Origin of the sequence: Pseudomonas sp. PS01298 (assembly GCF_029959745.1) — a bacterium.
Taxonomy (GTDB): Bacteria; Pseudomonadota; Gammaproteobacteria; order Pseudomonadales; family Pseudomonadaceae; genus Aquipseudomonas; species Aquipseudomonas aylmerensis.
Genome location: NZ_JASCPP010000032.1, coordinates 1 through 56,750 on the forward strand (window position 1 = coordinate 1; position 56,750 = coordinate 56,750).

Sequence of the window (56,750 nt, forward strand, 5' to 3'; positions counted from 1 at the left end):
CGGTGTGTCAGTCAACAAATTCATTGCTGATCCACCGCATTCGCGAGCAAGCCCGCTCCCACATTTTTGACCGTGTCCGGCTTCCTTACCCTGTGAAATCAGCTTTTCTGTGGGAGCTGGCTTGCCTGCGATGGCATCAACTGGGTATGCCTGATGTACCGAGTTGCCTGCATCGCGGGCAAGCCAGCTCCCACATTTGAACTCACTCCAACTGAAAACCCGGTCGGCTCTAAGGCCGCCGCGCTCTTGCTTTTGATCTAGAAGCGCCCCGTCAAACACGCTCCAAAGCCGGAGTGAGGGCACACCGAGCCTAGGCGAGGTGCCGAGTGTTGGGGCGAAGGCCTTTTGCTTACTTTTGGGCCTTTCCAAAAGTAAGCCGCTGTAAGAGCGGAACCCTAAGTGGCCGTTACCGCAGCAACGGATATGTACTCAAACTCAAACCCAACCCCCACCCAGTTATATCCATAGCACCAACCGATATTGGTATATACCAGATCACTCCCTTATAAATCGCCCCCATCAAAGAACGTTGTGCTGGAGTAGCAAACGATGGTGTCGGTAAAGGTAATGCTGGAGTACTTCCACCCCTGGCCAAACTCGGCCGGTCTGTACCTGGCACGCGAACGCGGCTGGTACGAAGAACTCGGCCTGGATGTAGAACTGGTCGTCCACGACCCCTACCACGGCGACACCCTGCAACACCTGCTGACCGGCGCCGCAGACTTCGGCATCTTCCCCAGCAACCGCCTTCTCGTACGCCGTGGCCTGGGCCAGGCGCTGCAAGGCATCGCCGCCATCAACCACGCAGGCCTGGAGTCGATCCAGACCCTCACCGACTCCGGCATCCGCCGCCCCCGCGACCTGGTGGGCAAACGCCTGGCGCTCAACCCGACGCCACGCGGCCTGGCCATGGTGCGTCATTTGGTCAGCCGCGATGGCGGTGATCCGGACGGCGTGATCCTGGTGGACAGCGGCGTGCGCGAACTGCGGCCCGAGCAACTTGCCGAGGGTATTGCCGATGCCAGCTTCGGCGGCTACTGGGCCTGGGAAGCGCTGATGCACAGCCCCATCGACGCCGAGCGTCGCGTCGTGTTGCCGGTGGATGAGATCGGCGCACCGGCCTATCACAGCTACCTGCTCGGCGCCCATGAGCGCACCCTGGCCGACAAGCCCGACCTGGTGCGTGATTTCCTCGCGGCCACCGCAAAAGGTTACTTGGCCGTGGCGCAAGATCCGTCAATCGCGCTCACCGCCTACGAACACACCACGCCGTATTTCCCCGCTGAACTGTTGAGCGCCTCGCTGCATAAAATCGCCCCGACGTGGTTGCACAGAGGCCGCTGGGGCGAGCAACGCCAGGCGCTTCTGCAAACCTACGCCGAGTGGTTGCACGAGCATGCCGTGCTCGACAACCCGCAGGTCTGGCAAGGCGCGACCAGCAACGCCTACCTGCCAGAGGTAAGCGCATGACCCCCCAACGCACCGCCCACGGCCTGGGGCTGGAGCCGGTCGCCGCCGACTGGCCGGCCCTGCATGAAGCCGACATCGAGCAGCTGCTGGTTGACTACCCCCAACTGGGCCCCTTGCACAGCCTGCATTGGCACAGTCCACGGCCGTTTTCCGCCGCGGGGTTGATCACCACCGGCGCTGGCACGCTGTTCGTCAAACGCCATCACCAACAGGTGCGCCAAGCGGCGTGGCTGAAAGAAGAGCATCGCCTGATCGCCCATCTGCATCGCCAGGGCGCACCGGTGGCGGCAGTGGTATCGAACCAGCATGGCGCCACGGCGACGGGGCAAGGTGAGTGGACGTATGAAGTGCACCACGTTGCCGAGGGCCTGGACTTGTACCGCGATGCGCTGTCGTGGTCGCCGTTTCAAAATACCCGGCATGCGCTCGCCGCAGGCCAGGCGTTGGCCCGTCTGCACCTGGCGGCCGAAGCCTACGACGCCCCTCAACGCCAGACCCCGGTGCTGCTGGCCAACGCACGGTTGATTGAACAATCAAACCCGCTGGAAGGCATCAGCAGCCCCTACCTCGCCGACAAGGAGTGGCGCACTCAACTCGGCGAGTTGCTGTTGCCGTGGCACGCAGAACTGCATCCACTGCTGCGTGAACAACCACCGCTGTGGACCCACAACGACTGGCACGCCTCCAACCTGCTGTGGAACGCCGACGACAGCGTTTCCAGCGTGCTGGATTTTGGCCTGGCCGACCGCACTTTCGCCCTGTTCGACCTGGCCACTGCCATCGAACGCAACGCCGTGCCCTGGCTGGACCTTGATACGGGTAGCGTAGCGCGCGCCGATCTCGACAGCGTGGATGCCCTGCTCGCCGGGTATCACCAAGTACGCCCATTGAGCACCCGCGACCTGCTCACCCTCAGCGCCCTGTTGCCGCTGGTGCACGTGGATTTCGCCCTGTCCGAGGTGGCGTATTACCAGGACGTGGTGGGCTCCACCGCCAGCGCCGATATCGCCTATTACGCCTACCTGCTCGGCCATCTGCGCTGGTTCGCCGGTGCCGAAGGGCAACGTTTGCTTGGCCATATCCGGCGTAAAAGCGTATGAGCATGCTGGTCGATACTCAGTGGCTGCACGCGCATCGGGCTGATCCCACGCTGGTGATACTGGATGCCACGGTGGTATTGCCGTCGCCGGCGTTCGATGGTGATTACCGCGTCCAAAGCGGCGAAGACGGCTGGTCGCAGGCGCATATTCCAGGCGCTCGACACGCAGATTTATTGACTGACTTGGCCGACACCCACGCCAGTTTCAGCTTCGCCCTGCCAACGCCTGAAGCGCTGGTAAACAGTTTGGCCAAGCTCGGCGCCGGCCAAGGGAAAACCCTGGTTATCTACGACCGTGCCGATGGTTTCTGGGCCGCTCGCCTGTGGTGGATGCTGCGCGGCGCAGGCGTCGACGCCCAGGTACTCGATGGCGGGTTCAACGCCTGGCGCGCGGCCGGTTTGCCGGAACACAACGGCCCAGCCGAGCCGGTCATGCCGGTGCAACCCTGGGCAATCAACCCGCGTGCCGGGCTGTGGATTGACCGCCGCGGCGTCGAAGCCATCGTCGCCGGGCAAGCACCCGGCGTGTTGATCTGTGCCCTTGGCGCGGCGCTGTTCGAAGGCACCGCGCCCACCCGCTACGCCCGACGCGGGCACATCCCCGGCAGCCAAAACCTGCCGGCCCGCGAGTTGTTCGACGCCCACGGCCGCTACCTGCCCAAGGATGCCCTGGCCCTGGCCATCGGCCCCACGCTGCTGCACAGTGAAGGCCCATTGGTGCTGTATTGCGGCGGCGGCATCTCGGCCGCCGCCAACGCCCTGGCCCTGACCCTGCTGGGTCGCCAGGACATCGCCCTCTACGACGGTTCCCTGCAGGAATGGGCTGCCGACGCACGTTTACCAATGACTACCGGAGCAGCTCCGGCCTGACGCCACTTTCGGCGAACTCGGCTTTTTCATTTCGTACTGGCAACCCGTTCGTTGCGCAGCGCTGGGCAGCCTTTTGCCCGATAAAAGCGTACGGCAGCGGCGGTCCGGCCCTTGGAGCGCTCCTTACATGGCTACACCTTATCGCCACACCCTGCTCGCCTTGAGCATCACCCTCGCCGCAACTGCGGCGCATGCCCAGGAGGCGACCCTGGACACCGTCACCGTGGTCGGCCAGGAGGCCAGCGATTACCAGGCCAAAAAAGCCGCCGTGGCCGGCTTTGACAATGCTCCGTTGCTGGACACCCCGGCCTCGGTTGCGGTGATCACCGAAGCCCGCCTGAAAGACCAGCAGGCGCGCCTGCTCAGCGAGGTGTTGAAGAATGACGCCTCGGTGGGCGACAGCTATGCCCCGGTCGGCTACTACGAGAATTTCGTGGTGCGCGGCTTCGCCCTGAACCCGGCCAGCAGCTACAAGATCAACGGCCGCACCATCACCGGCGAGCAGAACGTGGCGCTGGAAAACAAGCAGCAAGTGGAAGTGCTCAAGGGCCTGGCCGGCCTGCAGAGCGGCGTGTCCGAACCCGGCGGGCTGGTCAACTACGTGAGCAAGCGCCCGGAGAATGTGCGCTCGGTGACGGTGTCCACCAACGAGCAGGGCGAGCGCTACCTGGCCACCGATATCGGCGGCTGGCTCGGCACCGAGCAACAGGTGGGCGTGCGCATCAACCTGGCCCACGAAGATATCCGCTCCTATGTCGAGCACGCCGACGGCAAGCGCGATTTCGCCTCCCTGGCGCTGGACTGGAACATCAGCCCCAACGCCTTGCTGCAGCTCAACGCCGAATACCAGAACCGCGAGCAGCGCTCGGTGCCGGGCTATCAATTGCTCGGCGGCACCGAGGTGCCGCACCACGTGTCGCCCAAGGACCTGCTGGCGTACCAGAGCTGGTCGAACCCGGTGGGCATCCAGTCGCTGAACCTCGACGGGCTGTTTGAATACCGCTTCAACGAAGCCTGGAAAGCCAGCTTCAGCGCGTCGCGCAGCCGCGTGGTGATCGACGACTACAGCACCTTCGCCTGGGGCTGCTACGGCGCCGCCAGTTGCGCGAACACCGCCGTGCCGAACCACTTCAGCGCCGAGGGCGACTACGACATCTCCGACTACCGCAGCCCCGACGACACCCGCAGCAACGAGGAAGCCCAGGCGGCCCTCAACGGCCAGTTCGACACCGGCTTTCTCAAGCACGACCTGACCTTCGGTACCACCGCCTTCCGCCGCCTGGTGGACCGGCGCAAGTCGGTCAACGAGTACATCGGCGAGGGTAATATCTACCAGTCGTCACCGGTACTGGAACCCTACGACGGCCCGTTGGGGCACACCTACCGACGCCTCGACAGCCGCCAGTACGGCCTGTTCGCCAGCGATCGCATCAGCTTCAACGAACAATGGCAAACCCTCCTCGGCGGGCGCCAGGTCCGCCTCGACGAAGAGACCTACAACCAGGCCGGCGCCACCACGCGTCATACCCAGCGCAGCGTGTTCCTGCCCCAAGTGGCGCTGATCTACAAACCGCGTCCAGACACCTCGCTGTACGCCAGCTACAGCAAAGGCCTGTCGCTGGGTGGCGAGGCCGCGTGGTTCAGCAGCAACGCCGACGAGGTATTGCCGCCGACCACCTCGCGCCAGCTGGAGGTCGGGATCAAGCGTGACTTCCAGCGCCTGAGCCTGACCGCTGCGCTGTTCCAGATTACCCAGGACCTGCAATACAACCGCCCCAACGACGACGGCAGCATCACCTTCGTGCAGCAAGGCAAGCAGAAAAATGTGGGGATCGAACTGTCGGCCAACGGCCGCGTGACTTCCGACCTGCAAGTGTCGGCCAGCATCGCGGCGATCCGCGCCGAAGTCGACGGCAGCGGCACCGATGACTACGACGGCCACCAGGCGATCAACGTGCCCAAGCTGCGTGCCAGCCTGCACGGTGACTACAACATACAGGCGGTACCGGGCCTGGCCCTGCTCGGCGGGGTGCAATACAGCGCGAGCAAATACGCCAACCGCGAGGCCACGGTGAAAGTCGACGACTATGCGGTATTCGATGTGGGCGGTCGCTACACCACCAAAGTCGGCGATTACGCTACTGTGCTGCGCCTGACCGTCGACAACCTGTTCGACAAACGCTACTGGCGGGACGTGGGTGAATCCGCAGGCGACGGCTACCTGTTCCTGGGGGCGCCGCGTACCGCACGGCTGTCCGCCACCGTCAATTTCTGAGGCTGAGTGTTTATGCGTAATCTGATGTTTGCCAGTGTCTGCCTGCTCTCCACCGCCCTGGTTGGCTGCCAGCAGCATCCGCCTGCCAACGACCAACTGGACGCGGTGCTGTGGACCCAGACCTCCATCGAACACGAGCTGATTTATCGCCAGGTATTCGCCAGCGCCACGCGCCAGCTGGACGCCGCGCTGGCCGATCCGACCTGGGACGCCCTGCCCTTGCCGCCGCGCAACCTCGCCGGGCTGCCACCGGCAGTGGTAGTGGATATCGATGAAACCGTGCTCGACAACGTGCCGCTCAACGCGCGGGACATCATCAACAACCAGGTGTATTCCTATGACCGCTGGAACACCTGGGTCGACCAGGCCAAGGCCCAGGCGCTGCCCGGCGCCGTAGCGTTCCTGCAAGCGGCCGATAAAAAAGGCATCACCGTCTACTACATCACCAACCGTGAACACAGCCAGGTCCAGGCCACGGTCGACAACCTGCGCCTGCGCGGTTTCCCGGTGCAGCGCAACGAACAGGTACTGGCCGCCAGCACCCCGACCGGCCACTGCGAACAGGCCGGTTATGGCAAGAACTGCCGCCGCCAGTGGGTGGCCGCGCATGCCCGTGTGCTGATGCTCGCCGGCGACTCGCTGGGCGACTTCGTACAGGCCGAGCACAACACCCTGGCCGACCAGCGCAAGGCAGCCGAACCGTACCTGGCCTGGCTCGGCCAACGCTGGTTCCTGCTGCCCAACCCTACGTATGGCAACTGGTACAGCGCGCCCTATGGCGACCAGGAAAAACTGCCCTTTGAACGCAAGCGCCAGCTCAAGCAACAGGCGCTGCCTCTAGAAAACTAGTCGTGTGAGAACCCTATGTCGCCACTGGAAATCGTCGCCGTGTTCTTCAACATCGCCGGGGTCTGGCTCACTGCACAGCGAGTGCGCTGGTGCTGGCCGGTCAGCGTGGTCGCGGTGTTGCTGTATGCCTGGATCTTCTTCGACGTGAAGCTGTATTCGGACATGCTCCTGCAGTTGGTCTTCGCCGTGCTGCAAGGTTATGGCTGGTGGCGCTGGAGCACCGGGCGCATCGAGGCGGGCAAGGTCCGCGTGGAACGCCTGCCACTCCGGGAGGCGTGGCGCCACCTGCTCGCGGGGCTGATCGGCGCCGTGGCCCTGGGTGCCGTGATGCACCACTTCACCGATGCCGCGCTGCCCTGGCTGGATTCGCTGCTCACCGCCTTCAGCCTGGTGGCGAGCCTGTGGGCGGCGCGCAAATACGTGGTCAGCTGGTGGCTGTGGATCCTGCTGGACGCGGCCTATGTGGGGTTGTTCCTGTACAAGGACCTGCAACTCACCGCCGCGCTCTACGCCGGCTTTGTAGGGCTGGCCGCCTATGGTTTGCGGGCATGGCAGCGTGACCTGCACCAGCAGGAACATATAACCAAAGCTTCGGTTTACAGCGTTTAATATCATTAAACACAAGTGCATCTATCGCGTTTAAATATAAAAAATCTCGCTTGGATGCTTTTATGAACTTACGCACTGCCGCCGCGCTCAGCGTCACTCTCCTTCTGGCCAGCCCGGCGGTCTTCGCCGGGCAGACCCTGGACCGCATCACCCAATCCAAGCAATTGGTCGGCGTGCTGATGGAGAATTACCCACCCTTCTCATTCCTCAACGAACAAAACCAGCTGGATGGTTTTGACGTCGACGTGACCAAGGCCGTCGCCGACAAACTCGGGGTGAAACTGAAACTTGAAACGCCGTCCTGGGAAGTCATCGCCGCTGGCCGCTGGAATGGCCGCTATGACGTGTGCATCTGCTCCATGACCCCCAGCGCCGCGCGCGGCCAGGTCTTCAACTTCCCGTTCGAGTACTACGCCTCGCCGGCTGTGGTCGTGGTAAACAGCAACGACGACACGATCAAGTCGGCAGCCGATCTCAGCGGTAAAAAAGTCGGCGTGGGCAGTGCGTCGACCTACGAGGCGTACCTGGCCAAGGACCTGGTGATCGAAGGCGCCAACACACCGATCGACTACCCGTTCAAGGCCGTGCAGGCAGTGCCCTACGACAACGAGACCATCGCTTTCCAGGACCTCGCGCTGGGCACCGGCAAGCGCCTGGATGCCATGGTCACCAACCTGGTCACCGCCAAGGAACGCATCGACCACGACCCACGCTTCAAGATCACCGGCGCGGTGCTGTACGCCGAGCCGAATGTGGTCGCCACCGAGAAGGGTGATCCACAATGGGATGCCAGATTGACGCAGATTCTCGCCGAGCTGAAAAGCGACGGCACGCTGGCGAAGATCTCGCAGAAATGGATCGGCTCAGACATCACCCAATGAGTGTTTTCCCTACCCCTCCAACCACGATCAAGCCGCCCGTGGCCAAGCGCACACGGCTGTCGTTCCGTGTGCGGCTATGGCTGACCTGGGGCGTGATGCTGGGCCTGTTCACCGCGATGTTCATGAGCTTTGACCTGCAGTTCGCCATCGTCGCCGCGAAGTGGCAGAACCTGGTGGGGCTGCACCTCTCGCCCCAGGGCTTTCTGCAAGGCGCGGCGCTGACGCTGTTCTTGTGTTTCTGCTCGATCTGGCTGTCGGTGGCCCTGGGTTTCGCCACCGCCCTGGCGCGCCTGTCGAGCAGCGCCGTGGCGTTCGGGATCGCCAGTTTCTATGCCTCGTTCTTTCGCGGCACGCCCTTGCTGATCCAGATTCTGCTGATCTACCTCGGCCTGCCTCAACTGGGCGTAGTGCCCGGCGCGATCAGTGCCGGGATCATTGCGCTGTCGTTGAACTACGGGGCGTACCTGAGCGAGATCTTCCGCGCCGGCATTCTTGGCGTGTCCCAGGGCCAACGCAACGCCGCCGCTGCACTGGGCATGGGCCGGGCCGTGACGTTCTGGCAGATCGTGCTGCCCCAGGCCATGCGCACCATTATTCCGCCGACCACCAGCCAGTTCATCTCGATGCTCAAGGACTCGTCCCTGGTCTCGGTGATGGGCGTGTGGGAGGTGATGTTCCTCGCGCAATCCTATGGCCGCTCGTCTTACCGCTATATCGAAATGCTCACCACGGCCGCCGTCATCTACTGGCTGTTGTCGATCGGACTGGAACTGATCCAGGCCCGGCTGGAACGGCACTACGGCAAGGCTTATCTCCACGGGCGATAGTCTGTCGCCGCACTTTTTTTGCACGCAGGAAGCACCATGTCCGATCCTACCCCACTGTTATTCGGCCTCTATGAACAAGCCAGTGTCGGCTGCGGCGGCGCGCCCAGCCTGTGGACCCACCCCAGCGATGAAAGGCTGGGCATCAACACCCTCAAATACTGGTCGAACCTGGCCCGCACGGCGGATGAAGCCAACCTCGACCTGATGTTTTTCGGCGACGTGCTGGGCTTTTACGATGTGTTCGGTGGCTCCGAAGCCATGGCGTTGAAATGGGCAGTGGAAGCCCCGGCCAACGATCCTTTAAGCATTATTCCGGCGCTGGTGGCCCTCACCGAAAAGCTCGCCTTCGGCGTCACCGTGACCACCACCTACGAGCACCCGTTCACCCACGCGCGGCGCTTCAGCACCCTCGATCACCTGTCTGAAGGGCGGATCGGCTGGAACATCGTCACCTCGTATCTGTCCAGCGCAGCGCGCAATTTCGGCCTGGAGCAGATGATCAAGCACGACGACCGCTATGAGCGCGCCGAGGAGTTTCTCGACGTGGTGTACAAGCTCTGGGAAGGCAGCTGGGCCGATGACGCGGTGCGCGCCGACAAACAGGCGCACACCTACGCCGATGGCGCCCGCGTGCGGCCGATCGCGCATGCCGGCGAGCATTACCGCGTGGCCGGGCCGCATCTGACCTCGCCGTCGCCGCAACGCACGCCGCTGCTGATCCAGGCCGGCTGGTCGGCGCGCGGTCGGCAGTTTGCGGCCAAGCACGCGGAGCTGGTGTTTATCGCCAAGTCCAATCCACTGGAAATCCGCCAGGGCCTCGAAGACATCTGGCGCCAGGCCGAAGCCCGTGGCCGCCGCGCCGCCGACGTGAAGTCACTGACCGTGCTGCGCATCGTCACGGCGCCCACCGCTATCGAGGCGCAGAAAAAATACGACACCTTGCAAAGCAACTATCACCTGCAAGCGCAGTTGGTGAGCTATGCCGGCGACACCGGCATCGACATCAGCCGCTACGCCGACAATGAAGCGCTGTCGACCCACACCGAAGGCATGACCTCCTACGTGATGAAACCCGATGGCAGCGGCAAGCCGCTGACTGCCGGCGAGGTGCGCCAGCGTTTTGCGAATGTCACCCGTGGCAGCGACCTGATCCTGGTCGGCACCCCGGAGCAGATCGCGCAAAAGATCGAGGAGCACGCCCGCATCTCGGGCACCAGCGGCTACATGCTCAACCCGCTGATCAGCCCCGGCTCGCTGAATGATTTTGTCGAACTGGTGATCCCGGCCCTGCAAAAGCGCGGCCTGTACCGCACCACCGCGCAAACCGGCACGCTGCGCTCGCGGCTCAGCGTCGACGGCAGTGATCGCCTGCCCGCCTCGGCGCATGGCGCCTCGTTCCGCTTTGCATAAAGCCTGCGTGGGAGCAGGTGACCTGCGCCAACAGGAACGGTAGAGTCTGCCCCACGTCATGCCTGCACACGGAACCCCAGGATGCCTTTCGACCCCATCTCGCCGCACTACCAGCGCATCCGCGAACAGATCGCCCACGACATCGCCGCCGGTGTACCCCAGGCCGACGAGAAATTTCCCTCCGAACGGGAGATGATCGAACGCTTCGGCTGCACCCGCGTCACCTTGCGCCAGGCCTTGCAGCAACTCGAGGCCGAGGGCCTGGTGTACCGCGAAAACCGCCGGGGCTGGTTCGTCAGCCCGCAGCGCATCCGCTACGACCCGACGCGTATCAGCGGCTTCATGGATTACGTCAGCGCCCAGGGCCGCACACCCCGCACCGAATGCCTGCACGCCGAACTGCGCCCGGCCGGCGCCTGGCTGGCCAAGCGCATGGGCCTGGCCTCGACGCAGGAGCCGGTGTTTTTCCTGCAGCGCCGCCGCTGGATCGATCGCCGCCCGGTGCTGCTGGAATTCAACGCACTGCTCGCCAGCTGGTGCCCCGGCCTGCTGGAAGCCGACCTCAATACCTCGCTGACCCAACTGCTGCGCGACCGTTTTGCGCGGGTGCAATCACGCTGTGAACTGCAGATGCACATCGGCACGGTGAATGAAGAACAGGCGGAGTTGCTGCAATTGTCGCCGGGCTCCACCAGTGTGTACCTGGAGCGCCTGAACTTCGGCGAGGACAACCAGGCGGTGGAATTCGACCAGGAATACTGGCGCCCGGATGCGCTGTCGATCGTGATGGAGACGCGGTATCCGGGTACGCGCTGATCCTGTGGGAGCCGGCTTGCAGGCGAAAATCTTTCGGGCACCGCGTTGTGGCTGGGTTGCCGCGTTATCGTTGACGATCTTCGCTGGCAAGCCGGCTCGTGCAAGGGTGTAACTGCCGCTGTTGCTTGCGTAACAACCTGCCGCCCGCGTGTTGCATAAGCAACGCGCCATCCGTGCCCGCTGGAAAATCCCGAATAAATTCATCGACTTAATTATGACAAAATGATGGCATATAGCTTGCTATCGATGTCAGCAGCTTACTCTTCAAAGAGCGGCCCCTGCGCGATGGGACGGCATTCCGCCTGCCCCGCGCTCAAGAATCGGATTTCTTAAGGGACCTTGCCATGCACTCGCTGCTTCGCAACCATCGCTACACCAAACCCGCCCGCCCGTTTGTCCTTGCCAGTGCGCCCTTCATGGCGTTGCTGGCCGGCGATGCGCTGGGGGCCGACAACCAGACCACGACTGCCCTGCCCCAGGTCACGGTGACCGCCCAGCGGCATGAAGAATCCGCCCAGGACGTGGGTATCGCCCTGACCGCGCTCAGCGGCCAGGACCTGCAGAACAAGGGTGTGACCAACGTCAACGAGCTGCAGAACTACGTGCCCAACCTCGACATCGCGCCGCAGTACGGCGGCGGCAACCCGTTGTTCCGCATTCGCGGCGTCGGGCTCAAGGATTACGGCAGCAACAACACCTCCACCGTCGGCGTGTACCTGGATCAGGTCGCCTTGCCCTACCCGATCCAGACCCAGGGCCAGCTCTTCGACCTGGAACGCGTCGAGGTGCTGCGTGGCCCGCAGGGCACGCTGTACGGGCGCAACAGCACGGCCGGCGCGATCAACTTCATCACCAACAAACCCACGCGTGAATTCCACGGTGGGCTGACCACCAGCTACGGCTCCTACAACGCCAGCAACGTCGAGGGGTTTCTCTCCGGGCCGCTCAGCGACACCCTGCGCGCACGCCTGGCGTTCATCACCGAACAAGGCGGCGCCTGGCAGGAGAACCGGGTGACCGGGCAAAGCCTGGGCGACAAGGACAACACCTCGGTGCGCGGCCAGTTCGATTGGGACGCCACGCCGGACATCAACTTCAACCTGACCGTGCATGCCGGCGAGGACAAGTCCGACAGCCGCGGCTCGTACCTGTACCAGGGGCTGAAACCCAACGCCAACGGCGCCGCCTACTCGAGCATCAGCCCGGAAAACGACGGCAAGAAAACCGGCTGGGGCCTCACCCCGGGCTTTGCCAAGCTCACCGGGCTGTCGGTGGGTGACAAGCCGCATCGCGACAACGACAACACCGGTTTCGCGCTCACGGGTACGTTCGACCTGAATGACCATTTGAGCGTGACCAGCATCACCGCATCCGACCGCTTCCGGCGCCGCGAATACATCGACTGGGACGCGTCGGTGATCCCGCAATCGGATGAATACTTCGACTCCAAGATCGAAGTGTTCTCCCAGGAACTGCGCCTGGCCTCCCACGACAACGAGCGCTTCAACTGGCAGACCGGCCTGTATTTCGCCCAGGACCGCCTGGACGAAAACTTCTACTCGGACTTCAGCGCCAACCTCGGCTACGGCACCTACACCTCCTACACGCAGAAATCCAACACCTACAGCGCCTTCGCCCAGGGCGACTACCAACTGACCGATGACTGGAAATTGATCGTCGGTGTGCGCCAGGAAAAAGAACACCGCGAACTCGAGGATTTTTCCACCCAGCGCATCCTCGTCAACAACGGCGTGTACCGTCTCGGGCAGTTGAGTTTCCCGGCCGCCGACAGCGACCTGGACAGCAACTCCACCTCCTGGAAGCTCGGCCTCGAGTACCAGCTCACCCCGTCGACCCTGCTGTATTCCACGGTCAGCCGCGGGATCAAGTCCGGTGGTTTTACCGCCTACAACTCCAGCTATGCCGAGCAGATCGCACCGGTCAAACCGGAAAAACTGCTGGCCTATGAAGTGGGCTTCAAGAGTGACTTGAGCGATACGCTGCGCTTCAACGGCTCGGCGTTCTACTACGACTATCGCGACCAGCAATACCAGTCGCAGGTGTGGATCAGCCAGGCGGTGGGCAATGTCGGCCGGCTGGTGAATATTCCCAAGTCGAAGATCTACGGCTATGAGCTGGAACTGCAATGGGAGCCGGTGTCGGGCCTGACCCTCGGCCAGTACTTCGGCACCAAGAAAGGCAAGTACGTCGACTACCAGGGCCTGAACAGCACCGCAACCCGCGCGGTGGGGTTTGCCTACCCGGTGTACACCGACTTCTCCGGTTCCAGCCTGACCAACTTCCCGAAAATCAGCTACGGCGGCCAGCTGCAATATGTGTGGGACGTCGGCGGTTTTACCTTCAGCGCCGAGAGCGACTACTCGTTCCACGACCGCATTACCGGCAGCAACGGCACCACCACCCAGGCCTACTGGCTGGCGAATGCGCGCCTGGGTGTGACGCCCAAGGGCAGCAACTGGTCGGGGGCACTGTGGGCCCGCAACGTGTTCGACAAGAAATACGACCTGTACCACGGCTCGTTCCTGTCCAACGCCCAAATCGCCACGCCGGGCGACCCACGCACCGTGGGTGTCCAGGCCAGCTACAAATTCTAGGGACCTGTCATGACTTTTGATCTGAACCGCCGCCAGGCCCTACGCCTGCTGGCCGGGGCGGCGGCTGCGCCCCTGGTGTTGCGTTACGGCAGCGCGCTGGCGAATGTCGCCACGCCATTCACGCTGGGGGTCGCCAGTGGCGATCCCTGGCCCGATGGCTTTGTGATCTGGACTCGATTGAGCACGCTGCCGCTGTTTCCCGGCAATGAATACGCGCTGCCGGCGAGCATCCCGGTGCACTGGGAAGTCGGCCTGGATGAACACTTCCAGCGCATTGCCCAGCGCGGACGGACCCAGGCCCTGGCGATCAACGGCCACGCCGTGCACGTGCAATTGCACGGGCTGCAACCGGGCCGCGAATACTGGTATCGCTTCATCGCCCTGGGCGAGTGCGGGCCGACCGGCCGCGCCCTGACCCTGCCGGCACTGAACGCCAAAGTCGATCACCTGCGCCTGGGCGTCGCTTCCTGCGCCCATTACGAGCGTGGGCTGTTCAGTGCGTATCGGCACATGGCCGACGAGCGTCCCGACCTGGTGCTGTTTCTCGGCGACTACATCTACGAATACACCAACGCCCCCGGCACACAGGGCCTGGCCCGCTCATACGGCGCCCCCGAAGCCACCGACCTGGCCGGCTACCGGTACCGCTACGCATTGCACAAGACCGACCCGGACCTGCAACAGCTGCACGCCGCTGCACCGTGGATCGCGACCTGGGACGACCATGAGGTGCAGGACGACTACTCCGGTGTGTCCTCCAAGGATCCGGGCGTGACCCTCGCGGCCTTCCAGCAACGCCGGGCGGCGGCGTACCAGGCCTTCCTGGAGAACATGCCGTTGCGGCGCCCGCCGCTGGGCAGCAATGGCAGCCCGCAGATTTACCGGCGTTTCACCTATGGCGATCTCGCCGCGATCCCGGTGCTCGATGGCCGCCAGTACCGCTCGCGCCAGCCGTGCTACCAGGCGCCGAATTTCGGCAAAGGCCACATGGAACTGAGCAGCTGCGTGGACCTCTCCGATCCCAAGCGCACGCTGCTGGGGTTTGAGCAGGAACGCTGGCTGTACGACGGTTTGCGCCGCAGCGACAGCCGCTGGAACCTGCTCGCCCAGGATCTGCTGGTGGCGCCGTTGCGGGCGGAACGGCCGGGCACCGATGGCGCGCGGTACTGGACCGACAGCTGGGACGGTTTCCAGGCGGCGCGCGGGCGGCTGATCGACAACCTGCGTGACAGCCGAGTGGCGAACCCGGTGGTATTGAGCGGGGACTATCACTCGTTCTGGGCCAACCATTTGTATGAGCGGCCGGAGGATCCGGATTCGAAGCTGGTGGCGGCGGAGTTTGTCGGCACCTCGATCACCTCCAATGGACCGAGCTACGAGGCGGTGCAGTCCATATTGCCGGCCAATCCGCAGATCCGCTTTTACGACAGTCGGCCCCGTGGGTATTTGTCGCTGGACCTGACGCCGGAGCGCCTGGCGGTGAAGATGCAGGCGATCTCCGATCGCCTGGACCCCAACGCCACGGTGTCGACGCTCAAGCACTTTGTCGTGGAGAGTGGCAGCCCGCAGCTTATCGAGGCCTAAAGCTGCACCACCCTCCTGGCAGGAGCCGGCTTGCCGGCGATGGCGGTCGCCGAATTGACGCTTAAAGAAGGCGCCTCATCGCCGGCCAGCCGGCGCCTGCAGGGGGTGTGCTGGCCGGGAATATCGGCCAGCAGGCTACGGGTGTAGTCATGGGCAGGCGCGGTGAAGATCTGTTCACAAGCGCCCTGCTCCACCACCTTGCCCGCCTGCATCACCACCACATGATCGGAAATCTGCCGCACCACCGCCAGATCATGGGAGATAAACAGGTAGCTCAAGCCCAGCCGTTCTTGCAGGTCCGCGAGCAACGTCAGAATCTGTCCCTGAATCGACGCATCCAGCGCCGACAACGCCTCATCCAGCACCAGCAACTGCGGCTCCAATGCCAGCGCCCGTGCAATCGCCACCCGCTGCCGCTGCCCGCCCGACAACTCCACCGGCCGACTCCCCAGCAACCGCGCCGGCAACTCGACCTGTTCCAGCAAGGTCGCCGCGCGCTGGCGGCGCCAGGCGCTGTCGCCCAACGCAAAGGCCTGCAACGGTTCACTGATGATCTGCTCCAGGCTCAACCGTGGGTTCAGCGACGCATAGGGATTCTGGTAAACCACCTGGATCTGCCGCCGCAACGCCAGCCACTCGCGGCGCGACACGTGGCTGATGTCCTGCCCATCGAACACCACGCTGCCGCTGTCCAGCCGCTCCAACCCGAGAATCAGGCGCGCAGTGGTCGACTTGCCCGAGCCCGACTCACCCACCAGGCTGGTGGTGCCATGACGCGGCAGATGGAACGACACCCCATCCACCGCCAGCGGTGTCGGGTGGCGCCAGGTCGAGAAATCCTTGCGCAGTCCCTGCACCGTCAACAGCGGCGTGGCCTCCACACGCTGCGCACTCACCTGCCGGCGTTGCTGCACCAACAAGCTTGGCGCCGCCTGCAGCAACTGCCGGGTGTAGGCGTGCTGCGGCGCCTCGAAGACGCGACGGGCGTCGCCGGTTTCGACGATGCGCCCCTGGTGCATCACCAGCAACCGGTCGGCGCGGTCGAGGGCCACGCCCAGATCATGGGTGATCAGCAACACCGCCGTGCCACGTTCACGGGCCAGGGTTTGCAGGCGGTCGAGAATTTGCCGCTGCACGCCCACATCCAGCGCGCTGGTCGGCTCATCGGCGATCACCAGCGGCGGGTCATTGGCCAGGGCGATGGCGATCAGTACGCGCTGGCGCATGCCGCCGGAGAGTTGATGCGGATAACCGCGTGCAACACGCTCGGCGTCCGCCAGCCCGACTTCGCGCAACAGTGCCAGGCTGCGCTGGCGCGCCAGCGGCTTGGGCACGCCGTGCAGGGCCAGGGCCTCGACCAGTTGGTGGCCGATGCGCTTGACCGGGTCGAGGGACAAGCCCGGATCCTGCGGCACAAAGCCCACGCTGCGCCCGCGAATGCTTTGCCACTGGCGTTCGCTGGCAGTGGTCAACTCCTCGCCTGCCAGGCGAATGCTGCCGGATTCGATCTGCGCGTTGCCCGCCAGCAAGCCCACCAAGGCCGCCGCCGTGGTCGATTTACCCGAGCCGGACTCGCCGACAATCGCCAGGATCTCGCCGGCCTTGAGCTGGAAATCAATGCCCGCCACGCCTTCGGTGCGCCCATCGCGGCCGTGATAGGCGATACGCAGGTCGCGTACGTCGAGCAAAAGGTGGTCTGTCATCGTGTGCCTCCTTGATCCTGTTGCAACGCCCGCGCCAGTTGGTTGGCCGACACCACGACCGCAGCCACGACCAGGCCCGGCAGGCTGGTGTACCACCAGGCGGCAATCATGAAGTTGCGCCCTTCGGCCACCAGCAAACCCCATTCGGGTTGCGGCGGTGGCGCGCCAAAGCCAAGAAAACTCAAGGCCGAGACCGACAGCACCGCACTGCCGAATTCCAGCGCGGCCAACGCGAGCACCGGCGCGCTGGCGTGGGGCAGGATGTGCCGCGCGATAATGGTCCACGGCCCGACACCACAGGCCGATGCGGCCTCGACAAAGGTACTCGCACGCCAACGCAACACTTCGCCGCGCACCAGGCGCGCGAAGGTCGCGACCGACGACAGGCCCACCGCCAGGGCGATGTTCAGCGTGCCAAACCCCAGCACCGTGATCACCGCCATGGCCAACAGCAATGCCGGGATCGCCATCAAGACTTCCACCAGGCGCATCAGCACCGCGTCCACCCAGCCGCCGAAGAACCCCGCCAACACCCCGAGGAGGATGCCGCTGACCAACGCAATCAGCACCGCCAGCAAGGTTGCGCGTAACGACAATCCAGCGCCGTACACCGTGCGGCTATAGAGGTCGCGGCCGAGGTGGTCGGTGCCAAACCAGTGCGCCAGGGACGGGCTCTGCAAGGCATTGGCCGGCACCCCGAGCAGCGGGTCGAAATGCGTGAACAGCTGCGGCCACAAGGCCCAGCCCAACACCAGCAGCAGGACGATCACGCCCAGCGGCAGCAACGGGCGGCGGCGCAACGCGCGCAAGTGGCGCGGACGCGGCAAAACAGCGGTCAAGGCAAGGCTCATCGTGCGGCTCCGCGAATACGTGGGTCGAGCAACGGATACAACAGGTCGACCAGCAGGTTGACCGCGATAAAGATCAATGCCGCCAACACCACCACGCCCTGTACCACCGGAATGTCCTGGGTGCTGACCGCCCCCTGGGCCAGGCGTCCGACGCCCTCACGGGAGAACACGGTCTCGGTGACCACCGAGCCGGCCAGCAGCGAGCCGACAATCACCCCGCTCAAGCTGAGGATCGGGATCACCGCGTTGTGCAGCACATGGGTCAACAGCACCCGCAGCGGGCTCAAGCCCTTGGCGCGCAGAGCATCCACGAATGGCAGGCGCGCGGTGGCGGCCAACGAGCGCGCCAGCACCTGGGCGATCACCGCGCTGGTCGGAATCGCGAGTGTCAGGGTCGGCAGGACCAGTGAGGCAAACCCCTGGTTGCCCATCGCCGGAAACCAGTGCCAGCCGAAGGAAAACCACTGCAACAGCAGCAGCCCCACCCAGAAGGTCGGCAACGACACGGCCACCGCCGGCAACCCGAGCAACAGGTCGCGCAGCCAGCGCCGGCGGGTCAGGCTGGCGACCAGCGCGAGGCTCACGCCCAGCACCAGCGCCACCGCCAGCGACACCAGCGCCAGGGCCGCCGTCTTCGGCAAGGCCTCGGCCAATGACGCCGATACCGGCTGGCCACTCTGGATCGAGTTGCCGAAATCCAGCTGCACGGCATGCCACAGGGCAATGCCGTACTGCACCGCCAGCGGCTCGTCGAGGTGGTACTGCGCGCGTAGCGCCACGACTTGCTGCTGGTTGACGGTGCTCTGCTCGCCGCTCTGGTTGAGCATGATGCTCACCGGGTCGCTGGGCAGTGCGTACAGAATCACGAATGACAGGCTGAACGCCGCCCATAGCACCAGCAACGCCTGGCCGCCACGGCCCAACAGGTACAGCGCGGTGCCCCTCATGGCTGCAACCAGGTGTCGAAGAACTGCAGCCGCGAGGACGCTTCGTAATGCAGGCCCTGGACCTTCTTGCCGTGGGCCAGCACCGTCGCCAGCTCCACCAGGGCAATCGCATGACCGTCACGCAGCAGCAACTCGCTGGCCTGGTCGATCAGCCCCTGGCGCTTGGCGCTGTCGAGGGTCTTGGACGACTCGCTCAACAGCCGGTCCACCTCCCCCGGTTCGCGTTTGTTGATGTTGTAGCCCCGGGCGTCATACACGGTACGCAGCACGTCCGGGTCGGCGCGGGTCAGGTTGAGAAAGCGCACGCTGAAATCCCCACCGGCCTGGATCGCCGTGACCTGGCTGATGGTGGATTTATTCAGTTGGAAGTCGATGCCCACGCCCTTCAATTGCTGCTGTACCAGCTCCAGGATGGGCGTCTGCTGCCAGTAGTCCAGGCGAAACGCCAGGCGCTTGCCGTCCTTGACCCGCACGCCATCCGCGCCCACGTGCCAGCCGGCCTCGTCCAACAGCCGGCGCGCGCCGTCCGGGTCATAGGCCAACAGGCTGGAAAAGTCGCGGTACAGCGGCGTGCTGGTGGCGAGCAAGGCGGTGGCGGGTTTCTGGTAGCGGGAAATGATGCGCTGCAATTCGGCCCTATCGATCGCCTTGTTCAGCGCCTGGCGCACCTTGATATCGGCGAACAGCGGCGTCGATTCATTCAGCGCCAGGTTGAACACCACGCCGGGATTGGCCCGGGTCAACAGCACCAGGCCCTGGCCTTCGATGCCCGGTTCATCCTGTGGCGCGACGCTGGTGTTCACCTCGATCTGCGCGGACGCCAGGCTGCCCAGGCGCACGCCGGATTCGGGAATGACCAGGAACTCGATGCCGTCGAGCCAGGCCTTGCCCGTGTGGGCCGCCAAGGAAGAACCCCAGGCGTAGTCCTCGCGCCGGCTCAGCGACACTTTCTGGTTATGCACGAACGACTTCAGTACAAACGGCCCCGAGCCGACCAACTGGCCCTGGCAGCGCTCGCCTGACGACAAGGCCAGGTTGGCGGGCGACAACAGTCCCAGGGTCATGGTCGAGGTGGCTTGCAGGAATTGCGCGTTGGACTGCTCGAACTCGACCACCACCGTGTGGCTGTCCGGGGTGTCGATGCGCTTGAGCCCGGCCAGGTAGGTCGAGCCGAGGATCGAGCGCGCGCCCAGGGCCAGGATGCCTTCCAGGTTGGCCTTGACCGCCGCAGCGTCCACCGCCGCGCCGTCGCTGAAGGTCGCGCCCTGGCGCAGCACAAAGGTGAAGCGCCGCGACTCCGCATCCACCTCCCAGCGCTCGGCCAGCCACGGCACGATGGCGCCGGTGACCGGGTCCTGGTCGGTGAGGGAGTCCACCAATTGCCGTCCGACGTTCAACGCGGTGTTATTGCCCGCCTGCTGCGGGTCGACGCATTGCGGATCGCCGTCCAGGGCCACGCGCAGAGTGCCGCCGCTGTGGGGCTTGGACGGGTCGGCCTGGCTGACCTCGCCGGACGGGCCGCCACAGCCGGCCAGCAGCAGCGCCAACAGTGCGACTGAATACGGCTTCATGAACGCGCTCCCTGACGACGGTTGGCGATATACGGCAAGCCGAGGTTTTCGCGCAGGGTCTGGCCCTGGTATTCCTGGCGGAACAAACCGCGGCGCTGCAACTGCGGCACCACGCCATCGGCAAAGTCGGCGATGCCCTGGTGCAACCCGGAGAACATCACGTTGAAGCCATCGGCAGCGCCACTTTCGAACCATTCCTGGAAGTCATCCGCCACACTTTCGGGCGTGCCGATCAGGATCCGATGCCCACCGGCGGTGAGCTTGTTGAACAGCTCACGCACGGTCGGGCGCTCGCGGCGGATCAGGTCAAACACCAGCTTCTGCCGGCTCTTGTGGGTGTTGGTGTCGAACTGCTCGGGCGGCAGCGGCACCAATGAATCGAACGGCAGCTCCGACAAATCGAAACCCAAACTGGTAAAGCGCGAGATCGAACTGAGGAACGCCTTCGGGTCCTGCAGCTCCTGCAGTTGATCGTATTTGGCCTGGGCTTCGGCCTGGGTACGGCCGATCACGGTGGAGACGCCCGGCAGTACTTTCAGGTGCTCGGGGTTACGTCCCAACCCGGCAGCGGTGTGTTTGATTTCACGGTAGAACGCCTGGCCCTGCTCCACGGTGTGCTGGGCGGTAAAAATCAATTCCCCGGCCCGCGCCGCCAAGCGCCGGCCGGCATCGGAGGAGCCGGCCTGGGCAATCACCGGGTAGCCCTGCACCGGGCGTGCAGCGTTGAGCGGGCCTTGCACCTGGAAGTATTTGCCGTGGTGGTTGAGCACGTGCAGCTTGTCGGTATCCAGCCATTGCCCGGACGCCTTGTCCTGGATAAATGCATCGTCGGCCCAGCTGTCCCACAGTCCGGTGACCACGTCGTAGAACTCTTCGGCGCGCTCATAGCGGTCGGCGTGCTTGATGTGATCGTCGCGGTTGAAATTCTCGCCGCCGCCCAGTGAGGTCACCAGGTTCCAGCCGACCCGGCCACCGCTGAGGTGATCGATGTTGGCGAACTTGCGCGCAATGTTGTACGGCTCGTTGTAGGTGGTGCTGGCGGTGGCGATCAGGCCGATATGCCGCGTCGCCAGGGCCAGCGCCGGCAACAGCACCAGCGGGTCCCAGCGCACGCTGTTGGGGCCGCGCGCCAGGGCCAGGGGGTCGAGGTCGACGTTCACCGTGTCGTTGAAAAACAACGCATGAAAACGCGCCGCTTCAAGCTTTTCGGCGATCCAGCGAAAGTGCTCGAAATCGCGGAACGAGTCGGCGGCGGCACTCGGGTGGCGCCAGGCCGACCCCATGATCCCGGCACTCGGAATGAAGGCGCCGAGCAGTATCTGTCGTTCTTGTTGGCTCATGTCGCAGTCCTCATCAGAAGGTGTAGGTCGCGCGGGTGTACCAGAACGCACCGTAGGGATCGAACGGCGAGATGCTGCCGAACTTGGGGAACCCGTTGATATCGCCTTGGGGGAACGCGTTGTTGTCGGCCTTGACGTTGAGCAGGTTGTTGGCGCCCACCGCCAGGTTCAGGTCCTTGGTGAGGTTGTAGGCCACCTCCAGGTCGGTGAGCCACTTGGCGCCGTAGGTCACGTCATAGGCCGGGTTGGTGTCGCGGGCGATGACCTTGTCGTAGCGAGTCAGGCCGGCGTTGATGTCAAACTTGTCGACCTTCCAGTTGGCGCTGAGGATCAGCTTGGTCTTGGGGTTGGCCACGGTCAGGTATCCCTGGGCAACGCGGTCGAACAGCGCCAGGTTGCTGCCGACGGCGGTGAGTGCGGCGGGCGTCGACTTAATGCTGTCGATCGTGGTCTTGTTGTAGTTGGCCGCCACGCCATATTTGACGGTGCCGAGGGCGCCGTAATCGACGCGGTAGTCGGTGACCAGGTCGATGCCGCGCGTGGTGGTGTCGGCGGCGTTGGTGAAGTACTTGACCCGGTAGCCAGGGCGGAAGCCGTTGGCCTGCAGAATCTGGTCGACGCCGCTGCCGTAGAGGAAACCCGTCTGGGCGATGCGGTCGCTGATCTCGATCTGATAGGCGTCCACAGTGATATTCGCCTCGGGCACCGGCTTGTAGGCGAAGCCGAGGCTGATATTGCGCGACTTCTCCGGCTTCAGATCCTCTGCGCCAAGCGCCTGGGCCAGTGGCGAATCGACCCGCACCGACTTGGCCTCGACGAACTGCGCCACGCCATTGACGGTGGTGTATTGGTTGGCGGTCTGCGCATACACCGACTGCGACAGCGACGGCGCGCGAAAACCGTTGCTGAGGGTGCCGCGCAAGGCGAATTCAGGGGTGAAGTCATAACGCAACGAGAGCTTGCCGCTGCTGGTGTTGCCTGAGCTGTCGTCGTAATGCTCGAAGCGCCCGGCCACGCCCACATAGAGTTTCTCGGTGGGGTTGAGGCCCACATCCAGGTAGCTGGCGTAGCTGTTGCGACTGGCCTGGCCTTCGTCATCCGGGGTCAGGGTGATTGCGCCCTGGGCGCCCACCGCGCCGGGTTGCCCGGCCAGCGGACCGCTGGGGTAGACATAGCCGCCGTTGATGTACGACAGCGGGTCGCCCGACTCGGTCTTGTAGCGCTCATGCCGATGCTCGAGGCCGGCCGAGACTTGCAGCGGCTTGCTCAGGCCGATGTCGAAGGCGCGGGTCAGGTCGAGGTTGTTGGTCCACTGGTCAAAATAGTTGGTGTAGGTGGTGAAGTGCGTGGGGCTCGACGGGCCGAGCGAGGCGTTGAGGGTCTCGTCGGCGCCGGCCACGCCCTTGTCGCGGCCAAAGGTCGAACTCAAGTCCCAGTTCCACTCGGCGATCTTGCCCTTGCCGCCGGCCGCGACCTGGTAGTCGGTTTCGCGCAGGGTGTAGAACGGCGCCGTACCGTCGGGGTAAATCGAGGGGATGATGTTGGTGGAGTTGGGCCGCCGGTAGTTCTGCCCGCCCCGCGCGTCGCGCTGGCTGAGGGTCGAGAACGAGTACAGGGTCACGTCGTCCAGGGGCAGTTCGGCGTTGTAGGCGACGTTGATCGCCTTGATTTTCGGCAGGCCGTTTTTCTGCACGTCCTTGTCGTTGGCCTCGCGCGGGTCCGGTGAGCCGTTGGCCTGCGGGTAGTAGAACGCGCCCGTCGCATCGCGGGCACGCACGGCGGTCTGCTGGGACTTGGCGTCCAGCGACAGGTTGAAAAAGCCGTCGTTGGGCAGCGCGAAACCGTTGTTCAGGGTCTGGCGAATCGTGCCGCCGTCGCCCTTGGTGTACTCGCCATAGGAGGTGCTGACCGAGCCACCGTTGTCGTTCTGCTTGAGGATGATGTTGATCACCCCGGCAATCGCGTCCGAGCCGTACTGCGCCGAGGCGCCGTCGCGCAGCACCTCGATATGGTCGATGGCGCTGACCGGGATCATGTCCAGGTCCACCGGGTTGGTGCCGTAGGCCGCCGTGGAGTCGAGGTTGATCACCGCGCTGTTGTGGCGGCGCTTGCCGTTGACCAGCACCAGCACGTTGGAGCCGTTGAGGCCGCGCAGGCTGTAGGGCCGCGCGATGCTGTCGTTGGACGTGCCCGAAGGCCGCTGGGAAAACGACGGCAGGGTTTTCTGCAAGGCGGTCCGCAGGCTGCTGGAACCGGTTTTCTCCAGTTGCTGGGCGCTGATCACATCGATCGGCGACGGACTGCTGGTGACGGTGCGCGCCTCGCTGCCGCGCGAGCCGGTGACGATCACCGTGTCGAGCGTGTCATCGCTGGTGGCGGCGTAGGCTGGCAGCATGGAAAAGCCGGCGAATATCAAGGGAGCGAGTTGCAGGGTGGAACGGTAGGCAATGGGTTTCATGGCAGGTCAACTGTTCAGAATAGGGTTGAAGTCGTCACGCCACAGCGCTCGTGCATCGACGCTCTGGCTGATCAAATGGTTGGCATAAAACAGGTCGGCCACCTGCTGCTGGGAGGCCATGGCGTCGGCATCGATGCCTTGCAGGCGGCCCGGCCGGCTGCGCTGCTGGAGCTGGCGCAGGTACAGGGCACGATCAATGCCGGTCAGCGCTTCACTGCGCTCGGCCCAGCGTTCGGGATAGGCGTTGACCCAGGCCCAGGTGGCTTGCTCACGCCGCAAGAAATCGCCTACCTGGCTGCGGCGTTGAGGGTTGGCCAATACCTGTTGCGTGGTCGCAATCACGTAGTTGCCGGAGTAGTAGCGGCTGACGTCCGCCAGCAGTTCGCCGTCCATCTGGCTGGTGGCTTGCAGCGCGCTGATGCCGCCGGTGGCGATGGCATCCACATGGCCGTTGCGAAACGCGGTGAGCGCGTCCTGCATCGGCAGCGGTACCGCCGTCACATCGGCCAGGGACAGGCCGTTCTGCGCGAGCATGTTCAGCACAAAGTAGTGAGTGTTGGTGGCCCGTACGTAGCTGATGGTCTTGCCCTTGAGGTCCTGGACCGTGCGGATGCCAGCGCCTTTTTTCACCACCAGACTCGTGTCGTTGCGGTCGCCTGCGTACTGGGCCACCAGTGCAATCGGCACCTTGGCGATCGAGGCGAAGATCGGCGGGATCTCGCTCATGAACGCGTAGTCCAGGTGGCCGCTGCTCAGGGCTTCGAGTACCAGGTTGCCGCCGCTGACATCCACCCATTCCACCGGGTACGGCGTGTCGGCCTGGCCGGCGTCAGCCAGAAACGACGCGGCGGTGCCCTTGTAGCGCCACACGCGCAAGGGTTCGGCGGCCTGGGCGCCCAGCAGCGCGCCAGCCGCGAGGGTGCCGCCAGCCAACAGTAATTGCCGACGAGTCAGGGTGTGCATGGCAGGTGCCTCAGTCGAGCAGGTCGGGTTCTTCGGTGCGGATCTGGTCCCACAGCGGCAGGAAGTTGAGCCAGGCGAAGAACTCGTGGCGGGCCTTGTCGATGCCGTCCTCCAAGGCGTCCACCGGCGGCACCAGCGGCTGCCCGGCCGACCGCGCGGCCAGGTGCACGCGGGCGGTGTCTTCGGCGAGGATGAACCGCCAGGCGGCGCTTTCCACCGTCGCGCCGGTGACCCACAGGCCATGGTTCTGCCACACCAGCAGGTTGTTCTCGGCGAAGGTCTCGACGAACGCCTGGCTGACGATGTTGCGGTCCTGCTCCAGCGCGCCACTGGCGGTGCGCAGGGCGTGACGCGGGAAGATCACCTGGTCATTGAGGAAGGCGCCGGACTCGGCGGTGATCGGCTCGAACAGCTGGCCCAACGACGACCAGACGCGGCCATGAAAACCATGAAAGTGCGCAATGCCGACTACGTCCGGGCGCGCCTGTTGCAGGTCGTGGTGCAGTTCCAGGGCGCTGGTATTCAGCAGGCCCTCGCCTTCCACCACCTGGCCATTGCCATCGACGCGCAACAAGTGCGACACGGTGATCTGCGAGAACGGCACGCCCAGCGGGTTGATCCAGTACTGCTCGGGATGGACCGGGTCGCGGGCGGTGAAATGTCCCGCCACGCCTACCTCGAAACCCAGGCGGCCGAACAGGCGGTAGGCGGCGGCCAGGCGTTGCTTGCGGTGCAGGCGCTCTTGCAGCGGGTCGCCATGGGTGGGTACGGCGCCCAGCGCCAGGCGATTATTGTCGTAGGGCAAGGTGTAGATGGTTTGTGGGAACAGTGTGGAATGACTCATACAGGCAACCCCTGATCAGGCAGTTTTTATAGGCGAGCGAATTCGTGGCTCGGCAGGGCCGGCAGTGAAAACGCAAGGACGGTGTGGCGGCGGGAAGTGTGGTCAGGTCGTCATGATCAGGGGGGCCCTCGCAGGTGGGTATCGTCGGTGCTCACCTCCACCATGCGAGGGGTCGGGTCGAGTGTGTTGTCGCTGGGTTGAAAGGTATTCGTCTAAGAAACGTCTGTAAAAGGCTTTGTAGTCATATGCTAATAATCAGCTTTTTTTAATATGCTGGTTGGTGATGATCAGTTAATTGCATTTTTTGGGGTTTTGAGGGATGGGGGGATCGGGGGCATATCCGTTATTTGGGTGATGGTCGACTATGGTTCCGCTCTTACAGCGGGTCACTTTTGGAAAAGCCCCAAAAGTAACCAAAAGGGCTCTTGCCCCAACACTCGGCACCTCGCCTAGGCTCGGTGTGCCCGTAATCCGACATTGATTTGGGGGGCCGCCGCCACGCGCCATCCATGGCGCGGGGCGGCTAAACCGGCATCCCTGCCGGTTTACCCCCCAAATCAATATCGAATTCCGGCCAGCGTGTTTAATGGGGCGCCCAGATCAAGATCAAGATCAAAAGCAAAAGCACGGCGGCCTGGCAGCCGGCCTGAGTGGTTAGATCAAGAGCGGAAATGTGTAGGAGCTGGCTGCCTGCTCCCACAGGAATTGAGGTATGGCTCAGGCCCCCGGGTGTATAGAGATCAAATGTGGGAGCTGGCTTGCCTGCGATGGTCGTTAACGATGACGCGGAAGAATCAGGATGCACGCGGCGCACTCACATTTTTTCGCCGGCAAGCCGGCTCTTACAAAGAGCAAAAAGCGTACCCACGATGCGAAGCGAGCCGCTTTTGATCTTGATCTGAGGCGCCCCATTAAACACGCTGGCCGCACGCAGGTTTGAATCCGTGGGTAACCCGGCAGGACGCCGGGTTAGCCGCACTGGGCCAGGGATGGCCCATTGCGGCGGCCCACGGATTCAAGCCTGCGTGCGGGCACACCGAGCCTAGGCGAGGTGCCGAGTGTTGGGGCAAGAGCCCTTTTGGTTACTTTTGGGGCTCTTTTCCAAAAGTGACCCGCCGTAAGGGCGGAACCGATTGCAGCCATTACCCAACAACGGATCCCCACACACTCTAAGCCCCAACAACCCTCAAAACCTCATCCGTCCCCCCCACCCGCGCCGCCGTGTGGCGATTCACCGGCACCGGCAAGCCCAGGTGCCCACGCAAAGTGTCGTGGCTGTACTCATGGCGAAACAACCCACGCTCACGCAACAGCGGCAACACCTGGTCGGTAAACCGCGCAAAGTCATCCGGCGCGCCCACGTGGATGTTGAAACCATCCACCGCGCCCTCCACAAACCAGCGCTCGATCTCGTCCGCCACGGTCTTCGGCGAGCCGACGAAACTCGAAAACGGCTTGGCAAAACGCAGCGCCGCCTGGCGCAGGGTCAGCTTCTGGTCGCGGGCTACCTGCTTGATATTCTCGGCATGCCCGCGATAGCCGTTGCTGCCCAGGTCGCCCAGTTCCGGAAAAGGTTCGTCGAGCGGGTACTGGCTGAAGTCGTGGTAGTTGAACGGCCGCCCCAGTTGTACCAGCGCCTTGTCCAGGTCCAACTCGCCATTGCGCGCGCGGTCGATGGCCTGGGCCTCTTCGTCGGTGTCGGCAATGATCGGTGAAATGCCCGGCAGGATGGTCACGTGGTCAGGGTTGCGCCCCGCCGCTGCGGTGCGTCGCTTGATGTCGCTGTAGTAGGCCTGGGCGTCCTCGAAGTTACCCACGCCGGCAAAAATCCCCTCGGCATAATTGGCCGCCAGGCTGCGCCCGGACTCGGAGATGCCCGCCTGGAAAATCACCGGCTGACCCTGCGCCGAACGCTGGATATTCAACGGCCCGGTCACCGAGAAAAACTCGCCATGGTGGTCGAGACGATGCTGGCGCTGCGGGTCCAGAAAGACCTTGCTGGCTTTGTCGCGCACGAAGGCGTCGTCCTCGTAGGAATCCCACAGGCCTTGCACCACCTCCAGGTGTTCGGCCGCGCGGCGGTAGCGCTCGGTATGGTCGATATGCTGTTCACGGCCAAAGTTGCCAGCCGCGCCTTCAAGGCCCGTGGTGACCACGTTCCAGCCGGCACGCCCGCCGCTGATCAGGTCCAGCGAGGCGAACTGCCGCGCGACGTTGAAAGGTTCGGTATAGGAGGTGGTCAACGTCGCCACCAGGCCGATCTTCGAGGTCGCTCCGGCGATGGCCGAGAGCAGGGTCAGCGGCTCCAGGCGGTTGAGAAAATGCGGCGCCGAATCCGCGGTGATGTAGGGGCTGTCGACGATGAAGACCAGGTCGAACTTGGCCGCTTCCGCCTGCCGCGCCTGGGCACGGTACCAGTCGATATCGACACTGGCATCGCCTGGGATCTGCGGGTGCAGCCATTCGTTTTGCGCGGTGCCGACGCCGGTGAGGATGGCGCCGAATTTGAGTTGCCGCGGTGCTGTGGACATGGGAGGTCTCCTGGTTGGCATCAAGCGGTGCGGGCAGCGATGGCTTCGACTTCCACCAGTGCACCGGGCAGTGGCAACGCCACCACTTGCAACGCCGTGCGCGCGGGTTTGTGCGGCTGCTCGGGCGTGCCGAAGAACTGCGTATAGCCACGCTGCAAGCCGGCAAAATCGAGCTTGCCGGCCGTCTCTTCGGCGCCGACCAGGAACACGCGCAATTGCACGATATCGCCCAGGTCGAGGTCGTGTTGCTGAAGAATCCTGCGGATCTTGTTGAACACCGACACGGTCTGCACTTCGGTATCGCCATAGGCCGCCGGCGTGCCCGCCTGGGCATTGGCGTCGTGCAGGTCCGGCAAGGTGCCGCTGACGAAGATCAGGCTGGCGGAGGCCGGCACGGTGACGGTCTGCGAGATCGGGAAATCGCCGACGCTGGTACGTTGAATGCTGTCGCTCATGGTGTTGATCCTCAGGAGGCGGCCAGGGCCGCAAGGTGGGTTTGTTGGGTCACGCGCTCGGCCAATTGCGCGACCACATGCCGTGCCGAGTTGGCCGCCGATTCCTGCCAGATGCCCACGCCGCTTTGCACCAGGCCATCGCCGGCGAAGTACACGCGCCCATGCGCCTGTTCGAGCAAGGCACTGGCGTCGGCTGGGAAGTGTTCGCGTTGTAGCCACGGGCCTTCGCTGTAGGGAATCTGTTCCCAGGACACGGCCAGCGGGTTGCGCAGGTGTTTCGAGTAGCCCGGGTGCAACAGCTCCACGGCTTCCTTGGAGGTGGCGTACTGCTTGTCGAACGGCTGGGCGCCAAAGGCAGCGGCGCCCTCCCCGGTCACGTAGCCCGCCACCAGCAGGCCTTCGCGGGTGTTGAGGTCGTTGCTCGGGTACCACAGCAGGCGCGCCGGGTGTTCGATCCAGGACAAGCCGCCGTAGGTGCGATAGTCGGTCTCCCAGAAGCGCGGCGATTGCCAGGCGACTTTGGTGGCCTGGTCGCTGCGGGTGCTGAGCAAGGCGGCCTTGATCGGGTCGCTGAAGTCCGTATCGAGCCTGGCCAGCAGCGGCAGCGGCAGGGTCGAGACCAGGTAATCGGCGCGAACCACCTGTTCACGGCCACTCGGGGTGTCGTGGTAGGTGACAGCCACGCCGTCTTCCAGCTGGCGGATCTGGCGCACCTGCGCGCCCAGTTGCACCTGTCCACGGACCCGCTCGTAGAACGCATCGGTGATGCGGTCCATGCCGCCGACCGGCTGGAACATGGTCGCCGAGAATTCCGGGAACTCGGTGTGCAACAAAGCGCCCCAGAGTTCCGGGTGCAGCAGTTGATCCAGCGCCAGCGGACCACGGCTGGCCGGCAAGGCACCAGGATGTGCGGGCGATTCCAGGTGCCCGGAACGAATCGTGCCCTCGAAAGCCAGCTCCTGGGACAGGTCGCCATACACCTGCAGGAACGCCAGCAACCGCGTGCGTTCTTCACTGCTCAACACATCATCGAGGGCATCGCGCTGCACCGCCTTGGCCAGCAACCCGGACAGGTGCCCGCGCGCATCGTTGATCGCCTGGCCGACGGTGAACGCCGGCTTGCTCACATCCGGCCGCACCTGAGCGCCATGGCTGCTGTTGACCAGCACTTCGAGGGGCACGCCCAGCTCGCTGCAGTAGTCGAGAATCGTGCGGTGCTGGCTGGGGATGCGCGCAGGGCCGGCGTTGAAATACAGGCCCTGATCGAATGCCACAGTCTGTGTGCGACCGTCCTTGTAGTCGACGCGGTCGCCGTTGCGCAGGGTCCAGGTGCGTCCGCCGACCCGCTCACGCGCCTCCAGCACTTGCACACTGAAGCCGGCGCGGGTCAATTCCAGGGCGGTGACCAGCCCGGCAATCCCGGCGCCGAGCACCAGCACGCGGGTGCCCTGCCCCAGGCCTTCCTTGAGTTTCAGCGGTTGCGGGCGGCGGTGGGATGAAGGCCCCAGGCCCAATACCGCGAGCGCATCCTTGACGGCTTTTTCGCCACCGACCGCAGCAATGCTGGACAGCGCTTCACGTCGTGTCAGTCCCATGTCAAATCCTCCTTAATCCGGCAGGCCCGGTGGGTTGATCAGCGACTTGTCGACCCGCTCCACGTCCAGGCCCCAGCGTTGCAGCACCTGCTCGTATTGGCCGCCGGCAATCGCGCCTTCCAGCGCGGTGTGGATCGGCTTGACCAGACCATTGTCCTTGCGCGTGGTCACGGCGATATCCGCCTGCAACGGCCAGCCACCGTTGACGGTGCCGACGCGCTTGATGCCGCCGGTGATCGCGGCGGAATAGGCGTACACCGAGTTCGGCCCGAACAGCGCATCACTGCGCCCGGACTGCACCGCCAGTTGCGCGGCGGCCTGGTCGTCGAAGTACTGCAACAGCGCAGGCTTGCGGCCGGCCTTTTCATTGGCGTCGTTCCAGGCCAGCAGGACTTTTTCCTGGTTGGTGCCGGAGCCGACGATGATCTTCAGCCCCGCAATGTCCTCGGCCTGTTTGATCTCAGTGATCTTGCTGGTGCTCTTCACGTAGAAGCCCAGCACGTCCTGGCGATAGGTGGCGAAGTCAAAGCGCTTCTTGCGCGCCTCGGTCACGGTGACGTTGCTGATCACCGCGTCGTATTTGCCCGAACTGACACCCAGGGGCCAGTCTTCCCAACTGGTCTGCACCACGTTGAGTTGCAGGCCGAGGCTGTCGGCCACCAGTTGCGCGGTATCGGCTTCGCTGCCGATGGTGGTCTTGTCGTCACTGGCAAGCAGCGCCAGGGGCGGCCCGGCGACACCGGACACGGCGACGGTGAACTTGCCCGGCTGGGCGAACTTGAAGCCTGGCGGGATCTGCGCGATCGCCGCTTCATTGCGCGGCACATGGATGCGCACGCGGTCAGGGCTGAGGTCAACCTGTTGCACGGCGAAGGCGCTTTGCGCGGTGCTGACGGCCAGCGCCAGCAGGGCCACGCGGGCTGTGGTGATAAACATGGGCAGTCACTCCTTGAACTAAAGCACCTTGCCGAGAAAGGCCACGGTGCGGGGATGTCGGGGTTGGCGGAAAATTTGTTCGGGCGGGCCTTCTTCAATCAGTTGCCCGTCACAGAGGAACACCACGTGATCGGCCACTTCGCGGGCAAAGCCGATTTCGTGGGTGACGATCACCAGGGTCACGCCCAATTGGGTCAGGCCCTTGATCACGTCGAGCACCTCGCCCACCAGTTCCGGGTCGAGGGCCGAGGTCGGTTCATCGAACAGCAGCACCTTGGGGTCCAGCGCCAGGGCGCGGGCGATGGCGACGCGCTGTTGCTGGCCGCCGGAGAGCTGGCGCGGGTAGGCGTCGACCTTGTCGGCCAGGCCCACCTTGGCCAGCAGTTCACTGGCCTTGGCCTGCGCCTCGGCCTTGCTCCAGCGCTTGTGGGCCAAAGGCGCCTCGGCGATGTTTTCCCAGGCGGTGAGGTGCGGGAACAGATTGAAGTTCTGGAACACGAAACCGACGTCGATACGCCGCTTGAGAATCTCGCGCTCCTTGAGTTCATAGAGCAGGTCACCCTTGCGCCGGTAGCCGACGTATTCACCGTCGATGGTGATGTGCCCGCTGTCGATCTTCTCCAGGTGGTTGATGGTGCGCAGCAAGGTGGATTTGCCCGAGCCCGAAGGCCCGAGAATCACCGTGACCTTGCCTGGATCGATGGTCAGGTCGATGTCCTTGAGCACCTGCTGGTTGCCAAAGCGCTTGCCCACGCCCTGGATCTGGATACGCCCTGCGCGTGCTTCAGCCATGGGTTTTCTCCTTCAGCCAGCCGCGTATGCGTTGCAGCGGCGTGGGCGGCAACACGCGCGCGGTGCCCCGTGCAAAGTGGCGCTCGACGTAGTACTGCGCGCTGGTGAGCACGGTGGTGATGATCAGGTACCAGACGGTCGCGACGATCAGCAGCGGGATCACCGCCTGGGTGCGGTTGTAGATAACCTGCACGGTGTAGAACAGCTCCGGCAGGGCCAGCACGTAGACAATCGAGGTGCCCTTGACCAGGCCGATGATTTCGTTGAAACCCGACGGCAGGATCGAGCGCAGCGCCTGGGGCAGGATGATCCGGAAGATCCGCCGCGAAGCCGGCAGCCCCAGGGCCGCCGCGGCCTCATGCTGGCCGGCGTCGACGCCGATCAGGCCGCCGCGAATGATCTCGGCCGCATAGGCCGCCTGCATCAGGCTCAGGCCGAGCACCGCCACGGTGAATTGGCTGAGCACGTCCACCGTAGACCACTCGGCGAAGACCACGCTGGTGAATGGCACGCCGAGCACGATGTGGTCGTACAGGTAGGCGAAGTTGTAGAGGATGATCAGCACCAGCAGCGCCGGCATCGAGCGGAAAAACCAGATATAGCCCCAGGCCAGGGCCGCTAGCAACGGCGACCCCGACAGCCGCGCCAGCGCCAGCGCGGTGCCGAGGATGATGCTGAACACGGTGCTCAGCAGGGTCAGCAACAGCGTCTGGCCGAGGCCGCGCAGCACCGACGGCGAGAAGAACCACTGCCCGAACACGCCCCACTCCCAGCGTGGGTTGGTGGCCAGGGAGTGCACGATGGCGAGCAGCACCAGCGCGGCAAAGATCGACCCTGCCCAACGCCAGGGGTGCCGGGCCGGCACCACCTGCAAGGCCTTGATCGGCGTGGAGACACGGCTCTGGCGAACCGGCTGGTCGGTGACCTCATCAATCAGGTCATAGGATTTGGCGACGATGGGCATGGTTTATTCCTCGGCCTTAGAAGGCATAGGTCAAGCGGGTGTAGTAGTAGCCACCGGTAAAACCGAAGGGCGAATAGGTGCCGTAGCTGCTGACCATGGTGCTGCTGGGTACGCCTTGTTTCTTGGGGTAGACGTCGAACAGGTTCTTGGCCCCGATGGCCACGTTGAGGTCTTTGGTGAGGTTGTAGCCAAGGTCGAGGTCGGTGATCCATTTGGCGCTGTAGACCCGGTCGAGGCTGCGGTCATCGGAGACGTTGACCTCCTTGTAGGAGCCGTAGCGGGTCAGGGCCAGGTTGAGGTTGAAGCGGTCGATGCTCCAGTCGCCGCCCAGGATCAGCTTGGTGCTGGGCTGCACACCGGTGATCAGGTTGCGCGCCTGGCGGTCCATCAGGTCATAGGCGGTGCCCAGGATCGTGGTCGACTCCTTGTAGTTGAGGATCTTGGTCTGGTTCCAGTTGAACGCCGCCGTCCACTTCAGCGCGCCGTATTGGCCCAGGTCCTGGCTGTAGTTGCCGACCAGGTCCAGACCTTTGGTGCGGGTGTCGGCACCGTTGATGAAGTACTGCCCGCCGGACGTGGAGGTGATGCCGTTGCCTTGCAGTACCTGGGTGATTTCCGGGCCCAGCAAGGTGCCGGTGAGGGTGATGCGGTCACGCAGGTTGATCACGTAGGCGTCGGCGGTGAAGTTCAGGCGATCGGTGGGCGTCAGGGTGAAACCGAGGCTGAAGTTGGTCGAGCGCTCGGGCTTGAGTTCCTCGGCACCGAGGGCCTTGGCCGCCGCCGAACCGACCGGCAGCACGCCGTAGTTGATCGACTGGTACACCCCGTTCACCACGCCGTACGTGGTCGAGCGCGCACTGAACAGGCTGTTGGCCAGGGACGGTGCACGGAAGCCATTGCTCACGGTGGCGCGCACGGCGAACTGCGGGGTGAAGTCATAGCGGGTGGTCAGCTTGCCGCTGCGGGTCGCACCCACGCCCTGGTTGTAGTGTTCGTAGCGAAAGGCAGTGCCCACGTACCAGTCCGGCACGGGGTTGAAGCCGACGTCGACATAGCTGGCCAGGCTGTTGCGCGAGGCGCTGCTTTCTTCATCCGGCGAAATGCCGTTGGTGACCTGCGCCCCGGACGATGCACAGTTGCCCGGCGCCACGCAGTAGCCGCCGTTGGCGTAGGACGCGTAATCACCGGCCTGGACCTCATAGGTGTCACGTCGATGCTCGAAGCCGTAACTCAGGTCCAGGGGCTTTTGCAGGCCGATGTCGAAGCCGCGCTTGAAGTCGAGGTTGGTGGTGAGTTCGGTGGAAATCCAGGTGCCGGAGGTGAAGTGGTTCGGCGTGGCCTCGCCCAGCGACGGGTTCTGGTTATGCGTGGTGCCCTGCTCTGCGTCGTTGCGCCCGTAAGTGGTGGATAAGTCCCAGTCCCACTCGCCGACCGTGCCTTTGCCACCCAACGCGGCCTGGAAATCGTCCTCGTCGATAAACCAGGTCGGCGTGTATCCGCCAGGGTAACCGTTGGGTCCGGTGGTAATGGTGTTGGTGATGGTCGGCAGGCGGAAGTTCTGGCCCTGCTCGGCCTTGCGTCGCGAATAGGTGGTGAAGGAGTAGAGGCTGAAGCTGTCGTCGATCGGCAACTCGGCGTTGTAGCCCAGGGTCAGCAGGTTGGTCTTGGGGGTGCCGTAGCCGCCGTAGGTGGAGCGCCCGGCCTGCTCATAGGCCTGGGCGTAGGTGTAGCCGTTGGCGCTGGCCTTGTTGTCATCGTTCTGGCTGCGTGCATCCAGCGCCAGTTGCACGATGCCGCCGTTGCCGATTTCAAAGCCCTTGTTGAGGCTTTGCTGCACGGTCTGCTTCTTGCCGTCATAACCCTGGCCGACATTGGTCACCGAGGTGCCGCTGGTGTCGGCCTTGAGGATCACGTTGATCACCCCGGCGATGGCATCCGAGCCGTACTGGGCAGCGGCGCCGTCGCGCAGCACTTCCACATGGTCGATGGCGCTGATGGGGATCAGGTCGAGGTCGGCCGGCGCCGCGCCGGTGTTGATGCCGTTGATATTCAAGGTCGCGGCCGTGTGGCGGCGCTTGCCATTGACCAGCACCAGCACTTCGGCGGCGCTCATGCCGCGCAGGTTGGGTGCGCGGGCAATGCCGCTGGCGTCCCAGCCGGTCTTTTCCGGCAGGGTCAGCGACGGGATCACTGCGCTCAGGGCTTCCATCAGACCGGGCTTGCCGGTGCTCTGCAATTGCTTGGCGCTGACCACATCGATCGGCACCGGGCTGCTGGTGACCGTGCGCTGTTCGGCGCCACGATTACCGGTGACCACCACGGTAGACAGGGTGCTGTCGTCCTGGGCCTGGGCCGCAGCGGCCAGGATTGCCAGGGCCACTACGGCGGTCGGTTGTAAAACGTGCTTCATAGCCACTCCAGACTTTCCAAATCGCGAGGTCGGGCAATCACGCGGTCGTGCGCGGTGCTCGATGTTTTTCAAGGGGTGTTGCGGCGATTGGAACTAGGTGTGGGGCAGGTGTGGGGATTGAATTGGCAACATACGTTGAACTCCCTTCCAACGATTCTGCCGCGGGGCGCGTGACCCGGTTGTGGCGGGCAGAATCTGAATTACGCTGGGTACCATCCGAGGTCAGGGGTAGGCTGTTGGATTCAACATAAAGGAATGGATATCAAAAATATAATGCTATTTGGGCATAAGCTAATATTCTCTAAATTCATTATTTGTGAATTGTTTTATTCTTGTTGGTAATGTCTTTTTGAGATTATGTTTGGTGCGGGGTGAGGGTGCATATCCGTTATCTGGGTAACGGCGGCTATGGGTTCCGCCCTTACGGCGGCTCACTTTTGAAAAGCGCAAAAGTAAGCAAAACGCTCTTGCCCAACCACTCGGCCCCTCGCCTAGGCTCGGTGTGCCCGAAAACAGGCAGCCCGAAGCGGGCCGCCGCGACGGGGCGTCCCTGCCCCGTCGCGGCTAAACCGGCGTCCTGCCGGTTTACCCGCTCCGTACCACCTGTTTTCGGCCAGCGTGGTTAATGGGGCGCCTGAGGATCAAGATCAAAAACCGGATCAAAAGCAGGATCAAAAGCAGGATCAAAAGCAGGATCAAAAGCAGACCGGTTTTTCTGTGGGAGCTGGCTTGCCAGCACCTACATGTTGACCACACCGATCGGCCTCAAGGCCGCAGCAGCTGCATCTGCTGTCGATAATCATCTGTCACCTGCCGCGCCTGGCCATTGCTGGTGATCACCTTTGGCGTGATCAACACTATCAACTCGGTGCGATCCTTGGACTTGCTGGTATTGCCGAACAACCACCGCAACCCGGGGATTTTCCCCAGGTACGGCACCGCGCTGACGCTCTCGGCGTTGTCCTGCTTGATCAACCCACCGAGCAATACCGTCTGCCCGCTCTGCACCGCGACCTGGGTCGACACCGAGCGCGTGGAGATGCGCGGGTTCACCGGCGTGTCGCTGTTGGAACCCGGGTTCTCGGCGTCGCTGACCTGCTGTTGAATATCCATATACACCAGGCCACCCGGATTGATGCGCGGCACCACATCCAGGATCACCCCGGTCTGTACATATTCGACGCTGCTCAAGGTGGTGTCCGCATCACCGGTGTTCACCGTGGTCTGGCTGATGGGAATGTTGTCGCCGACCTGGATCTGCGCCGGCTGGTTGTTCATCACCACCAGCGACGGCGCCGACAGCACCTGGGTGCGACCGTTGGTTTCCAGGGCGTGCAGGGCCACTTGCAGGTTGGAACTGACGAAGGAGTAGAACAGCGAATCCGTCGCGCCCAGCCCTGCCCCGCCGCCGCCCAGGGCGCCTTGGCTGCCCGACGCATTCGCCACTGTGGTGCTGGCGGAATTGCCCGCCAGGCGCCCCAGGTACCACTGCACGCCGAGGTCCAGCTCGCCGGTGAGCTTAACCTCGAGGATGCGGGTCTCGATCTGCACTTGCAGCGGTGGGTTGTCGAGGCGCTTGATCGCGGCTTCGATCTCTTTCCACTGTGCCGGGCGGGTGCGCACCAGCAGTTGGTTACTGCTTTGTTGTGCAGTGATGCGGGTGCCGGCCTCGAGGCTTTTATCCGGCGCGGCGGGTGGCGTTTCCTCGGTGGCTTCGGGCTCATCGGCAGGCGGTGGCGGAGTGTTCTGCAAGCCGCCGCCGCTGCTGTTGAGCGATGACAGGGTGGTGGTGCGCAGGCCCGGTGCGACTCTGGCCGGGGTGTCGTCCTTGATCGCGCCATTGCCGTAGATCTGCCGCAAGTATTTGGCCAGGTCGGAGGCTTTCATGTTGCGCACATCGTAGACGTACATCTGCGGCTCGTTGCCGCCGCCTTCATCGATGGTGCGGATCCAGTCGCCCACTTCGCTGAGGTACTGCGGCTGTGAAGAGATCGCCACCACCGAGTTGGTGCGCTCGATCGGCAAAAACCGCAGCATGCCGGCCAGGGGCATGCCGCTGTCCGGGCCGAACAGGCTCTGCAGCTCGGGCATCAGCTCGGCCACCGAAGCACGTTGCAGGCCGAATACGCCCACCGACATGCCCTTGAGCCAGTCCACGTCGAAGGTGTCGATGGTGTCCTGGTAATTGGCCAGTTCATCCGGGGTGCCCGCCAGGCTCAGCACGTTGCGCGCCGGGTCCACCAGCAAGAATGCGTTCTCCCGGGCGAACGGCTTGAGCAGTTTCTGCATCTCGGTCGCCGAGATATACCGCAACGCAAACAGCCGCGCCGACAAGCCGCTGGACGGCTTGGCCACCGGCATTTGCGGCACCAGCTTGCCCGCCACGGCCTGGTTGGCCGGCAGGATCACGTAGCGCTGGCCCTGGCGGATCATGGCGTTGTCGGTCCACGACAGCAGGGTTTCGAGGATCGACAGCGCCTGCTGTTTGTCCACCGGCTTGGAGGTGGAAAAGCTGACATTGCCCTTCACGCCCTGGGCAATGGTGTAATTCTCATGCAGCAGGTCGCCCATCACGCTGTTGATCACCGCTTCGATGGGCTGGTCCTGGAAGTTGAACACGATATCGCCGCTGCCCTCCTCCTTCCCCTGCGCCGTGGCGGCGGGCTGGCGCACGAACTGCTGGTTGCCGCGAATCAACTGGCGCTGCGGCGGCGCAGGGATGGCCGCTTGCGGGTTTTCGGCCACGGGCGGAGCGCTGGGCGGACGTTGCGAACCGGTGCCTTGCATGGCTTCGTGGAGCAGATCGTCGTCCGGCTCGAGACGATCGGGAAAGGCGCCACAGCCACCCAGGGCAATGGCGGTGGCCAGGCAAAACGTTGAGGTGCGCATATCGATCAAGGGAGGGGCTCGCGGGGAAGAGAAGTCGGTGGGCGGGAGGACGGCGGCGGCAAGCGCCTGGCGTAGAGGCTCAAGGTTTGCGTGCGGCCGTCCAGCACAAAACGGGCGTATTGCGGGGTCAGGTGTTCCAGGCGCCAGCCGTTGGGCAGGGTCTGCCCCAGGCGCACGGTCAACGCGCGGCCATCGGCCTGCTTGAGCATCGCCATTTGCAGGTTGCCGGTGATCATGATCCCGCTGAGGGTCAGGTTGGCCAGGCTCGACACCTGGGCCTTGCCGACCACGCGATCGGGGCTGCGATCGGGGCTGAACAGCGGCGCCTGCCAGGTGGCGGCGAGGCTTTCCAACGGCACGCTGGGCGCCACCTGCACCCTGGCCGAAGGATGGGCCCGCGCGGCGGGCTCGGGCAGCCACTGCGGCTCATCGCCGATGCTGCTGAGGATCACCGCCATCAACACGCCCAAGGCGGCAGCCAGGACCAGCAGTCCCCATTCGAGGGGGCGCAAGGCACTGATCATCGCGCCCCCTGCGGTTGCAGATAGCCGCGCACCAGCAGGTGCACCACCAGTTGGCCCGCGCCGCCACTGGCCGGGGCCTGCTGGGCACGGCGCACGCGCAGTGCATCGACGAACAGGAACGGCGGCTGGTATTCCAGCTCGTGCAGGATCGCCGTGAGCGGCTCGATAGCGCAGTTGAGGGTGAGGCTGACCTTGACCTGGCGATAGGGCTCGCCGTCGTCCTGCTCCGGGGTGATCGGCTGGCGCTGGGTCAGGCTGCAGCCGCCACCGAGGTTGGCGTGGCTGTTGATCAGGTCGGCGAGGCGCTGCATCAGGTCGGCGGCGACCACGTCGGGGTCATCCCCGGGCAACAGGCTGGTGCTGCTGGCCGGGTCCTGCCTGGCCTGCTCCAGTTGCTGGCGCAGGGAATCGCCCTGGCGCAGCACGCCGGCGTAGCGTTGCTGCTGCTCGCGCAGTTGCTCGGCCTGTTCGCCCATGGCGCGCAGGGGGCCGGCGAACCAGCTGTCGATCAGCAGCCAATAGGCCGCGCCGACCACCATGGCCAACAACAGCAAGGCCGCGCCGCGACGTTCACGGGGTGTGAGGGGTCGGCGCATCGGCGGCCTCCTGGCGTAGATGCGCGCGCAAGGCAAACTGGTCCTTGCCGGTGCGGGCATCGGGTTGAATCACCCCTTCGAACTGGGCGTTTTCGAGGCTGTGGCAGCCCTTGATCCGGGTAATCAGGGCGCTGGCCTTGGCGCTTTGCCCGGCGAACGAAATCTCGCCGTCCTTCACATCCAGCTGGTCGAGCCAAGTGTCGGCGGGCAGGCAGGTGGTCAAGTCATTGAGCAGCGCAGCCAGGGGCGGTTGCGCCAGTTTGCGCCGGGTCAGGTACTGCGCCGCACCACGCGTGGTGAGCAGTTGCTGGCGCAGCGCATGCACGTGCGCGACCTCGGTTTTTTGCTGCTGGACACTGGCGTGCATGGCGTCGAGCACGCGTTGGCGGTCGTTGAGCCACAGCAGCATAGCCGCAATCAGCAAGGCGCCGCACAGCCACGGCAGGCTGCGTTGCAAGCCCTTGCCCACCGGGCGTTGACGCGGTCGCAGCGGCGCCGGAAGCAGGTCGATGCCCAAGTTGGCCACGTCCACCCGATGGGGATGCAGGCCGAACGCTGCGCAGTCGATGAGGATCTGGTCCAGGCGCTCGCGCAGGATGGCGACCAATGTCACCTCAAGGTGGCTGGACGTGCGCCGTTCCTGGCGGACGACGAAGTACAGCTGTTCGGCTTCGAACGGCGTGTAGCGGTCCAGTTCATAGCCGACCACCGCGTTGAGGTTGCGCGCGGCTGCCAGCGGCAGTTGCACGGTTTGCAGCAACACCGCCTCGGGCGCGAGCATCAGCACCTGGCGCGTGCTATCCACGGCAACCGGCGCCGTCAGCGGCCACGGGTGGATCTGCTCCGGCGGTTCGCGCAGCACCAGCCAACGCGGCAGGCAACCACGCAGTTCCGCGAGCCACAGGCGCCAGCCTTGTTGCAGCAGGCTGCCACGCCAGTGTCGGGCGATGGGTTCGAGTCGATTCATTCTTGCCAACGCAGCACCCGGTAGGGTTGTGCGCTGTCCTCCGATGGGCTCAATAAAACCGTGACTTGCAGCCGGGCCTGATAGCCGCCGGGGCGCTGGGCGCGGCTGTCGACCACCAGCACTTCGCCCGGGTCGGCGCCCTCGGCGTCCGCATGTGGCAGGTTGAGTGCCTGGCGCATCAAGGGACTGGCGAAGGCCGGGTCGGGGCGATCGAGGTCGCTCCACAAGGTGATCTCGGGCAGCAGTTGGCTGTACAGCGCCTGGGTCATGCCGGGCAACTGGCGCACTTCTTCCAGCACCCGAAACGGCGCCAGGCCCTGGTTGCGTCGCGCCTCCAGCGCCTTGACCCACTGCCCGGCCTCGGCCGGACTGGCGCCGCAGGCCAGGGCCAGGTGCATGAGGTCCTGCGCCTCGGCGTTGATCAGGTAGAGCTTGCCGCGCTCGCTGCGCAGGTTCACCTGCACCTGCGCGTCATCAAAACTCAAGGCCCTGTCGCGGCCATCGGCGATCCAGTGTCGATCAGCCATGGCCATGGCGATGCCGGCTTCGGCGGCCAGTACGGTCTGGGTGTGCTGGCGCAGCCACAGGGCCTGGCGGCTTTCCAGTTGCACCCAGCCGGCCAGGCCGCCGAGCAACACGGCGAGCAAGGCCAGCACCCACAGCACCAGCAGCAGCGCGGCACCGCGCTGGCGCCTCATTCCTCGACGCTCCCGCTGGACAGGTTCAGGCGCAGGGCAATTACCTGGGTCACCCAGGGCACCGGTCCGTCGACATGCGCGGCGATACGCACCGCCGCCGGCAGGCGCCGGGGCCACGGCCAGGTGTCGATCCAACCAGTCGGTTGGCCCAGCGGGGATAGCCCGCGATAGCTCAATTGCAGCCTTTGCAGGTGGTCGAGCAGCACCTGCGGCTCATCACGCGCGACGGTGCTGGCCGATTCCAAGCGCGAAAACGCCACCTGCAATTGCTGCCCGGTCCTTTGCACCGTGAAGCGTTGAATGCCGCCGCCAAGCACACCGGGCAAGGTCGCCACAAACTGCAGGCGCTTGGGCGTACCGACAAAAAAGCCATCGGCCTGGCTGTCGTCCTCGGTCACGTCCAGGGGCAGCGCTTCGCTGATTGCCGTGCGCAAGAACTGCTGGGCGGCGCGCCTTTCATCCAGGCTGACCGTGTAGCGCTGGGCCTTGGCCACCGCGCGATTGGCGCCCAGCAATGCGCCACCCACCAGCACCAGCAACACGCTGAGCAAACTCAGGACCACAAGGATTTCCAGCAAGGTGAAGCCCTGCTCGCGGCGCGTCACAGGCGTGCCTTCAGGGTGCTGAAGTGCGCCTGGTGCTGGCCTTCGCGCACGCTCAGGTCGAGGCGAAACAGCTGCGGCTGCTGGCGGGTACGGGTCAGTTGCCAGTGGATGCCATCCAGTTCGCCCTGGCTGCGCCCTTCGACCAGGCGCCCGGCCGCTTCCTGGTCCAGCACGGTGAGCGCCACGTGGGTGAGCCGATCGCTGCGGGCGACGTGTGCCAACGAGCGCGCGCTCTGGCCGAACGCGACCAGCAGCACCGTGCTGCACACCGTCATCAGCGTCAACGCCGCGAGCATTTCGAGCAGGGTGAACCCTGCCTGGCGTTTCATCGCAGCACCCGGGACTGGACGCTGCCGGTCAGCCAGCCGATATCAATGCGCCAACGCCGACTGCCGTTGGCCAACACCAGATGGCCGCCGGTGGAACTGCCATCGGGGTAAAACTCGATGGCCGATCCCGCCTGTTCTGCCGTGTGCAAACTGACCTGCAACTCAGGCGGCCAGTGTTGCAGCGCACGGCCCGGTGCCTGGAAAGTCCTGCCCGGCAAATCGAATGCCGTGCGCGCTACCTGGCCGTCGACAATCGCCCCGGCCCGCGTGGTGCGCAGCGCATCGACCAGTTGCCCGACCACCCGCCGCTCCTGCGCCGCCTGCAGCCCCTGGCGCACCCCCAGCCCCAGCAGCCCGGCAGCGACGCCCAGCAGCAGGATCACCACCAGCATCTCCAGCAGGGTAAAGCCGCGCTGGGCCATCGCCGGGTTACTCCCAATTGCCCAGGTCGGCGCTGTAGCCGTCGCCGCCCGGTTGGCCGTCCTGGCCGTAGAAGATCAGGTCGAAAGCGCCGTGTTCACCGGGGAAGCGATAACCGAAGGCGTGGCCGAACGGGTCCTTGAGGTCCGACGGCTTGGCGTATGGCCCGGCCCAACTGGCCGCGTTGCCGGGCTTGTCCACCAACTGCTGCAGGTTGTTGGGCGGCGAGCCGACATCCAGGGCGTAGCTGTCGATTTTCATGCTCAGGCTCGCCAGCTGCGCCTTGCCCGCGCCGTATTTGCCCTTGTCCACATTGCCGCCGACCTGGCGTACCACAATGGTTGCAACGATGCCCAGCAGCACGATCACCGCGAGCATTTCCAGCAGGGTGAAACCGCGTTGGCGGCGTGAAGATTTCATCAGTCTGGCTCCTTGAAGGTTCATATATTGCTGGTCAGGCTCATCAGCGGCAGCATGATCGCCAACATGATCACCGCCACCAGCACGGCCATGACCACAGTCAGCGACGGCACCAGCGCGGCGAGCAGGCGGTCGATGCCACGCTTGGCCTCGACGTCGAAAATGTCGGCCACCTTGAGCAGCATGCTGTCCAGTTCACCGGCCTGTTCGCCGACCTCAATCATTTGCAGGGCCAGCTCCGGCAGCAGCGGTTGGCTGCCGAACGCGCTGGCCAGGGTGCCACCGCCTTTCACCGACTCCGCCGCCTGCGCCACCTGGGCCTGCAGCGCGCGATTGCTGCAGACCTGCCGCGCGATCACCAACGCTTGCAGCAGCGCCACGCCGTTGCTGAGCAAGGTGCCGAGGGTGCGCGCCAGACGCGCGGCTTCGACCCGCTGCAGCAGCGGACCGATCACGCGCAGGCCGAGCAGGCGCCGGTCGTGGCGTTGCCGGCGCAGGGGATCGCGCAGGCGCGCGGCGAGTGTCCAGGCCATCACGATCAATGCCGCCAACACCGCCAGGCCATAGCGACCGAGAAACTGGCCGAGCGCGAGAATCACCTCGGTGATCCATGGAATCGGCACGCCCAGGTCCTCGAAGATCGGCACGAATTGCGGCACCACGTACGCCAGCAGCAGCGCCAGGGAACCGAGCACGCCGACCACCAGGAACGCGGGATAGATCAGCGCATTGATCACTTCGCCCCTTAATAACTGGCTGCGCTCCAGGTAATCGCTGAGCTGGCGCAAGGTGCTTTCCAGCGCGCCGCCAGCTTCACCGGCACGCACCATGCTCAGGTACAGCGGGGAAAAGTTGTCGCCCTCTTGCGCAAGCGCCGCGGATAACGTCTGGCCTGCCTTGACCTGCTCGCGGATGCGTTCGATCAACGCGCGCACCGCGGGCGGGCCGGGCTGTTTGAGCAACAGGCCGAGGGCACGTTCCAGGGGCTGGCCGGCGCCCAACAGCGTGGCCAGTTGCTGGGTGAAATTCACCAGCGCTGCGCCCTTCAACGGCCCGCGCGTGTTGCGCAGCAGCCGGCTGCCCGCCGCTTCGATGTGCAGCAGCAACAAGCCGCGCTTGTGCAAGGCGGCGACGGCGGCAGCCTGATCGGCGGCATCCAACGTGCCGCTGTGCGTGGCACCCTGGCTGTCCAGGGCGCGGAATTTGAACAGGCTCACGCACCCTCTCCACGGGTGACGCGCAGTACTTCTTCCAGCGAGGTAATGCCCGCCAAGGCCTGGCGCAGGCCTTCTTCATGCAAGGTGCGCAGGCCGGCACGACGGGCGGCCTGCTCCAGAGTGTCGGCGTCGGCGTGGCGCATCAGCAGGCTGCGCAGCTCATCGTTCATCACCAACAGTTCGGTGATGGCGCTGCGGCCGTGATAACTGCCGCGGTAGAGCAGGATCGGGCGCTGTTCGGTCAGGCGGTCGAGGCCATGTTCCTCGACCAGTTCCGGCGGTGCTTCGAACGCCACGCGCGTGGCCGGGTCCAGCCGTCGCACCAGGCGCTGCGCCAGGATGCCGCTGACGGTCGAGGCGATCAGGTAACTTTCCACGCCCATGTCCAGCAGCCGCGTGATACTCGCGGCGGCGCTGTTGGTGTGCAGGGTGGACAGCACGAGGTGGCCAGTGAGGGAAGACTGGATAGCGATGCGGCAGGTTTCGAGGTCGCGGATCTCGCCGATCATGATCACGTCCGGGTCCTGGCGCACGATGGAGCGCAGCGCACCGGCGAAGTCCAGGCCGATGGCCGGCTTGACCTGGATCTGGTTGATGCCTTCGAGCTGGTACTCCACCGGGTCTTCCACGGTGATGATCTTGCGTTCGGTGGTGTTGAGCCGCGCCAACGCGGTGTACAGCGTGGTGGTCTTGCCCGAACCGGTGGGCCCGGTGACCAGCAGGATGCCGTGGGGCCGCTCCAGCAGATCGAGGAAGGCCGCCAGGCGCTGGCCGTCGAAGCCCAGGCTGGGGAAGTCGAACTGCACGGTTTGCCGGTCCAGCAGGCGCATCACCACCGACTCGCCGAAACTGGTGGGCACCGTGGAGACCCGCAGGTCCAGTTCCTTGCCCTGGATACGCAGCATGATCCGCCCGTCCTGGGGCAGGCGCCGCTCGGCGATGTCCAGGCGCGCCATGATTTTCACCCGCGAGATCACCGCCGCCGACGAACTGGCCGGCGGTGCCTCGGCGTCGTGCAGCACGCCGTCGATGCGGTAGCGCACCTTGAGCTGGTTTTCGAAGGGCTCGATATGGATATCCGAAGCGCGCTGTTCCACGGCGCGCTGCAGGATCAGGTTGACCAGGCGAATCACCGGCGCTTCGGAGGCCATGTCCTTGAGGTGTTCGATATCTTCCAGCGCGCCGCCCTGCTCATCGAGGTTCTCGATCAGCGTGCCCATGGCGGAACGCCCCTGGCCGTAATAGCGCTCGATCAGCGTGTCGACTTCAGTACGCGGGCCGATCGCCAGCCACACCGGCACCTGGCAGGCGTAGGCCAGGGCCTGGAACGGATAGGCCTGCGCCGGGTTGGCCGCGAGCACGCGCAGCCCGCCCTGGTTCCAGCCCATGGGCACCACCTGGTAGTGGCGCATGAAGCGCTCGGTGAGCGCCGGCAAAGGGTCGAGCAGCGGCGGCGCGGCATCCGCCAGCAGCAGCGGCGCACCGAGCAGGCCGGCCCAGGCACGCGCCAACTCGATTTCCGAGACCAGCCCCAGGCGCGTGAGCAGCCCCAGCAGGTCGCCGGCATCGGTGGACAAGCGTCGGGCACGCTCCAGGTCGACGGTTTTCAGCCCGGCGTGCTGCATCAGCCACGCGCACACTTGGTCGGTGTGCGGTATCTGCAGATGGCAGGCATCGATAGGCATGGACGACATAGTAGTGGGTGTCTGATTGCGAGAAAGTATGGCTATTTGGAACTACTGGGCATTAAAGGTAAAAGGCCATTAGTTCGCCACGCCGCAGTCGAAGTTAACCGGGGTTATCGACTGGAAGTTACAACGCTAGTTCCGGAAGCTCGGAAACAAACTGAAAAGAATAGCCAAGGACTGTCCCGGATTTCCGGTACAACCCTTGATTTAAAGCCTTCGTTACCTGCCGTCAGGATTTGGCTAATTGCAATTAGCCACGTGCTTAGTTATTCAGGCACTTTCGCGCTCGATCAAGCGACATTGCAAAAGATTCAAGCGCTGAACTTCCTCTTCAACCGGCAATACGCCCAAACTTTGCAGAACCCGCGTCGCTGCTAATACACCGATATCCAAGGCCGGCGGTTTGATCGTACTGAGGCTCGGCAACAACATTTCGGCAAACGGATAATCGCCAAACCCCAGCACCGCGCAGTCCTGCGGGATCTTCACGCCGGCACGCTGCCCGGCCAACAGGCCGCCGGCGGCCAGGTTGTCATTGGCGAAGAAGATCGCGTCGGGCGGTGTCGCATGGCCCATCAGGGTTTCCATCGCCTGCTTGCCCGCTTCAAAGGGCGCGCGGTCAGCGTCGGGGGCGAATACCCAGGGGTCGACGCCCAACGCCGTCAGCGTCGCGGCGAACCCGTCTCGCCGTTCCAACGCGCTGAAGTCGCCCGGGGCGCTGTTCTGCACGAAGGCGATGCGCCGATAGCCCTGGCCATGCAGGTAGCGCGCGGCCGTGACGCCCACGTCGTAGTGGGAAAAGCCGATCTGCAACGGCTCGCGCTCGGGCACGTAGTCCCAGGTTTCCACCACCGGGATATCGACGTCGGCGATCATCTTTTCGGTGCCCGCGCTGTGGAAGCGACTGGTCAGCACCAGCGCCGCCGGCGACCAGCCGAGGAAGGCGCGCACCGCGCTTTCTTCCTGTTCGGCGCTGAAGTAACTGGACGCCAGCAACAGCTGGTAGCCGTGGCGGCTGAGCGTGTCGCTGAAACCCTGGATGGTATTGGCGAAGATCGGCCCCGAGATGTTCGGGATCACCATCGCCACGATCCGCCCTCGCGCCGAGGCCAGCCCGCCGGCCACCAGGTTGGGCACATAGCCGAGTTCGGCGACTACCGCGGCGATGCGCTCGCGACGCTCGGGCGAGACCTGTTCCGGCTGGTTGAAATAGCGCGACACGGTAATCGCCGATACCCCGGCCTGGCGCGCCACGGTGTTCAAGGTAACGCGCCCGGCGCCACGGCGTTTGCGCGGTTTGTCTTCGCTCACGGGATAATCCTGTTAAAAACAAAAAAGAATATAGGGCTAATTTTTTAGTATTTGACGCTCTAAACCAGACCTACCAATAATGCCGATGTTAGCGCTAACAAAGCGCGTTGTCTGCTACTCGCTCGAGCGAATGCCCAAGACAGTTTCACAGGCGCTGACGGTCGCAAGAACCGCAGCGGTTCAGGGCATTTCTTTCGAGCGGACACAGCATGCACAGGCACACTCACTTGTTTTTACTCGCCGGTTTGACGGCCCTCCCCGTAACCGGCGCCTTTGCCGCCGACGAGGCGGAACCGACGCTCAAGTCCGTCACGGTCACGGCCACCCGCCGCGAAGAGTCGCTGCAAAAAGTCCCGGTGGCGGTCTCCGTCCTGGACGGCGAGCAACTGGAGCGCGACAACCGCAACGGCGTGGCGAGCATCGCACAACAAGTGCCGTCACTGAACTTCCGCACCGGCGCATCGAACAAGGACACGTCGCTGTTCGTGCGCGGCGTCGGCACCATTTCCACCTCCCCTGGCGTCGAGCCGACCGTGGCCACCGTAGTCGACGGCGTGGTCTACGCGCGTCCTGGCCAGGCCACCCTCGACCTGCTCGACCTGGAGCGCATCGAAGTGCTGCGCGGCCCGCAAGGCACGCTGTTCGGCAAGAACGCCTCGGCCGGCGTGCTGAACATCACCAGCAAGGCGCCGACGGCCGAAACCCATGGCTATATCGACCAGTCCTACTACAGCGGCAATGAAAGCCGTACCCGCTTCGGTATCGGCGGCAGCCTGGTGCCGGACGTGCTCAAGGGCTCGATCAGCACGTTGTTCGGCAGCTACGATGGCAACGTCGACAACCAACACAATGGCCAGGAGGTCAACGGCTACAACCACAAGGGCATTCGCGGCAAACTGGAATTCACCCCGAATGACGACGTGAAACTGACCCTGATCGCCGACTACATGCAGTCCCACGACGATGCGCCGAATGGCGTGGTGAGCAAGTCTCTGACCCCGGCCTTCGCCAATGCGTTGAACCCGGTGCGCGCCTCCAGCGACAACCGTGATATCAACACCGACACCCGCAGCCATGTGGAAGACACCAACAAGGGTTTGTCTGCGCAACTGGACTGGAACCTGGGCGACTACACCCTGACCTCGATCACCGCTTGGCGCGGCTGGGACAACACCCAGTACCAGGATGGCGACCGCCTCGGCAGCGTCACAGCCGCGTTCCCCGGCACCGCCGACAAAGGCGAGCTGGCCTTCGACCAATACTCCCAGGAACTGCGCCTGGCCTCGCCCAAAGGTGAATTCCTGGAGTACGTCGGCGGCCTGTTCTACATGCACGGCAAAGACAAAGAGACCTACCAGCGCACGCTGACGACCACCACACGCACCGACCGCGGGATCGCCGACTACAGCACCACCAGCGACAGCTACGCGGTATTCGGCGAGACCACGCTGAATTTCACCTCGCGCTTTCGCGGCATCGCCGGCCTGCGCTATACCCACGACGACCTGAAATACGATCACCGTCGCACCTCCACCTCGGCCACCCTGGTCAGCGGGATTCAACCGGCCACCTCGAGTTCCGGCTCGGTGGATGAGGATGGCTGGTCCGGGCGCCTCGGCGTGCAGTACGACATCACCGACAACATCACCAGCTACCTCACCTACTCGCGCGGCTACAAAGGCCCGGCGTACAACGTGTTCTTCAACATGCTGGCGCGTGACACCGACGCGCTCAAGCCGGAAACCTCCAACACCTGGGAAGCCGGGATCAAGGCCACCGCCTGGAACAACCGCCTGACCACCAACCTGGCGGTGTTCCACAGCGATTACGACAACTACCAGGCCAACTTTTTCGACACGGTCGCCGGGCAGGTCGTCACGCGACTGATCAACGCCGGCAGCGTCAGCACCGAGGGCGTCGAACTGGATTACGCCTTGCAGGCCACCCAACAGCTGAAATTCTCGGGTGCCCTGGCCTACACCCGTGCACGCATCGATGAATTCGCCTGCCCGGCGGGCGCGGCGGCCACCTGTAATGTCAATGGCAAGCCGCTGCCGTACAGCCCGGACTGGAAAAGCTACGTGCGCGCCGACTACACAATCCCGCTGGATAACGGCCTGGACATCGAACTGGGCACCGATTACAGCTGGCAGAGCGAAGTGCAGTACGACATCAGCCAGAATGTCGACACCAAGCAAGGCGCCTACGGCATCTGGAACGCCAGCGTGGCCCTGGCCGACTACAGCAACGGCTGGCGCGTGGCATTCCTGGCCAAGAACCTTGCCGACAAGTCCTACTCACCGCTGCTGGCCACCGGCGGCAACTACATCTACCGCGCCGTGCCCCGTGACGATGAACGTTACTTCGGCGTGCAACTGCGCAAGGATTTCTAAGCATGAGCCGTCAACTGAAACTCGGCGCCTTCCTGATGGCCACCGGGCACCATGTCGCCGCCTGGCGCCACCCGGACGTGCCGGCGAATGCCGGGCTGGATTTCGCCCAGTACAAACACCTGGCGCGCGTTGCCGAGGCGGCGAAGTTCGATGCGCTGTTCGTGGCAGACAGCATCGCTGCCGCCACCGGTGAGGTCGCCAGCCATATGGCGCGCTCGGACCATTTCGAACCGCTGACGTTGCTCTCGGCGTTGAGTGCAGTGACGGAGCATATCGGCCTGATCGCCACGGCGACCACCAGCTATAACGAGCCTTACCATGTGGCACGTAAATTCGCCTCGCTGGATCACTTGTCCGGCGGGCGCGCCGGCTGGAACCTGGTGACCTCGGACAACGCCGCCGAAGCGCAGAACTTCGGGCGCGAGGAACACCTGGGCCATGCTGAGCGCTACAGCCGCGCGCGCGAGTTTCACCAAGTGGTCACCGGCCTGTGGGACAGCTGGGAAGACGATGCCTTTGTGCGCGACAAAGCCAGTGGCACCTATTACGACCCGAGCAAGCGGCATGTGCTGGAGCATGTCGGCGAACACTTCCGGGTCAAGGGCCCGTTGAATGTGGCGCGCTCGCCCCAGGGCCAGCCGGTGATCGTGCAGGCCGGCTCTTCCGAAGCGGGCCGCGAGCTGGCCGCGCAGACCGCCGAGGTGGTGTTTACCGCGCAGACGTCGCTGGCGAATGCCCAGGCGTTCTATGCCGACCTCAAGGCGCGTTTGAGCCGGTATGGACGTGAGGCGGACGCGCTGAAAATCATGCCCGGCGTGTTTGTGGTGGTCGGGCAGACCGAGGCCGAGGCGCAGGCCAAATTCGCCGCGTTCCAGGCGCTGGTTGAACCTGAAGTGGGCGTCGCGTTGCTGGGGCGCATGCTGGGCAATTTCGACCTGTCCGGCTACCCGCTGGACGGGCCGTTGCCGGCGCTGCCGGTGACCGACAGCGGGCAGCGCAGCCGCCAGCAGCTGTTGAGCGAACTGGCCGAACGCGAGCATCTGACACTGGCACAACTGGGCCGGCGAATTGCCGGCGGTCGCGGGCATTACAGCCTGATCGGCACACCCACGCAGATCGCCGACGAGCTGCAGCGCTGGTTCGAACAGGGTGCAGCGGATGGTTTTAATATCCTCGTGCCGCATCTGCCCGGGGGGCTGGAAGACTTTGCCCGCGAGGTGGTGCCCGAGCTGCAACGGCGCGGCCTGTTTCGCACCGAATACAGCGGCTCGACCTTGCGCGAAAACCTCGGTTTGGCGCGTCCGCAAAATCGCTTCAAGGAGGTTCAGGCATGAGGATTGCCGCGTTATTGCTCAGCCTGCTGGCGGTTACGCAAACCGCGTTGGCGGCTGCACCCGACACTTTGCGCATCGGCTATCAGAAAGGCTCGATTGCCCTGGTGCTGGCCAAGGAACATGGCTTGCTCGAACAGCGCTTTCCGCAGACGACGGTGAAGTGGATCGAATTCCCCGCCGGCCCGCAGATGCTCGAAGCGCTCAACGTCGGTGCGCTGGACGTGGGCTCGACCGGCGACATCCCGCCGCTGTTCGCCCAGGCCGCCGGTGCCGACCTGGTCTACATCGGCGCCGAACCCGCCAAGCCCAGTGCCGAAACCATTCTGGTGCGCAACGACAGTCCGCTGCATTCAGTGGCGGACCTGAAGGGCAAGAAAGTCGCGTTCCAGAAAGGCTCCAGCTCCCATAACCTGATCCTGCGTGCCCTGAATAAAGCCGGCCTGAGCTACAAGGATATCCAGCCGGTGTACCTGTCCCCCGCTGACGCGCGCGCGGCGTTCGAACAAGGCAGCGTGGATGCCTGGGCGATCTGGGAACCCTACTCGTCACTCGCCTTGAGCCAGAGCCCCAGCCATGTGCTGGCGAACGGCGAAGGCCTGGGCCTGTCGGGGCCGGTGTATACCGCGCGGCGCGAATATGCGAAGGCCAACGGCGGCTTTATCCATGATCTATTGGATGAACTCAGCAGCGCCGAAGCCCTCACCCGCAGCCAGCGCGAAGACAGCCTGCGCGTGCTGACACAGTTCATGGGCCTGTCCCGCGAAGTGATCGCACGCTACATGGATAACCGCCCGCCTTCGCCGATCTTGCCGATTGATGAGGGGATCATTAACGCGCAGCAGGCGACGGCAGATTTGTTCTATCAGAACCACCTGCTGCCCAAGGCGATTGAAGTAAAGAAGGCAGCGTGGAGTGTTGACGCTCGCTGATAGCAGTACCGCGGAGATGCCCATGAAGGCGGTGGGTCAGTTGACCTTGTATCGACGGATAGCCTGCCATCGCAGGCAAGCCAGCTCCCACAGGTTGCGCGGTGCCCTAAGCCACAATACAAAACCCAATGTGGGAGCTGGCTTGCCTGCGATAGCGGTCGGTCAGCCACTGCATGAGGTGACTGATATACCGCCTTCGCGAGCAAGCCCGCTCCCACAGTTTTGATCGCCGTCCGGGTTTGGATTCGGGGTGTTTCGCCCACATTCGCGCCGACGATACGACCCGGTTCGAACTTGAAATACAACCCAAATGTGGGAGCTGGCTTGCCTGCGAAGGCGGTGGGTCAGCCACTGCATGAGGTGACTGGTACACAGCCTTCGCGAGCAAGCCCGCTCCCACAGTTTTGATCGTCGTCCGGGTTTGGATTCGGGATGTTTCGCCAATATTCGCGCCGACGATACGACCCGATTCGAACTTGAAATACAACCCAAATGTGGGAGCTGGCTTGCCTGCAATAGCTGTCGGTCAGCCACTGCATGAGGTGACTGATACACCGCCTTCGCGAGCAAGCCCGCTCCCACAGTTTTGATCATCGTCCGGGTTTGGATTCGAGGTGTTTCGCCAACATTCGCGCCGACGGTACGACCCGGTTCGAACTTGAAATACAACCCAAATGTGGGAGCTGGCTTGCCTGCGATAACGGTGGATCAGCCACTGCATGAGGTGACTGACACACCGCCTTCGCGAGCAAGCCCGCTCCCACATTTACTAACCGAGCCGGGTGCTCTTCTCGACCAGGCACATGGGCGTGCCCGCCACCGGTTCCTGCATGATCTGCACTTGCACTTCAAACACCTGGCGCATCAACTCGGCACTGATCACTTGCTCCGGCGCGCCATCGGCCACCAGCTTGCCGCCGTGCATCACCGCCAGGTGATCGGCGTAGCGGCAGGCCTGGTTGATGTCGTGGAGCACGGTGATCACCGTCTTGCCTTCGGCGGCGAGTTCGCCCATCAGGTCGAGCAGTTCGACCTGGTGGCTGATGTCGAGGTAGGTGGTGGGTTCGTCGAGCAGCACCACGGGCGCGTTCTGCGCCAGCACCATGGCCAGCCAGGCACGTTGGCGCTGGCCGCCGGACAGGTCGGCCAGGGCACGGTCGGCCAGGTTATCCAGTTCCAGGCGCTGCATGGCCTGGGTCACATGAGACTGGTCGTTGCCGCTCAGGCGCCCCCACAGTGAGTTGTGCGGGCTGCGGCCGTAGGCGATCAGCTGGCGCACGCTGACGCCCTCCGGCACCGGCAACACCTGGGGCAGAAAGGCGACCTGTCGCGCCAGTTGGCGGGCAGACAGGCTCGCATAGGCCTGGCCATCCAAGGTCAACTCACCCTGGGTCGGCTTGAGAATGCGCGCAAATGCCTTGAGCAAGGTGGACTTGCCGCAGCCGTTGGGGCCGATCAACGCGGTGACCTTGCCCACCGGCGGCGCGAACGACAGGCCCTGCACGATGCGCGTCGCGCCATAACCGATATCGAGCTGTCGTGCGTGGAGAATACTCATGTGGTCAGCCCTTGAACCGTGCCAGCAACCAAAGAAAATACGGCGCGCCAATCACCGCCGTGAGTACCCCAGCAGGGATTTCGCTGGGCGCAATCAAGCTGCGCCCGAGGGTGTCGGCGAGCACCAGCAGCAGCGCGCCGATCAGCATCGCCGCCGGCAGCAAATAGTGGTGATGCCCGCCCACCAGGCGCCGCGCCATGTGGGGTGCGACCAGGCCGATAAACCCGATCGGGCCGATCACGCCCACCCCCAGGCTAGTGAGCAGCACCGCGCAAGCCATTGCCAGCCAGCGCGTGCGGCCAAGTGCGGTGCCCAGGCTGTGGGCGGCTTCATCGCCCAGGGCGATCAGGTTCAGCGGCTTGGCCAGGCACAAACCCAGCGGGATCAGCACCAGGAACGGCAGCACCAGCGCCACATGGTGCCAGTTGCGGCTCCACAGACTGCCGGTCAGCGCGAGCAAGGCGGTGTTGATATCCAGCGGATGGGACAGGATCAGAAACTCGGTGACGCTGGACAGGGTCACCGCAATCGCCACCCCGGACAGCGCAAAGCGCACCCCGGAAAAACTCACGCCGGTGTTGTACAGCGCCAGCAGCAACGCGCCGCCGGCACCGCCCAGGCACGCCACCAGCGGCAGCCAGGCGATCGGCAGGTGCGGCCAGCCGATGATCGCCACGGTCAGCGCCAATCCCGCGCCTTGGGTCACGCCGAGGATTTCCGGCGAGGCCAGCGGGTTGCGAATCACCCCCTGCACAATCGCCCCGGCCAGGCCGAATGCGCAGCCTGCGAGGATCGCGATCAGGCTGCGTGGCAGGCGGTGGTTCCACACTTCAAAGTCGAGCGCGTCATGGGCCAGCAGGCGGTCCAGCACGGTCTCCGGCGCGAGCCACACGGTGCCCGCGCTGAGGCTGACAAAGGTCGCCAGCACCAACAAACCGAGCAACAGCCAGAGGCGCAATCGTGGCTGGGTCATAGGGCACGCCTGGCGAGAAAGAGGAAGAACGGTGCACCAATCAACGCGGTGACCACCCCGGCCGGGGTTTCCACCGGGAAGGCCACGGCGCGGCTGAGCAGGTCGGCGCCCAGCACGATCACCGCACCCAACGCCGCGCTCAGCGGGATCAGCCAGCGGTAATCGTTGCCGAGAAACTGGCGAAGGATATTCGGCGCGATCAGCCCGACAAAACCAATCGGCCCCACCGCGCAAACACTAGCGCCCACCAGCAACAGGCTGGCGACAAACACCTGCAGGCGCAGGCTGGCGATGCCCACGCCCAACGAGCGCGCGGCGTCTTCGCCGAGGTTGATCAGGTTCAAGCGCGGCGCGCACCACAGCGCCCACAGGCCGCCGATCAAGGTGCACGGCCAAAGCAATTGCACCTGCGCCGCACCGACGTTGGCCAGGGAACCGGCCAGCCAGTTCAACACGCTTTGCGCCTGGGCCTCGACCAGGATCACAGTGAGGCGGGTTAAGGCAGCACACAGGGCTGCGACGGCAACGCCCGCCAATACCAGGCGCCCCTGGGCCGTGGTCGGCGACCAGGCACCGCCGAGGCTGAACACCGTGATCCAGGCCAGTGCGCCGCCCAGGCAGGTCATCAGCAAGGCGCCACCGGCGAACGGCAACGCGACCAACCCGGTGGAAAACAACGCAAGCCCCAACGCCGCCCCCGCCGTCACGCCGAACAACGAAGGCGATGCCAGGCGGTTGCGGGTGATGCCTTGCATCAGTGCCCCGGCCAGGCCCAGGCAAGCCCCCACCAACGCCGCGCACACCGCTCGCGGCACACGCAACTGAGCTACGATATAGGCCATGTTGCCGCCGACACGGCCCTGATGAACCAGGCCGTTCCAGGCATCCGCCGCCGTCAGGGTGAACGGTGACCAGCTGTACAACGACAGCCAGAACAACCCGGCGCCGAGCAGCAGAATGCCGGCTGCCGCCACACTGCGCGCCATGCTTATTGGCTCAGTACGGCTTTACCGCCCTTGAGAATCGCCAACGCGTCTTCGGCAATCTGCTCCGACGCCAGCACCCCACGGTTACGCGCCCAGCTGTCGCCATTTACTTCGGCCACCTGCTGGTGACGTACGGCGCCGAGCACTTGCCACAGCGGCTGCTTGCTCCAGCTGTCGACGATGCTCGGGCGGCGGTAATGGCCGACCAGCAACCAACCCGGGTCGAGGGCGAGGAGTTGCTCCAGGCTGACGAACTCGGTCGGCGCCGCATTCGCGCGTACCGCTGGCACCTTCAGGCCGATGGCCTGCAGCACGCTGCCCGCGTAGGAGTCCGGGCCGTGCACCGAGAAGCTGTCTTCCCGCGCGACACCAAACAATACGTTGGTACCGGCAGGGATCTGCGCGGCGATTTTTTTCAGGTTGTCGCGGTTCTGCGCGATACGCGCTTGCATCTGCGGGCCTTTGCCGAGGGCCTTGCCGATCAGTTCGGCGGACTTGAGGCTACCCTGGTAATCCTCGCCGCGCGAGGGCAGCAACAGGGTCGGCGCAATGCTTGCCAAGTCGCTGTACAGCGCTTGATGACGGTTAAGGTCGGCAACGATCAAGTCCGGCTTGAGCCGGGCGATTTCCTCGATGCTCGGCTGCGAACGCAGGCCTACGGACTGCCACTGGCCGATGGCTTGGCGCACCCTTGGCAGCACACGGTTGGCGTCGCCATCGTCAGCGGCGCCAACGGGTGTGACGTCGACGGCGGCCAGGCTGTCGAGAAAGGAGAACTCCAGCACCACCACGCGCTTGGGCGCATCCGGCAGATGCACGGCGTGCTGGCCGTCATTGAGGTCGATGGGCGCAGCGCTTAATACGCTTGAAGAAAACGCCAGGAGGCAGGCGGCAAGGGTCGGGATGGAGCGCAGCATTCGCATGACAAGTACCTCGGCGTTAAAACACCCCGGCTAGACAGGCTGGGGAAAACGGCGGGTACTATTCCATATCGGCGCGGCGTGATCAAAAAACATTCTCATTTCCACCCTGGCGAGGAGCTTGCTGTGCTGAGCAAGCCTGTTGGGGTCAGCAAATTTATTGTGGTGAGTACGTTTGTTGGAGTCAGCAAATTTATGGTGGTGAGCACGCTCCTGTGGCGAGCGGGCTTGCCCCGCGTTGGGCTGCGTAGCAGCCCCAAAACAGATCAGCATGGAATGCCTGGCACACCGCATTTTGCTTGAAAGGGGCTGCTGCGCAGCCCAACGC

General features: G+C 64.3%; 47 protein-coding genes. 15 read left to right on the top strand and 32 right to left on the bottom strand.

Annotated elements, in window-relative coordinates; genetic code table 11:
* The first annotated feature begins 549 nt into the window (after positions 1 to 549).
* From QMX97_RS13645 to QMX97_RS13700, 12 genes are all read left to right on the top strand, one after another.
* The gene (locus tag QMX97_RS13645) at positions 550 to 1,470 is read left to right on the top strand and encodes an ABC transporter substrate-binding protein (protein ID WP_106803242.1); all 921 of its coding nucleotides are present in this window, start codon (positions 550 to 552) and stop codon (positions 1,468 to 1,470) included.
* Entirely contained in the window at positions 1,467 to 2,570 is a 1,104-nt protein-coding gene (locus tag QMX97_RS13650) for a phosphotransferase (protein WP_282397069.1), read from the top strand. Before QMX97_RS13645 ends, QMX97_RS13650 begins: the two co-directional genes overlap by 4 nt.
* Positions 2,571 to 2,572: 2 nt before the next feature.
* Positions 2,573 to 3,439 carry a rhodanese-like domain-containing protein gene (locus QMX97_RS13655; RefSeq protein WP_256595073.1) on the top strand — a complete coding sequence of 289 codons (867 nt, stop codon included), beginning with the start codon at positions 2,573 to 2,575 and terminating at the stop codon, positions 3,437 to 3,439.
* Positions 3,440 to 3,566: 127 nt separating this feature from the next.
* A complete protein-coding gene (locus QMX97_RS13660) occupies positions 3,567 to 5,714 on the top strand; it encodes a TonB-dependent siderophore receptor (RefSeq protein ID WP_282397070.1) in 2,148 nt (715 codons plus the stop codon).
* Positions 5,715 to 5,726: 12 nt separating this feature from the next.
* Positions 5,727 to 6,563: an HAD family acid phosphatase gene (locus QMX97_RS13665; protein WP_106803238.1), complete on the top strand. Its 837-nt coding sequence runs from the start codon at positions 5,727 to 5,729 to the stop codon at positions 6,561 to 6,563.
* A 15-nt stretch (positions 6,564 to 6,578) separates the two neighbouring features.
* Positions 6,579 to 7,172 (top strand): nicotinamide riboside transporter PnuC, encoded by a 594-nt coding sequence (gene pnuC, locus QMX97_RS13670; protein WP_065904251.1) that lies wholly within the window; start codon positions 6,579 to 6,581, stop codon positions 7,170 to 7,172.
* A 62-nt stretch (positions 7,173 to 7,234) separates the two neighbouring features.
* Positions 7,235 to 8,053, top strand: a complete 819-nt coding sequence (locus QMX97_RS13675) for a transporter substrate-binding domain-containing protein (protein ID WP_065904253.1) — start codon at positions 7,235 to 7,237, stop codon at positions 8,051 to 8,053.
* The gene (locus QMX97_RS13680; RefSeq protein ID WP_065904255.1) at positions 8,050 to 8,880 is read left to right on the top strand and encodes an amino acid ABC transporter permease; all 831 of its coding nucleotides are present in this window, start codon (positions 8,050 to 8,052) and stop codon (positions 8,878 to 8,880) included. The genes QMX97_RS13675 and QMX97_RS13680 overlap by 4 nt, the downstream gene beginning before the upstream one ends.
* A 36-nt stretch (positions 8,881 to 8,916) precedes the next feature.
* Entirely contained in the window at positions 8,917 to 10,290 is a 1,374-nt protein-coding gene (locus tag QMX97_RS13685; protein WP_065904257.1) for an LLM class flavin-dependent oxidoreductase, read from the top strand.
* An 81-nt stretch (positions 10,291 to 10,371) separates the two neighbouring features.
* Positions 10,372 to 11,106, top strand: a complete 735-nt coding sequence (locus QMX97_RS13690) for a UTRA domain-containing protein (RefSeq protein WP_065904260.1) — start codon at positions 10,372 to 10,374, stop codon at positions 11,104 to 11,106.
* A 344-nt stretch (positions 11,107 to 11,450) separates the two neighbouring features.
* A complete protein-coding gene (locus tag QMX97_RS13695; RefSeq protein ID WP_213551079.1) occupies positions 11,451 to 13,721 on the top strand; it encodes a TonB-dependent receptor in 2,271 nt (756 codons plus the stop codon).
* Between the two features lie 9 nt (positions 13,722 to 13,730).
* Complete coding sequence (locus QMX97_RS13700) at positions 13,731 to 15,305, top strand: alkaline phosphatase D family protein (protein WP_282397071.1); 1,575 nt, start codon at positions 13,731 to 13,733, stop codon at positions 15,303 to 15,305.
* Here the strand turns inward: QMX97_RS13700 and QMX97_RS13705 are convergent.
* The 27 genes from QMX97_RS13705 to QMX97_RS13835 form a co-directional block, all read right to left on the bottom strand.
* Positions 15,302 to 17,008, bottom strand: coding sequence for an ABC transporter ATP-binding protein (locus QMX97_RS13705; RefSeq protein ID WP_120449139.1), 1,707 nt, complete (start codon positions 17,006 to 17,008; stop codon positions 15,302 to 15,304). The genes QMX97_RS13700 and QMX97_RS13705 overlap by 4 nt on opposite strands.
* Positions 17,005 to 17,859, bottom strand: coding sequence for an ABC transporter permease (locus QMX97_RS13710; protein ID WP_120449140.1), 855 nt, complete (start codon positions 17,857 to 17,859; stop codon positions 17,005 to 17,007). Before QMX97_RS13710 ends, QMX97_RS13705 begins: the two co-directional genes overlap by 4 nt.
* The gene (locus QMX97_RS13715; protein ID WP_282397072.1) at positions 17,856 to 18,806 is read right to left on the bottom strand and encodes an ABC transporter permease; all 951 of its coding nucleotides are present in this window, start codon (positions 18,804 to 18,806) and stop codon (positions 17,856 to 17,858) included. Before QMX97_RS13715 ends, QMX97_RS13710 begins: the two co-directional genes overlap by 4 nt.
* Positions 18,803 to 20,377 carry an ABC transporter substrate-binding protein gene (locus QMX97_RS13720; protein WP_282397073.1) on the bottom strand — a complete coding sequence of 525 codons (1,575 nt, stop codon included), beginning with the start codon at positions 20,375 to 20,377 and terminating at the stop codon, positions 18,803 to 18,805. The genes QMX97_RS13715 and QMX97_RS13720 overlap by 4 nt, the downstream gene beginning before the upstream one ends.
* Positions 20,374 to 21,717, bottom strand: coding sequence for an LLM class flavin-dependent oxidoreductase (locus tag QMX97_RS13725; protein ID WP_106803228.1), 1,344 nt, complete (start codon positions 21,715 to 21,717; stop codon positions 20,374 to 20,376). The genes QMX97_RS13720 and QMX97_RS13725 overlap by 4 nt, the downstream gene beginning before the upstream one ends.
* Positions 21,718 to 21,730: 13 nt before the next feature.
* Positions 21,731 to 24,175 carry a TonB-dependent receptor gene (locus tag QMX97_RS13730; RefSeq protein WP_282397074.1) on the bottom strand — a complete coding sequence of 815 codons (2,445 nt, stop codon included), beginning with the start codon at positions 24,173 to 24,175 and terminating at the stop codon, positions 21,731 to 21,733.
* 6 nt (positions 24,176 to 24,181) lie between these two features.
* Positions 24,182 to 25,138: an ABC transporter substrate-binding protein gene (locus QMX97_RS13735; RefSeq protein ID WP_282397075.1), complete on the bottom strand. Its 957-nt coding sequence runs from the start codon at positions 25,136 to 25,138 to the stop codon at positions 24,182 to 24,184.
* Positions 25,139 to 25,148: 10 nt separating this feature from the next.
* Positions 25,149 to 25,982 (bottom strand): class II aldolase/adducin family protein, encoded by an 834-nt coding sequence (locus QMX97_RS13740; RefSeq protein ID WP_282397076.1) that lies wholly within the window; start codon positions 25,980 to 25,982, stop codon positions 25,149 to 25,151.
* Positions 25,983 to 27,151: 1,169 nt separating this feature from the next.
* A complete protein-coding gene (locus tag QMX97_RS13745; protein WP_282397077.1) occupies positions 27,152 to 28,513 on the bottom strand; it encodes an LLM class flavin-dependent oxidoreductase in 1,362 nt (453 codons plus the stop codon).
* A 20-nt stretch (positions 28,514 to 28,533) separates the two neighbouring features.
* Positions 28,534 to 28,968 (bottom strand): RidA family protein, encoded by a 435-nt coding sequence (locus tag QMX97_RS13750; protein WP_106803223.1) that lies wholly within the window; start codon positions 28,966 to 28,968, stop codon positions 28,534 to 28,536.
* A gap of 11 nt (positions 28,969 to 28,979) precedes the next feature.
* A complete protein-coding gene (locus QMX97_RS13755; RefSeq protein WP_065903546.1) occupies positions 28,980 to 30,563 on the bottom strand; it encodes an FAD-dependent oxidoreductase in 1,584 nt (527 codons plus the stop codon).
* Between the two features lie 12 nt (positions 30,564 to 30,575).
* Positions 30,576 to 31,499, bottom strand: a complete 924-nt coding sequence (locus tag QMX97_RS13760; RefSeq protein ID WP_065903548.1) for an ABC transporter substrate-binding protein — start codon at positions 31,497 to 31,499, stop codon at positions 30,576 to 30,578.
* 18 nt (positions 31,500 to 31,517) lie between these two features.
* Positions 31,518 to 32,291: an amino acid ABC transporter ATP-binding protein gene (locus tag QMX97_RS13765; protein WP_065903551.1), complete on the bottom strand. Its 774-nt coding sequence runs from the start codon at positions 32,289 to 32,291 to the stop codon at positions 31,518 to 31,520.
* A complete protein-coding gene (locus tag QMX97_RS13770) occupies positions 32,284 to 33,255 on the bottom strand; it encodes an amino acid ABC transporter permease (protein WP_065903553.1) in 972 nt (323 codons plus the stop codon). The genes QMX97_RS13765 and QMX97_RS13770 overlap by 8 nt, the downstream gene beginning before the upstream one ends.
* Before the next feature lie 16 nt (positions 33,256 to 33,271).
* Positions 33,272 to 35,665: a TonB-dependent receptor gene (locus QMX97_RS13775; protein WP_065903555.1), complete on the bottom strand. Its 2,394-nt coding sequence runs from the start codon at positions 35,663 to 35,665 to the stop codon at positions 33,272 to 33,274.
* Between the two features lie 765 nt (positions 35,666 to 36,430).
* Positions 36,431 to 38,554, bottom strand: coding sequence for a type II secretion system secretin GspD (gspD, locus tag QMX97_RS13780; protein ID WP_282397078.1), 2,124 nt, complete (start codon positions 38,552 to 38,554; stop codon positions 36,431 to 36,433).
* A 5-nt stretch (positions 38,555 to 38,559) separates the two neighbouring features.
* Positions 38,560 to 39,078, bottom strand: a complete 519-nt coding sequence (locus tag QMX97_RS13785; RefSeq protein ID WP_065903562.1) for a general secretion pathway protein GspN — start codon at positions 39,076 to 39,078, stop codon at positions 38,560 to 38,562.
* On the bottom strand, positions 39,075 to 39,674 hold the full coding sequence (gene gspM / locus QMX97_RS13790) for a type II secretion system protein GspM (protein WP_106803220.1): 600 nt from the start codon (positions 39,672 to 39,674) through the stop codon (positions 39,075 to 39,077). Before gspM ends, QMX97_RS13785 begins: the two co-directional genes overlap by 4 nt.
* On the bottom strand, positions 39,649 to 40,641 hold the full coding sequence (locus tag QMX97_RS13795) for a PilN domain-containing protein (RefSeq protein WP_282397079.1): 993 nt from the start codon (positions 40,639 to 40,641) through the stop codon (positions 39,649 to 39,651). The genes gspM and QMX97_RS13795 overlap by 26 nt, the downstream gene beginning before the upstream one ends.
* On the bottom strand, positions 40,638 to 41,339 hold the full coding sequence (locus tag QMX97_RS13800; RefSeq protein ID WP_120449158.1) for a general secretion pathway protein GspK: 702 nt from the start codon (positions 41,337 to 41,339) through the stop codon (positions 40,638 to 40,640). The genes QMX97_RS13795 and QMX97_RS13800 overlap by 4 nt, the downstream gene beginning before the upstream one ends.
* Entirely contained in the window at positions 41,336 to 41,944 is a 609-nt protein-coding gene (locus tag QMX97_RS13805; RefSeq protein WP_282397080.1) for a prepilin-type N-terminal cleavage/methylation domain-containing protein, read from the bottom strand. The genes QMX97_RS13800 and QMX97_RS13805 overlap by 4 nt, the downstream gene beginning before the upstream one ends.
* Positions 41,941 to 42,273 carry a prepilin-type N-terminal cleavage/methylation domain-containing protein gene (locus QMX97_RS13810; RefSeq protein WP_282397081.1) on the bottom strand — a complete coding sequence of 111 codons (333 nt, stop codon included), beginning with the start codon at positions 42,271 to 42,273 and terminating at the stop codon, positions 41,941 to 41,943. Before QMX97_RS13810 ends, QMX97_RS13805 begins: the two co-directional genes overlap by 4 nt.
* Complete coding sequence (locus QMX97_RS13815) at positions 42,270 to 42,695, bottom strand: prepilin-type N-terminal cleavage/methylation domain-containing protein (protein WP_282397082.1); 426 nt, start codon at positions 42,693 to 42,695, stop codon at positions 42,270 to 42,272. Before QMX97_RS13815 ends, QMX97_RS13810 begins: the two co-directional genes overlap by 4 nt.
* Before the next feature lie 7 nt (positions 42,696 to 42,702).
* Positions 42,703 to 43,113 (bottom strand): type II secretion system major pseudopilin GspG, encoded by a 411-nt coding sequence (gene gspG / locus QMX97_RS13820; RefSeq protein ID WP_106803214.1) that lies wholly within the window; start codon positions 43,111 to 43,113, stop codon positions 42,703 to 42,705.
* 20 nt (positions 43,114 to 43,133) lie between these two features.
* The gene (gspF, locus tag QMX97_RS13825; RefSeq protein ID WP_282397083.1) at positions 43,134 to 44,330 is read right to left on the bottom strand and encodes a type II secretion system inner membrane protein GspF; all 1,197 of its coding nucleotides are present in this window, start codon (positions 44,328 to 44,330) and stop codon (positions 43,134 to 43,136) included.
* A complete protein-coding gene (gspE, locus tag QMX97_RS13830; RefSeq protein WP_065903587.1) occupies positions 44,327 to 46,024 on the bottom strand; it encodes a type II secretion system ATPase GspE in 1,698 nt (565 codons plus the stop codon). The genes gspF and gspE overlap by 4 nt, the downstream gene beginning before the upstream one ends.
* Positions 46,025 to 46,288: 264 nt before the next feature.
* Positions 46,289 to 47,329: a LacI family DNA-binding transcriptional regulator gene (locus QMX97_RS13835; protein ID WP_282397084.1), complete on the bottom strand. Its 1,041-nt coding sequence runs from the start codon at positions 47,327 to 47,329 to the stop codon at positions 46,289 to 46,291.
* A 209-nt stretch (positions 47,330 to 47,538) separates the two neighbouring features.
* On the opposite strand from QMX97_RS13835, the gene QMX97_RS13840 reads away from it, so the two are divergent.
* The 3 genes from QMX97_RS13840 to QMX97_RS13850 are packed head-to-tail and all read left to right on the top strand — an operon-like array spanning position 47,539 to position 51,985.
* Positions 47,539 to 49,722, top strand: a complete 2,184-nt coding sequence (locus QMX97_RS13840) for a TonB-dependent receptor (protein ID WP_282397085.1) — start codon at positions 47,539 to 47,541, stop codon at positions 49,720 to 49,722.
* Between the two features lie 2 nt (positions 49,723 to 49,724).
* Entirely contained in the window at positions 49,725 to 51,056 is a 1,332-nt protein-coding gene (locus QMX97_RS13845; RefSeq protein ID WP_282397086.1) for an LLM class flavin-dependent oxidoreductase, read from the top strand.
* Positions 51,053 to 51,985: a sulfonate ABC transporter substrate-binding protein gene (locus QMX97_RS13850; RefSeq protein ID WP_282397087.1), complete on the top strand. Its 933-nt coding sequence runs from the start codon at positions 51,053 to 51,055 to the stop codon at positions 51,983 to 51,985. The genes QMX97_RS13845 and QMX97_RS13850 overlap by 4 nt, the downstream gene beginning before the upstream one ends.
* A 769-nt stretch (positions 51,986 to 52,754) precedes the next feature.
* On the opposite strand, the gene fecE is transcribed toward QMX97_RS13850, so the two are convergent.
* The 5 genes from fecE to QMX97_RS13875 all read right to left on the bottom strand — a co-directional run.
* A complete protein-coding gene (gene fecE / locus QMX97_RS13855) occupies positions 52,755 to 53,543 on the bottom strand; it encodes a Fe(3+) dicitrate ABC transporter ATP-binding protein FecE (protein ID WP_065903609.1) in 789 nt (262 codons plus the stop codon).
* A gap of 4 nt (positions 53,544 to 53,547) precedes the next feature.
* Complete coding sequence (locus tag QMX97_RS13860; protein ID WP_201145436.1) at positions 53,548 to 54,516, bottom strand: iron chelate uptake ABC transporter family permease subunit; 969 nt, start codon at positions 54,514 to 54,516, stop codon at positions 53,548 to 53,550.
* Positions 54,513 to 55,502 carry an iron-dicitrate ABC transporter permease FecC gene (fecC, locus tag QMX97_RS13865; protein ID WP_120449169.1) on the bottom strand — a complete coding sequence of 330 codons (990 nt, stop codon included), beginning with the start codon at positions 55,500 to 55,502 and terminating at the stop codon, positions 54,513 to 54,515. The genes QMX97_RS13860 and fecC overlap by 4 nt, the downstream gene beginning before the upstream one ends.
* A 2-nt stretch (positions 55,503 to 55,504) precedes the next feature.
* Positions 55,505 to 56,425 (bottom strand): Fe(3+) dicitrate ABC transporter substrate-binding protein FecB, encoded by a 921-nt coding sequence (locus tag QMX97_RS13870; RefSeq protein ID WP_282397088.1) that lies wholly within the window; start codon positions 56,423 to 56,425, stop codon positions 55,505 to 55,507.
* Between the two features lie 30 nt (positions 56,426 to 56,455).
* Positions 56,456 to 56,750, bottom strand: a 295-nt coding sequence (locus QMX97_RS13875) for a hypothetical protein (protein WP_282397089.1), incomplete at its 5' end; no start/stop codon positions are given.

What these genes read in the sequence shown, in the direction of transcription:
- QMX97_RS13645 (WP_106803242.1), top strand. Translation starts at nt 550, where the DNA reads ATGGTGTCGGTAAAGGTAATGCTGGAGTACTTCCACCCCTGGCCAAAC.
- QMX97_RS13650 (WP_282397069.1), top strand. Translation starts at nt 1,467, where the DNA reads ATGACCCCCCAACGCACCGCCCACGGCCTGGGGCTGGAGCCGGTCGCC.
- QMX97_RS13655 (WP_256595073.1), top strand. Translation starts at nt 2,573, where the DNA reads ATGCTGGTCGATACTCAGTGGCTGCACGCGCATCGGGCTGATCCCACG.
- QMX97_RS13660 (WP_282397070.1), top strand. Translation starts at nt 3,567, where the DNA reads ATGGCTACACCTTATCGCCACACCCTGCTCGCCTTGAGCATCACCCTC.
- QMX97_RS13665 (WP_106803238.1), top strand. Translation starts at nt 5,727, where the DNA reads ATGCGTAATCTGATGTTTGCCAGTGTCTGCCTGCTCTCCACCGCCCTG.
- pnuC (WP_065904251.1), top strand. Translation starts at nt 6,579, where the DNA reads ATGTCGCCACTGGAAATCGTCGCCGTGTTCTTCAACATCGCCGGGGTC.
- QMX97_RS13675 (WP_065904253.1), top strand. Translation starts at nt 7,235, where the DNA reads ATGAACTTACGCACTGCCGCCGCGCTCAGCGTCACTCTCCTTCTGGCC.
- QMX97_RS13680 (WP_065904255.1), top strand. Translation starts at nt 8,050, where the DNA reads ATGAGTGTTTTCCCTACCCCTCCAACCACGATCAAGCCGCCCGTGGCC.
- QMX97_RS13685 (WP_065904257.1), top strand. Translation starts at nt 8,917, where the DNA reads ATGTCCGATCCTACCCCACTGTTATTCGGCCTCTATGAACAAGCCAGT.
- QMX97_RS13690 (WP_065904260.1), top strand. Translation starts at nt 10,372, where the DNA reads ATGCCTTTCGACCCCATCTCGCCGCACTACCAGCGCATCCGCGAACAG.
- QMX97_RS13695 (WP_213551079.1), top strand. Translation starts at nt 11,451, where the DNA reads ATGCACTCGCTGCTTCGCAACCATCGCTACACCAAACCCGCCCGCCCG.
- QMX97_RS13700 (WP_282397071.1), top strand. Translation starts at nt 13,731, where the DNA reads ATGACTTTTGATCTGAACCGCCGCCAGGCCCTACGCCTGCTGGCCGGG.
- QMX97_RS13705 (WP_120449139.1), bottom strand. Translation starts at nt 17,008, where the DNA reads ATGACAGACCACCTTTTGCTCGACGTACGCGACCTGCGTATCGCCTAT.
- QMX97_RS13710 (WP_120449140.1), bottom strand. Translation starts at nt 17,859, where the DNA reads ATGAGCCTTGCCTTGACCGCTGTTTTGCCGCGTCCGCGCCACTTGCGC.
- QMX97_RS13715 (WP_282397072.1), bottom strand. Translation starts at nt 18,806, where the DNA reads ATGAGGGGCACCGCGCTGTACCTGTTGGGCCGTGGCGGCCAGGCGTTG.
- QMX97_RS13720 (WP_282397073.1), bottom strand. Translation starts at nt 20,377, where the DNA reads ATGAAGCCGTATTCAGTCGCACTGTTGGCGCTGCTGCTGGCCGGCTGT.
- QMX97_RS13725 (WP_106803228.1), bottom strand. Translation starts at nt 21,717, where the DNA reads ATGAGCCAACAAGAACGACAGATACTGCTCGGCGCCTTCATTCCGAGT.
- QMX97_RS13730 (WP_282397074.1), bottom strand. Translation starts at nt 24,175, where the DNA reads ATGAAACCCATTGCCTACCGTTCCACCCTGCAACTCGCTCCCTTGATA.
- QMX97_RS13735 (WP_282397075.1), bottom strand. Translation starts at nt 25,138, where the DNA reads ATGCACACCCTGACTCGTCGGCAATTACTGTTGGCTGGCGGCACCCTC.
- QMX97_RS13740 (WP_282397076.1), bottom strand. Translation starts at nt 25,982, where the DNA reads ATGAGTCATTCCACACTGTTCCCACAAACCATCTACACCTTGCCCTAC.
- QMX97_RS13745 (WP_282397077.1), bottom strand. Translation starts at nt 28,513, where the DNA reads ATGTCCACAGCACCGCGGCAACTCAAATTCGGCGCCATCCTCACCGGC.
- QMX97_RS13750 (WP_106803223.1), bottom strand. Translation starts at nt 28,968, where the DNA reads ATGAGCGACAGCATTCAACGTACCAGCGTCGGCGATTTCCCGATCTCG.
- QMX97_RS13755 (WP_065903546.1), bottom strand. Translation starts at nt 30,563, where the DNA reads ATGGGACTGACACGACGTGAAGCGCTGTCCAGCATTGCTGCGGTCGGT.
- QMX97_RS13760 (WP_065903548.1), bottom strand. Translation starts at nt 31,499, where the DNA reads ATGTTTATCACCACAGCCCGCGTGGCCCTGCTGGCGCTGGCCGTCAGC.
- QMX97_RS13765 (WP_065903551.1), bottom strand. Translation starts at nt 32,291, where the DNA reads ATGGCTGAAGCACGCGCAGGGCGTATCCAGATCCAGGGCGTGGGCAAG.
- QMX97_RS13770 (WP_065903553.1), bottom strand. Translation starts at nt 33,255, where the DNA reads ATGCCCATCGTCGCCAAATCCTATGACCTGATTGATGAGGTCACCGAC.
- QMX97_RS13775 (WP_065903555.1), bottom strand. Translation starts at nt 35,665, where the DNA reads ATGAAGCACGTTTTACAACCGACCGCCGTAGTGGCCCTGGCAATCCTG.
- gspD (WP_282397078.1), bottom strand. Translation starts at nt 38,554, where the DNA reads ATGCGCACCTCAACGTTTTGCCTGGCCACCGCCATTGCCCTGGGTGGC.
- QMX97_RS13785 (WP_065903562.1), bottom strand. Translation starts at nt 39,078, where the DNA reads ATGATCAGTGCCTTGCGCCCCCTCGAATGGGGACTGCTGGTCCTGGCT.
- gspM (WP_106803220.1), bottom strand. Translation starts at nt 39,674, where the DNA reads ATGCGCCGACCCCTCACACCCCGTGAACGTCGCGGCGCGGCCTTGCTG.
- QMX97_RS13795 (WP_282397079.1), bottom strand. Translation starts at nt 40,641, where the DNA reads ATGAATCGACTCGAACCCATCGCCCGACACTGGCGTGGCAGCCTGCTG.
- QMX97_RS13800 (WP_120449158.1), bottom strand. Translation starts at nt 41,339, where the DNA reads ATGAGGCGCCAGCGCGGTGCCGCGCTGCTGCTGGTGCTGTGGGTGCTG.
- QMX97_RS13810 (WP_282397081.1), bottom strand. Translation starts at nt 42,273, where the DNA reads ATGAAACGCCAGGCAGGGTTCACCCTGCTCGAAATGCTCGCGGCGTTG.
- QMX97_RS13815 (WP_282397082.1), bottom strand. Translation starts at nt 42,695, where the DNA reads ATGGCCCAGCGCGGCTTTACCCTGCTGGAGATGCTGGTGGTGATCCTG.
- gspG (WP_106803214.1), bottom strand. Translation starts at nt 43,113, where the DNA reads ATGAAATCTTCACGCCGCCAACGCGGTTTCACCCTGCTGGAAATGCTC.
- gspE (WP_065903587.1), bottom strand. Translation starts at nt 46,024, where the DNA reads ATGTCGTCCATGCCTATCGATGCCTGCCATCTGCAGATACCGCACACC.
- QMX97_RS13840 (WP_282397085.1), top strand. Translation starts at nt 47,539, where the DNA reads ATGCACAGGCACACTCACTTGTTTTTACTCGCCGGTTTGACGGCCCTC.
- QMX97_RS13845 (WP_282397086.1), top strand. Translation starts at nt 49,725, where the DNA reads ATGAGCCGTCAACTGAAACTCGGCGCCTTCCTGATGGCCACCGGGCAC.
- QMX97_RS13850 (WP_282397087.1), top strand. Translation starts at nt 51,053, where the DNA reads ATGAGGATTGCCGCGTTATTGCTCAGCCTGCTGGCGGTTACGCAAACC.
- fecE (WP_065903609.1), bottom strand. Translation starts at nt 53,543, where the DNA reads ATGAGTATTCTCCACGCACGACAGCTCGATATCGGTTATGGCGCGACG.
- QMX97_RS13860 (WP_201145436.1), bottom strand. Translation starts at nt 54,516, where the DNA reads ATGACCCAGCCACGATTGCGCCTCTGGCTGTTGCTCGGTTTGTTGGTG.
- fecC (WP_120449169.1), bottom strand. Translation starts at nt 55,502, where the DNA reads ATGGCGCGCAGTGTGGCGGCAGCCGGCATTCTGCTGCTCGGCGCCGGG.
- QMX97_RS13870 (WP_282397088.1), bottom strand. Translation starts at nt 56,425, where the DNA reads ATGCGAATGCTGCGCTCCATCCCGACCCTTGCCGCCTGCCTCCTGGCG.